At 70.7% G+C, this 57,382-nt stretch carries 49 protein-coding genes; 25 read left to right on the top strand and 24 right to left on the bottom strand.

Features of this window, described 5'->3' with window-relative positions; all coding sequences use genetic code 11:
* Positions 1-66 precede the first annotated feature (66 nt).
* Positions 67-3,543, top strand: coding sequence for a bifunctional proline dehydrogenase/L-glutamate gamma-semialdehyde dehydrogenase (locus tag AC1DG4_RS06985; RefSeq protein WP_477421147.1), 3,477 nt, complete (start codon positions 67-69; stop codon positions 3,541-3,543).
* A 205-nt stretch (positions 3,544-3,748) separates the two neighbouring features.
* Here the strand turns inward: AC1DG4_RS06985 and AC1DG4_RS06980 are convergent, their stop codons facing one another.
* Together AC1DG4_RS06980 and AC1DG4_RS06975 are read right to left on the bottom strand one after the other, a co-directional pair.
* Positions 3,749-5,224, bottom strand: a complete 1,476-nt coding sequence (locus AC1DG4_RS06980; protein WP_477375904.1) for a carboxylesterase/lipase family protein — start codon at positions 5,222-5,224, stop codon at positions 3,749-3,751.
* Positions 5,225-5,371: 147 nt separating this feature from the next.
* Positions 5,372-5,938: a TetR/AcrR family transcriptional regulator gene (locus AC1DG4_RS06975; protein ID WP_477375906.1), complete on the bottom strand. Its 567-nt coding sequence runs from the start codon at positions 5,936-5,938 to the stop codon at positions 5,372-5,374.
* A gap of 194 nt (positions 5,939-6,132) precedes the next feature.
* On the opposite strand from AC1DG4_RS06975, the gene AC1DG4_RS06970 reads away from it, so the two are divergent.
* Together AC1DG4_RS06970 and AC1DG4_RS06965 are read left to right on the top strand one after the other, a co-directional pair.
* On the top strand, positions 6,133-7,440 hold the full coding sequence (locus AC1DG4_RS06970) for an MFS transporter (RefSeq protein WP_477375908.1): 1,308 nt from the start codon (positions 6,133-6,135) through the stop codon (positions 7,438-7,440).
* Positions 7,441-7,489: 49 nt separating this feature from the next.
* Positions 7,490-9,028 carry a carboxylesterase/lipase family protein gene (locus tag AC1DG4_RS06965; RefSeq protein WP_477375910.1) on the top strand — a complete coding sequence of 513 codons (1,539 nt, stop codon included), beginning with the start codon at positions 7,490-7,492 and terminating at the stop codon, positions 9,026-9,028.
* 257 nt (positions 9,029-9,285) lie between these two features.
* On the opposite strand, the gene AC1DG4_RS06960 is transcribed toward AC1DG4_RS06965, so the two are convergent.
* Complete coding sequence (locus tag AC1DG4_RS06960) at positions 9,286-9,882, bottom strand: TetR/AcrR family transcriptional regulator (protein ID WP_477375912.1); 597 nt, start codon at positions 9,880-9,882, stop codon at positions 9,286-9,288.
* Positions 9,883-10,006: 124 nt separating this feature from the next.
* Here AC1DG4_RS06960 and AC1DG4_RS06955 point away from each other — a divergent pair, with 124 nt between their 5' ends.
* Complete coding sequence (locus tag AC1DG4_RS06955; RefSeq protein WP_477375914.1) at positions 10,007-12,274, top strand: glycoside hydrolase family 3 C-terminal domain-containing protein; 2,268 nt, start codon at positions 10,007-10,009, stop codon at positions 12,272-12,274.
* A 411-nt stretch (positions 12,275-12,685) separates the two neighbouring features.
* Here the strand turns inward: AC1DG4_RS06955 and AC1DG4_RS06950 are convergent, their stop codons facing one another.
* From AC1DG4_RS06950 to galT, 4 genes are all read right to left on the bottom strand, one after another.
* Entirely contained in the window at positions 12,686-13,219 is a 534-nt protein-coding gene (locus tag AC1DG4_RS06950) for an N-acetyltransferase family protein (protein ID WP_477375916.1), read from the bottom strand.
* 245 nt (positions 13,220-13,464) lie between these two features.
* Positions 13,465-14,442, bottom strand: a complete 978-nt coding sequence (gene galE / locus AC1DG4_RS06945) for a UDP-glucose 4-epimerase GalE (RefSeq protein WP_477375918.1) — start codon at positions 14,440-14,442, stop codon at positions 13,465-13,467.
* A gap of 228 nt (positions 14,443-14,670) precedes the next feature.
* Positions 14,671-15,948 (bottom strand): galactokinase, encoded by a 1,278-nt coding sequence (galK, locus tag AC1DG4_RS06940; RefSeq protein WP_477421146.1) that lies wholly within the window; start codon positions 15,946-15,948, stop codon positions 14,671-14,673.
* 126 nt (positions 15,949-16,074) lie between these two features.
* Positions 16,075-17,268: a galactose-1-phosphate uridylyltransferase gene (gene galT / locus AC1DG4_RS06935; protein WP_477421145.1), complete on the bottom strand. Its 1,194-nt coding sequence runs from the start codon at positions 17,266-17,268 to the stop codon at positions 16,075-16,077.
* A gap of 187 nt (positions 17,269-17,455) precedes the next feature.
* Here galT and AC1DG4_RS06930 point away from each other — a divergent pair, with 187 nt between their 5' ends.
* The 6 genes from AC1DG4_RS06930 to AC1DG4_RS06905 all read left to right on the top strand — a co-directional run bounded on the left by AC1DG4_RS06930 (position 17,456) and on the right by AC1DG4_RS06905 (position 24,250).
* Positions 17,456-18,412, top strand: coding sequence for a LacI family DNA-binding transcriptional regulator (locus AC1DG4_RS06930; RefSeq protein ID WP_477377326.1), 957 nt, complete (start codon positions 17,456-17,458; stop codon positions 18,410-18,412).
* Between the two features lie 610 nt (positions 18,413-19,022).
* Positions 19,023-20,150 (top strand): Gfo/Idh/MocA family protein, encoded by a 1,128-nt coding sequence (locus AC1DG4_RS06925; protein ID WP_477377328.1) that lies wholly within the window; start codon positions 19,023-19,025, stop codon positions 20,148-20,150.
* An 8-nt stretch (positions 20,151-20,158) separates the two neighbouring features.
* Entirely contained in the window at positions 20,159-21,382 is a 1,224-nt protein-coding gene (locus AC1DG4_RS06920; protein ID WP_477375924.1) for a dihydrodipicolinate synthase family protein, read from the top strand.
* A complete protein-coding gene (locus tag AC1DG4_RS06915; protein WP_477375926.1) occupies positions 21,379-22,281 on the top strand; it encodes a sugar phosphate isomerase/epimerase family protein in 903 nt (300 codons plus the stop codon). The genes AC1DG4_RS06920 and AC1DG4_RS06915 overlap by 4 nt, the downstream gene beginning before the upstream one ends.
* Before the next feature lie 128 nt (positions 22,282-22,409).
* Positions 22,410-23,192 (top strand): sugar phosphate isomerase/epimerase family protein, encoded by a 783-nt coding sequence (locus tag AC1DG4_RS06910; RefSeq protein ID WP_477375928.1) that lies wholly within the window; start codon positions 22,410-22,412, stop codon positions 23,190-23,192.
* Positions 23,189-24,250, top strand: a complete 1,062-nt coding sequence (locus AC1DG4_RS06905) for a LacI family DNA-binding transcriptional regulator (RefSeq protein WP_477375930.1) — start codon at positions 23,189-23,191, stop codon at positions 24,248-24,250. Before AC1DG4_RS06910 ends, AC1DG4_RS06905 begins: the two co-directional genes overlap by 4 nt.
* A 155-nt stretch (positions 24,251-24,405) precedes the next feature.
* Here AC1DG4_RS06905 and pgm read toward each other — a convergent pair whose 3' ends face one another.
* Positions 24,406-26,049, bottom strand: coding sequence for a phosphoglucomutase (alpha-D-glucose-1,6-bisphosphate-dependent) (gene pgm, locus AC1DG4_RS06900; protein WP_477375932.1), 1,644 nt, complete (start codon positions 26,047-26,049; stop codon positions 24,406-24,408).
* Positions 26,050-26,269: 220 nt separating this feature from the next.
* Here pgm and pheA point away from each other — a divergent pair, with 220 nt between their 5' ends.
* A complete protein-coding gene (pheA, locus tag AC1DG4_RS06895) occupies positions 26,270-27,232 on the top strand; it encodes a prephenate dehydratase (protein ID WP_477377330.1) in 963 nt (320 codons plus the stop codon).
* Positions 27,233-27,293: 61 nt separating this feature from the next.
* Here pheA and AC1DG4_RS06890 read toward each other — a convergent pair whose 3' ends face one another.
* The 5 genes from AC1DG4_RS06890 to AC1DG4_RS06870 form a co-directional block, all read right to left on the bottom strand.
* Positions 27,294-28,241 carry a carbohydrate kinase family protein gene (locus AC1DG4_RS06890; RefSeq protein ID WP_477375934.1) on the bottom strand — a complete coding sequence of 316 codons (948 nt, stop codon included), beginning with the start codon at positions 28,239-28,241 and terminating at the stop codon, positions 27,294-27,296.
* On the bottom strand, positions 28,238-28,576 hold the full coding sequence (locus AC1DG4_RS06885) for a putative quinol monooxygenase (RefSeq protein WP_477375936.1): 339 nt from the start codon (positions 28,574-28,576) through the stop codon (positions 28,238-28,240). Before AC1DG4_RS06885 ends, AC1DG4_RS06890 begins: the two co-directional genes overlap by 4 nt.
* On the bottom strand, positions 28,573-29,352 hold the full coding sequence (locus tag AC1DG4_RS06880; protein ID WP_477375938.1) for an ATP-binding cassette domain-containing protein: 780 nt from the start codon (positions 29,350-29,352) through the stop codon (positions 28,573-28,575). The genes AC1DG4_RS06885 and AC1DG4_RS06880 overlap by 4 nt, the downstream gene beginning before the upstream one ends.
* Positions 29,349-30,401: an ABC transporter permease gene (locus AC1DG4_RS06875; protein WP_477375940.1), complete on the bottom strand. Its 1,053-nt coding sequence runs from the start codon at positions 30,399-30,401 to the stop codon at positions 29,349-29,351. Before AC1DG4_RS06875 ends, AC1DG4_RS06880 begins: the two co-directional genes overlap by 4 nt.
* 65 nt (positions 30,402-30,466) lie before the next feature.
* Positions 30,467-31,570 (bottom strand): substrate-binding domain-containing protein, encoded by a 1,104-nt coding sequence (locus tag AC1DG4_RS06870; RefSeq protein WP_477421144.1) that lies wholly within the window; start codon positions 31,568-31,570, stop codon positions 30,467-30,469.
* Between the two features lie 131 nt (positions 31,571-31,701).
* Here AC1DG4_RS06870 and AC1DG4_RS06865 point away from each other — a divergent pair, with 131 nt between their 5' ends.
* Positions 31,702-32,754, top strand: coding sequence for a LacI family DNA-binding transcriptional regulator (locus tag AC1DG4_RS06865; protein ID WP_477421143.1), 1,053 nt, complete (start codon positions 31,702-31,704; stop codon positions 32,752-32,754).
* Between the two features lie 45 nt (positions 32,755-32,799).
* Here the strand turns inward: AC1DG4_RS06865 and AC1DG4_RS06860 are convergent, their stop codons facing one another.
* Both AC1DG4_RS06860 and AC1DG4_RS06855 read right to left on the bottom strand, forming a co-directional pair.
* Entirely contained in the window at positions 32,800-33,438 is a 639-nt protein-coding gene (locus tag AC1DG4_RS06860) for a nucleoside/nucleotide kinase family protein (RefSeq protein WP_477375946.1), read from the bottom strand.
* Positions 33,439-33,540: 102 nt separating this feature from the next.
* Entirely contained in the window at positions 33,541-34,584 is a 1,044-nt protein-coding gene (locus AC1DG4_RS06855) for an LLM class flavin-dependent oxidoreductase (RefSeq protein ID WP_477375948.1), read from the bottom strand.
* A gap of 259 nt (positions 34,585-34,843) precedes the next feature.
* On the opposite strand from AC1DG4_RS06855, the gene AC1DG4_RS06850 reads away from it, so the two are divergent.
* The 4 genes from AC1DG4_RS06850 (at position 34,844) to AC1DG4_RS06835 (ending at position 38,195) form a co-directional block, all read left to right on the top strand.
* Positions 34,844-35,491 (top strand): phosphoribosyltransferase, encoded by a 648-nt coding sequence (locus AC1DG4_RS06850; protein ID WP_477375949.1) that lies wholly within the window; start codon positions 34,844-34,846, stop codon positions 35,489-35,491.
* A 274-nt stretch (positions 35,492-35,765) separates the two neighbouring features.
* Positions 35,766-37,520: a cation:proton antiporter gene (locus AC1DG4_RS06845; RefSeq protein WP_477421142.1), complete on the top strand. Its 1,755-nt coding sequence runs from the start codon at positions 35,766-35,768 to the stop codon at positions 37,518-37,520.
* A gap of 124 nt (positions 37,521-37,644) precedes the next feature.
* Positions 37,645-37,878: a ribbon-helix-helix domain-containing protein gene (locus AC1DG4_RS06840; RefSeq protein ID WP_477375953.1), complete on the top strand. Its 234-nt coding sequence runs from the start codon at positions 37,645-37,647 to the stop codon at positions 37,876-37,878.
* On the top strand, positions 37,878-38,195 hold the full coding sequence (locus AC1DG4_RS06835; protein WP_477375955.1) for a type II toxin-antitoxin system PemK/MazF family toxin: 318 nt from the start codon (positions 37,878-37,880) through the stop codon (positions 38,193-38,195). The genes AC1DG4_RS06840 and AC1DG4_RS06835 overlap by 1 nt, the downstream gene beginning before the upstream one ends.
* A 70-nt stretch (positions 38,196-38,265) precedes the next feature.
* On the opposite strand, the gene AC1DG4_RS06830 is transcribed toward AC1DG4_RS06835, so the two are convergent.
* Complete coding sequence (locus tag AC1DG4_RS06830; protein ID WP_477375957.1) at positions 38,266-38,484, bottom strand: DUF2795 domain-containing protein; 219 nt, start codon at positions 38,482-38,484, stop codon at positions 38,266-38,268.
* 25 nt (positions 38,485-38,509) lie between these two features.
* Positions 38,510-38,932, bottom strand: coding sequence for an Hsp20/alpha crystallin family protein (locus tag AC1DG4_RS06825; RefSeq protein ID WP_477375959.1), 423 nt, complete (start codon positions 38,930-38,932; stop codon positions 38,510-38,512).
* Between the two features lie 125 nt (positions 38,933-39,057).
* On the opposite strand from AC1DG4_RS06825, the gene AC1DG4_RS06820 reads away from it, so the two are divergent.
* On the top strand, positions 39,058-39,384 hold the full coding sequence (locus AC1DG4_RS06820) for a MerR family transcriptional regulator (protein ID WP_477375961.1): 327 nt from the start codon (positions 39,058-39,060) through the stop codon (positions 39,382-39,384).
* Between the two features lie 114 nt (positions 39,385-39,498).
* Here AC1DG4_RS06820 and AC1DG4_RS06815 read toward each other — a convergent pair whose 3' ends face one another.
* Positions 39,499-40,971 (bottom strand): dicarboxylate/amino acid:cation symporter, encoded by a 1,473-nt coding sequence (locus AC1DG4_RS06815; RefSeq protein ID WP_477375963.1) that lies wholly within the window; start codon positions 40,969-40,971, stop codon positions 39,499-39,501.
* A 282-nt stretch (positions 40,972-41,253) separates the two neighbouring features.
* The gene (locus tag AC1DG4_RS06810) at positions 41,254-41,874 is read right to left on the bottom strand and encodes a VOC family protein (RefSeq protein WP_477375965.1); all 621 of its coding nucleotides are present in this window, start codon (positions 41,872-41,874) and stop codon (positions 41,254-41,256) included.
* Between the two features lie 272 nt (positions 41,875-42,146).
* Here AC1DG4_RS06810 and AC1DG4_RS06805 point away from each other — a divergent pair, with 272 nt between their 5' ends.
* The gene (locus AC1DG4_RS06805) at positions 42,147-42,737 is read left to right on the top strand and encodes a hypothetical protein (RefSeq protein WP_477375967.1); all 591 of its coding nucleotides are present in this window, start codon (positions 42,147-42,149) and stop codon (positions 42,735-42,737) included.
* 9 nt (positions 42,738-42,746) lie between these two features.
* Here AC1DG4_RS06805 and AC1DG4_RS06800 read toward each other — a convergent pair whose 3' ends face one another.
* The gene (locus tag AC1DG4_RS06800; protein WP_477375969.1) at positions 42,747-43,994 is read right to left on the bottom strand and encodes an LCP family protein; all 1,248 of its coding nucleotides are present in this window, start codon (positions 43,992-43,994) and stop codon (positions 42,747-42,749) included.
* 276 nt (positions 43,995-44,270) lie between these two features.
* Here AC1DG4_RS06800 and AC1DG4_RS06795 point away from each other — a divergent pair, with 276 nt between their 5' ends.
* Both AC1DG4_RS06795 and AC1DG4_RS06790 read left to right on the top strand, forming a co-directional pair.
* A complete protein-coding gene (locus tag AC1DG4_RS06795) occupies positions 44,271-45,788 on the top strand; it encodes a DUF222 domain-containing protein (protein ID WP_477421141.1) in 1,518 nt (505 codons plus the stop codon).
* Between the two features lie 90 nt (positions 45,789-45,878).
* Entirely contained in the window at positions 45,879-46,253 is a 375-nt protein-coding gene (locus tag AC1DG4_RS06790; protein WP_477375973.1) for a YbjQ family protein, read from the top strand.
* A gap of 106 nt (positions 46,254-46,359) precedes the next feature.
* On the opposite strand, the gene AC1DG4_RS06785 is transcribed toward AC1DG4_RS06790, so the two are convergent.
* Genes AC1DG4_RS06785 through AC1DG4_RS06775 form a run of 3 tightly spaced genes read right to left on the bottom strand, consistent with a single transcriptional unit; the run spans position 46,360 to position 47,869 of the window.
* Complete coding sequence (locus AC1DG4_RS06785; protein WP_477375975.1) at positions 46,360-46,599, bottom strand: helix-turn-helix domain-containing protein; 240 nt, start codon at positions 46,597-46,599, stop codon at positions 46,360-46,362.
* Positions 46,596-47,237 carry a hypothetical protein gene (locus AC1DG4_RS06780; protein ID WP_477375976.1) on the bottom strand — a complete coding sequence of 214 codons (642 nt, stop codon included), beginning with the start codon at positions 47,235-47,237 and terminating at the stop codon, positions 46,596-46,598. Before AC1DG4_RS06780 ends, AC1DG4_RS06785 begins: the two co-directional genes overlap by 4 nt.
* The gene (locus AC1DG4_RS06775) at positions 47,234-47,869 is read right to left on the bottom strand and encodes a hypothetical protein (protein ID WP_477375978.1); all 636 of its coding nucleotides are present in this window, start codon (positions 47,867-47,869) and stop codon (positions 47,234-47,236) included. Before AC1DG4_RS06775 ends, AC1DG4_RS06780 begins: the two co-directional genes overlap by 4 nt.
* A 344-nt stretch (positions 47,870-48,213) precedes the next feature.
* Here AC1DG4_RS06775 and AC1DG4_RS06770 point away from each other — a divergent pair, with 344 nt between their 5' ends.
* Complete coding sequence (locus AC1DG4_RS06770) at positions 48,214-50,742, top strand: ATP-dependent Clp protease ATP-binding subunit (protein ID WP_477375980.1); 2,529 nt, start codon at positions 48,214-48,216, stop codon at positions 50,740-50,742.
* A 109-nt stretch (positions 50,743-50,851) separates the two neighbouring features.
* Here the strand turns inward: AC1DG4_RS06770 and AC1DG4_RS06765 are convergent, their stop codons facing one another.
* Entirely contained in the window at positions 50,852-51,130 is a 279-nt protein-coding gene (locus AC1DG4_RS06765; protein ID WP_477375982.1) for a hypothetical protein, read from the bottom strand.
* A 330-nt stretch (positions 51,131-51,460) separates the two neighbouring features.
* On the opposite strand from AC1DG4_RS06765, the gene AC1DG4_RS06760 reads away from it, so the two are divergent.
* The 4 genes from AC1DG4_RS06760 (at position 51,461) to AC1DG4_RS06745 (ending at position 57,219) form a co-directional block, all read left to right on the top strand.
* Positions 51,461-52,909 carry an aldehyde dehydrogenase family protein gene (locus AC1DG4_RS06760; RefSeq protein WP_477421140.1) on the top strand — a complete coding sequence of 483 codons (1,449 nt, stop codon included), beginning with the start codon at positions 51,461-51,463 and terminating at the stop codon, positions 52,907-52,909.
* 190 nt (positions 52,910-53,099) lie between these two features.
* A complete protein-coding gene (locus AC1DG4_RS06755; RefSeq protein ID WP_477375986.1) occupies positions 53,100-54,980 on the top strand; it encodes an FAD-dependent monooxygenase in 1,881 nt (626 codons plus the stop codon).
* Between the two features lie 181 nt (positions 54,981-55,161).
* Entirely contained in the window at positions 55,162-56,163 is a 1,002-nt protein-coding gene (locus tag AC1DG4_RS06750; protein ID WP_477375988.1) for an amidohydrolase family protein, read from the top strand.
* A gap of 33 nt (positions 56,164-56,196) precedes the next feature.
* A complete protein-coding gene (locus AC1DG4_RS06745) occupies positions 56,197-57,219 on the top strand; it encodes a DODA-type extradiol aromatic ring-opening family dioxygenase (protein ID WP_477375989.1) in 1,023 nt (340 codons plus the stop codon).
* Positions 57,220-57,382 lie beyond the last annotated feature (163 nt).

The raw sequence follows: 57,382 nt of genomic DNA, 5'->3' as shown, positions 1-57,382 counted from the left end.
CATGCTGGGAGCATCCCGCGCGCGTGCGCGATCCCCCGAACCCCGGCACCGAACCCACGAGGAACCATGACCGCCAACGAAAGCCCTGTCGGCACTGCAGCCGGCATCGACGACCTTTCCGCTCTCGCCGACGACGCCGTCGCCCTCGTCAAGACCTGGCTCGCGGAGAGCCGCGAGGTCCCCGTCGACGCCGCAGGCCAGCGTCTCGCCGGCGTGCTGCGCGACCCCCACGGCCTCGACTTCACGGTCGGCTTCGTGGACGGCGTCGTGCGCCCGGAGGACCTCAAGGTCGCCGCCGCCAAGCTGAAGGAGCTCGTGCCGCTCACCCCGGGCTTCCTCCCGGCTCCGATGCGCGCCGCGATCGGCCTCGGCGGCGCGACCGCCGGCATGGTCCCAGGCATCGTCGTTCCCGCGGCCCGCACGGTGCTGCGTCAGATGGTGCGCCACCTCATCGTGGACGCCCGCGACGAGAAGCTCGGCAAGTCGATCGCGCACATCCGCGAGACGCAGGGCGTGAAGCTCAACATCAACCTGCTCGGCGAGGCCATCCTCGGCCGTGAGGAGGCCGCGCGTCGCCTGGAGGGCACCCGCCGACTGCTCGAGCGCGACGACGTCGACTACGTCTCGATCAAGGTCTCCTCGACCGTCGCCCCGCACAGCCCGTGGGCGTTCGACGCCGCTGTCGAGGACGCCGCGGAAGCGCTGCTGCCGCTGTACCGGATCGCGCTCAAGGGCATGCCGGACGGATCCGCCAAGTTCATCAACCTCGACATGGAGGAGTACAAGGACCTCGACCTGACGATCGCTGTCTTCACGTCGATCCTCGACCGTCCCGAGTTCAAGACCCTCGAGGCCGGCATCGTGCTGCAGGCGTACCTGCCCGACGCCCTCGGCGCCATGATCCGCCTGCAGGAGTGGGCGGCGAAGCGCGTGGCCGACGGCGGTGCGCCGATCAAGGTGCGCGTCGTGAAGGGCGCCAACCTGCCCATGGAGACGGTCGACGCCGAGTCGCACGGCTGGCCGCTCGCGACCTGGTCGACCAAGCAGGAGTCCGACGCGTCGTACAAGGCCGTGCTCGAGTACGCGCTGCGCCCCGAGCACATCGGCAATCTGCGGATCGGCGTCGCCGGCCACAACCTCTTCGACATCGCCATGGCGTGGCTGCTCGCCTCCCAGCGCGGCGTGACAGAGGGCATCGAGTTCGAGATGCTGCTCGGCATGGCGTCCGCCCAGGCGCAGGTCGTCAAGCGCACGGTCGGATCCCTGCTGCTCTACACGCCGGTCGTTCACCCGGACGAGTTCGACGTCGCGATCGCGTACCTCATCCGCCGCCTCGAGGAGGGCGCGTCGCAGGAGAACTTCATGTCGGCGGTCTTCGACCTGGACGCGGATCCCGCGCTCTTCGAGCGCGAGAAGGAGCGCTTCCTCGCCTCCGTGCGCTCGATGCCCACCGAGGTGCCCGGCACCAACCGCGTGCAGGACCGCACCGCTCCCGCCGCGCCTGGCCTCACGGACKGCTTCCTGAACGCTCCAGACACCGACCCGTCGCTCGCGGCGAACCGCACCTGGGGCGACGCGATCCGCGCCCGCATGAAGGACTCGGAGCTCGGCAACGCGACCGTCGAGGCGAACACCCTCTCCACGCCGGAGCAGGTCGACGCCGCGATCTCGACCGCCGTCGCCGCGGGCGAGGCCTGGCGCGCGCTCGGCGCCGAGGGCCGTGCCGCGATCCTGCACCGCGCCGGCGATGTGCTCGAGGCGCGTCGCGCCGAGCTGCTCGAGGTCATGGGATCCGAGGCCGGCAAGGTCATCGAACAGGGCGACCCCGAGGTCTCCGAGGCAATCGACTTCGCGCACTACTACGCCGAGAGCGCCAAGAAGCTCGCCGACGTGGACGGCGCGACCATGCAGCCGGTCGGGCTGACGGTCGTCACCCCGCCGTGGAACTTCCCGGTCGCGATCCCGGCCGGATCCACCCTCTCGGCGCTCGCCACCGGATCCCCGGTCATCATCAAGCCCGCCCGTCAGGCCCGCCGCTCGGGCGCGGTCATGGTCGAGGCGCTGTGGGAGGCCGGCGTGCCGCGCGAGGTTCTGCAGTACGTGCAGCTCGACGGCCGCGACCTGGGCACGAAGCTCGTGAGCGACCCGGCCGTGGGCCGCGTGGTCCTCACCGGCGGCTACGAGACGGCTGAGCTGTTCCGCGGCTTCCGTCAGGACCTGCCGTTGCTGGCGGAGACGAGCGGCAAGAACGCGATCATCGTCACGCCCTCGGCCGACCTCGACCTCGCCGCGAAGGACGTCGCGTACGCCGCGTTCGGTCACGCGGGTCAGAAGTGCTCCGCGGCCTCGCTCGTCGTGCTCGTCGGATCCGCCGCGAAGTCCGAGCGGTTCCGTCGGCAGCTCGTCGACGCCGTCCGCGCCTACGATGTGGGCTCTCCGGAGGACGGATCCAACCGCATCGGCCCGCTCATCGGCCCGGCCGAGGGCAAGCTTCTCGGCGCTCTGACCACGCTGCACGCGGGCGAGAGCTGGCTGCTGCAGCCGGAGAAGCTCGACGACGCGGGGCAGCTGTGGCGTCCCGGCATCCGCGACGGGGTCAAGCGCGGATCCGAGTTCCACCGCGTGGAGTATTTCGGTCCGGTGCTCGGCATCATGACCGCGGACTCCCTCACCGAGGCGATCGACGTCGTCAACGACATCGACTACGGACTCACCTCGGGTCTGCACTCCCTCGACGAGGACGAGATCCAGCAGTGGCTCGCCTCGATCCAGGCCGGCAACGTGTACGTCAACCGCGGCACCACCGGCGCGATCGTGCAGCGCCAGCCGTTCGGCGGCTGGAAGAAGGCGGCCGTCGGCGCAGGCTCCAAGGCGGGCGGCCCGAACTACCTGGTCGGCCTCTCGGAGTGGAGTGACGCTCCGGTCTCCTCGACGCGAGAGCTCGACGCGCTCGCGACCGGCGCGGTCGGTGCGCTGGCCGCAGCGGGCGACGCGGACGGCGACATCGCCTGGCTGCGCGCGGCGCTCGCCACCGACATCGACGCGTGGGCCGACGAGTTCGGGGTCGTGCGCGATGCGACCGGCCTCACCACCGAGCAGAACGCGCTGCGCTACCAGGCCGTGCCCGTCACGGTGCGCTTCGAGGGCTCCCGCGTCGCCGAGCTCGTGCGCGTGGTCGCCGCCGGACGCCGCGCCCGCGCGCGGGTCACGGTCAGCACGGCGACCGCGCTGCCGGCCGCCGTCGCGACCTGGCTCGGAACGCAGGACGTCACGGTCGCGACCGAGGATGCCGCCGCGTGGGCCGCACACGCGCAGCGCCTCGCGGCGCGCGACGGACGGGTGCGCCTCATCGGCGCCGCCGCGGCTTCGACGGCGGAGGCCGTGAACGGGTCGCCCAGCCTCGCGCTGTACGCGAACCCGGTGGTCGCCGCGGGCCGCGTGGAGATCCTGACCTTCCTGCGCGAGCAGGCGGTCTCGGTCACCGCGCACCGCTTCGGCACGCCGCACCGCTACGAGATCCCGTTGCTCGATCCGATCGCCTGATCGGATCCGGATCCCGCACCGACCGACGAACCCGCCGTCCTGCTCCCAGGATCGGCGGGTTTTCGGTCCCTGAGCGAGGAGCGCAGCGACGAGACGAAGGGCGTCCTTCGTCTCGCTGCGCTCGCTCAGGAACCGGGCCTCGCGATGGCTCCGTTTTCGGTCCCTGAGCGAGGAGCGCAGCGACGAGACGAAGGGCGCTGACCGATCAGACGAGCGCCAGGGCTCCGTCGTAGGCGGTTGCCGACAGCGCGGGTTCGGCGGGGCCGCCGCCGAAGACGCGGGAGAGCCCCGGATCCGTGCGCCACTGCGGCCAGCCGGGATCGCCGTCCTCGACGAATCGGACGGCTGCGGTGTGCATCTGGGTCGCGAGGTGTTGCGGCGGGGTGGGGCCGGCCAAGCCCTCCACGAATGGATCCTCGAGCACGTCGAACCAGAACGGCACGTCGAGGCAGTGGCACGACCACCCCTTCACCGGGGAGACCCATGCGAAGCGGTACGCCCAGGTGGGGGCGTCGCCCCGCGCCTGCGCCGCCCGCACGACGAGCGCACGGAACACCCGGTCCGTCACGAATCGCCCGAGCAGTGCCGGGGTGCCGCGGCGGCGCTGCGGCCCGTTCGCGGCGAGGTAGGCGCGACGCACGGCGCGGTCGCGGCAGAGCAGGGTCAGCGCCAGCGCGGCAGGGATGAGCCGCAGCACGCCGGGAGCCTGGTCCATCGTCATGGTGAACTCGTCGTCGGTCGCGCCGAGCAGGAGCGGCTTGTCGGAGCCGATGCCCGCCCGGAGGGCCTCGACGGCCGGGCGCGGCACGACCTCGCCGTCGATCACGGGACCCCAGGGCAGTCCGTCGGCGAGCGGGGCGAGCAGCGCCTTCAGTCGCGTCGCACCGAGCAGAGCGGCCTTCGGCTGTGCGCGCTGCAGGGTGCGCTCCGGGACCGTGCGGAAGCCGGCGGCATCGGGAGCGCAGCCGAGCAGGACGCCGAGCGCCCGCGTGCGCCGCGATGCCAGGTCAGGGTCGATGTCGGCGAGTGCGGGGGAGAAGGCCATCGCCGCGTGGAACAGGTGCTGGGCGCGCTCCAGGCCGAGCAGCGTCAGCACCGCGCCGGCGCCGGCGGACTGCCCCGCGATCGTGACGCGCGACGGATCCCCGCCGAATGCGGCGATGTTGCGCTGCACCCACTCGAGCCCCGCGATCCAGTCCAGCACTCCGCGGTTCGCGGGAGCACCGGGCATCAGGCCGAAGCCGTCGAAGCCGAGTCGGTACGACACCGTCACGGTCACCACGTCGTCGCGGTTGAACGCGGCGCCGTCGTACCAGGGGCTCGCGGGCGAGCCGTCGACGTAGCCGCCGCCGTGGATCCACACCATGACGGGTCGGGATCCCTCGAGCGACGGGGTGAACACGTTCACGTTCAACGTCGCGGCGCCGGGGATGCTGGGCTCCGGGATGAGGGTCTCGCCCTTGTCGCCGCGCTGCGCGGTCGGCCCGAACGCGGTCGCATCGCGCGCCTCCGTCCAGGGCTCAGGCGGCTGCGGGGCGGCGAAGCGCCGCTCGCCCACGGGTGCCGCGGCGAACGGGATCCCGAGGAACGCGGCGGAGGCGCCCGGCGTGCCGGGCTCGCCCCGCCAGAATCCCCGGACGGGACCGGATCCGGTCTGGGCGAGGGGGGCTTCGGCGGTCACCCGATCAGCGTATCCGGCCGGTCCCTGTGTCGAACTCAGTCGAAACAGGTGCGTTCGGCGGGACTTCTCCCCGTGCGCGACCGAATCGACTGAGTTCGGAACGGGCCGCGCGGCTGACCCGACCCGACCACACCCGACCAGCCGGGCTCAGGGCTTCAGCAGCGCGAAGAACTGCTCGACGTCGGCGGCCATGTCGATGCTCGGATCCAGCATCCACGCGTTCTGCAGCCCGTCGGCGAGGGCGTGCCCTGCGCGGATGATCCACTCCGGATCCAGGTCGTCGCGGATGAGTCCTTTCCGCTGCGCCTCCACGAACTCCTCCCGGGCCGCCTCGTGCACGGCCGCGGTGCGGTCGAGGAAGAAGGCCCGTGCCGGGTGCTCGACATCTGCGACAGCCGCCTGCAACTGCGTGTAGAGCTGCACGAGGCCCGGGACCTCGGCGTTGTGGCGGATGACGGCGAGGAACGACTCGAAGAAGTCCGCATCGGCCGGTCCGGCGAAATCGTGCGCGTCCCTCGCCCGCAGGATCTCGACGAAGAGCTGTTCCTTGGTGCCGAAATAGTGCAGCAGGCCCGCGGGGCTGAGGCCCACCGCATCGGCGATCTCGCGCACCGAGGCGTTGCGGTAGCCGCGACGCCCGACGATTTCGAGCGCGGCCTCGAGGATCTCCTCACGCTTGACGACGCCCTTCGCGTACGCACCTCGTTTGGCCATGGAGTCAGGATATCCGTCCGTCACGAAACTCGAACGATGGTCGGGTTATGGCACGAAAGCCTTGCACTGTTTATATTTCGGTGTCACAATCGACGCGAGTCCAATACCAAACAGAGTTCGGGATTGAGTCCGCAACCGAACCGCACCCGAACCGCACCCGATCCCGCCGGATCCGCTCAACGAGGAGCCCCGCCATGACCATCACCCCGCCCGATCCCACCGCGGAGATCGCCCCGACCGGTGTCATCCGCACCGAACCGCCCGTGGCCGGTGAGCCCGCCGCCAGCCCGCCTGCGAACAAGCGGCTGCTGCCCAGCATGCTCATCGCCTCGCTGACCCTGTTCGCGACCTACGGCGGCCTGATCGCGATCCTGCTGCCGACTCAGATCGCCCTCCTGGATCCGGCGAACAAGGTGCAGAACCTCGCCATCGTCACCACGACGTCCTTCATCTTCACCCTCTTCGCGCAGCCGCTGGCCGGCGTCTTCAGCGACCGCACGCGCTCGCGGTTCGGCCGCCGCGCTCCGTGGATGGTGATCGGCGCCCTCGTCGGCGGCATCTTCTGCCTCGGCATCGGATCCCTCACCGACATCGTGTGGATCACCGTGTTCTGGGTGATCATCCAGGTCGCGCTGAACTTCCTGCAGGCGCCGCTGACGACCATCACCGCCGACCGGTTCCCCCGCGCCAAGCGGGGCGGCGCGAGCGCGATGCTGGGCGTCGGCACGCAGATCGGCGGCACCCTCGGCGTCATGCTCGCGGCCGCCGTGGCAGGGCAGGTCGGCATCGGCTACTCCGTGTTCGGCATCGCGGTGATCGTCGTCGCCGTGCTCTTCGCGTTGATCAACCACGACTGGTCGTCCAAGGATGCGGCGGTGGAGCCGTTCCGCTGGGGCTCGTTCTTCAAGGGCTTCTGGATCAACCCGCGCAAGAACCCCGACTTCGCCTGGGCCTTCGCTGCGCGCTTCCTGCTGATCCTCGGCTACTTCGTGGTGTCGGCCTACCAGCTCTACATCCTCACCGACTACATCAAGCTCTCGCTCGCGGCCGCGCAGGGCGCGGTCGTCACGCTGTCGCTGGTCGCCTTCGTGCCGACGCTGGTCGCCATCGCGCTCTCGGGCTGGTGGAGCGACAGGATCGGCCGCCGCAAGGTGTTCATCTACGCCGCGACCGTGGTGATGGTCGCGGGGCTGCTGATCCCGCTGTTCCAGCCGAACATGGGCGGCATGATCTGGATGGCCATCGTGAACGGGGTCGGCTTCGGCATCTACATGTCGGTGGACGCGGCCTTGATGACCGAGGTGCTGCCCGGCGGCGGGGCCTCGGCGGGCAAGGACCTCGGCATCCTCAACGTCGCCACGAACATCCCGCAGGCCCTCAGCGCGCCGATCGCGGCGGTGATCATCTCGTCGTTCGGCGGATACCCGATGCTGTTCGTCTTCGCGAGCGTCTTCGCGGTCCTCGCCGCCGTGGCGACGGCGCCGATCCGAGGCGTGAAGTAACACCCCGTCCCCGGGACAGGGAACAACCTCCTCCACGAAAGGAACCCCGATGGAGAACACCGAAACCGTCGCGGCGGCGAACGTCGCTTCCGCTTCCGCGCACCCCGAGGTGCAGACGTCCGCCGGCCGTGTGCGCGGTCGTTGGCGCGACACCACCGCGTCCGGATCGGGCGCACGCGGCAATCCGCGCTCTGCGGCCTTCCTCGGCATCCCGTTCGCCGAGGCTCCGGTGGGCGAGCTCCGTTTCGCCGCGCCGGTGCCCAAGGCCCCGTGGCAGGGCGTGTTCGACGCGGCCTCCTTCGGGCCCACCGCGCAGCGCGGCGACCCGGGCGTGACGCTGATCCCGGAACCCAGCATCGAGGGCGACAGCACGCTGAACGTGAACGTCTACACGCCGGCGATCCCGGCCGACGAGACTGCAGGTGCGGCCGGCATGCCGGTGCTCGTCTACATCCACGGCGGCGGCTACTTCGCCGGATCCCCGGCCAGCCCCTGGTACGACGGCCGTAACTTCAACCGCGACGGCGTCGTGACGGTGACGATCTCGTACCGGCTCGGTTTCGACGGCTTCGGCTGGATCGAGGACGCGCCGTCCAACCGGGGTGTGCGCGACTGGCTGCTGGCTCTGGAATGGGTGCAGCAGAACATCGCGGCCTTCGGCGGGGATCCGGCCCGGGTCACGATCTCCGGACAGTCGGCCGGCGGCGGAGCGGTGATGACCCTGCTCGGCATGGAGCGGGCGCAGCACCTGTTCCACGGCGTGTACGCGATCTCCGGCGCGCTCGCCGACGTGTCGGCCGCACGGGCCGAGGCGTTCGGCCGCGAGCTCGCCGCGACCGCGGGCGTCGCTCCGACCCGCGCCGGATGGTCCACGCTGGATCAGGACACAGTGCTCGAACTGCAGAAGAAGGCGACGGCCTTCGAGGGCGGTGACATGTCGTCGATCATCGAGGACGGGCTGCCGCTCGGCCCCACCGTCGACGGGGAGCTGCTGCGGCGTCCGACGCCGGAGTCGTTCCGCGCGGGTGTCGGATCGGACAAGCCGCTCGTGCTCGGCGCGACGGACGACGAGTTCACCATGGCGATGGGCGATGCCGCCAAGATGCTGCGCTGGGTGCCGACCGGCATGCTGCTGGGCAGGTTGGGGGTGCCGAAGCCCGCGCGCCGCGCCTACCTCGCGGCGAACGCCGACGTGGTGGCGAAGGGCAAGGCACGCCTGGCCGGAAGGGTGCTGACGGACAAGATGTTCCGTCGTGCGATCCTGCGCGTCGTCGCCGACCGCGGCACCGCGCCGACGTGGGTCTACCGATTCTCGTGGCCGTCCGGCACCTTCGGGTTCGCCGAGCACTGCCTCGACGTGCCGTTCTTCTTCGACTGCCTGGACGGCCCCGCGATGGAGCCGCTCGCGGGCCCGAACCCGCCGCAGTCGCTCGCGGATGAGGTGCACGGGACCGCGGTCGCGTTCATCGCGGGCGGCGACCCGGGCTGGGCACGTTATGACCGCGACGGAATCGCCCGTGTGTTCGACACGCCTTCGCGCGACGTGCGCGACGCCTACGCATCGGTGCGGCCGCTGCTGGACGCATGACAGGATCCCGGTCGGCGACGGGGCGGTCCGGTGACGGACCTGGCGGTGGGATCATCGGAGGGATGCCGCGTCTCCGGCCGGGTACGCCACCGGGGCGTCCTTCGTCTCGTCGCTGCGCTCCTCGCTCAGGAACCAGTCGGGGTGGTTCGGTTCCTGAGCGAGCGGAGCGAGACGAAGGGCGGTGCGGTCATTCAGGATCCGGTCGGCGTGGTCCGGTTCCTGAGCGAGCGGAGCGAGACGAAGGGCGGTGCGGTCGTTCAGGATCCGGGCTTCTGGATGAGCGCGAACAGCGTCTCGAGGAGGACCGCCATGTCGAGCTCCGGCTCGACGAGCAGTTGCATCTGGGCGCCGTCGGACACGGCCTGCAGCAGCCTGGCGGCGAGCATCGGATCGATGTCGTCGCGGATCAGGCCCTCGGCCTGCGCATCGGCGACGGTCCCTGCCCAGCGCTCTCGGAGGCCGGCGCTGCGCTCCGCGAAGAACGCGCGGGACGGATGCTCGGGGTTCGCGGCGTCGGCCGCGAGGCGGGTGAACAGCTCGACGAGCCCCGGCACGCGTGCGTTGTGCCGCACGATGTCGAGATAGCCGTCGCGCATCTCGTCGAGGGTCGCGGCATCCACGGCGCCGGCGTGGCCGGCCATGTCGACCTCGTCGCGCGTGCGCAGGATCTCGACGAACAGCTCGTCCTTGCTGTCGAAGTAGTGCAGCAGGCCCGCCTGGCTGAGGCCGACCTCATCGGCGAGCTCCTTCACGGAAGCGCCGTGATAGCCCTCGCGGGCGACCACCGCCAGCGCCGCGCGCAGGATCTCCTCGCGCTTCGCGATCCCCTTCGCGTACGAACCTCGTTGTGCCATGACCCGAGACTATCCCCGTGTTGAGCCGCCGCACCCAAAAACCGAGTAACACTTGCTTTCTGATCCAGAACCTGATCGACTGGCCCTGCCCGCCACCCGAGAGTCGTCCACGAAGGAGTCGACAATGACATCGCCCCGCGATCACCTGCCAGAACTCAGCACCGAGGAGAAGGCCTCGCTCACGAGCGGCGCCGACTTCTGGACCCTGAAGTCCATCGACCGGATCGGCGTGCCGTCGATCATGGTCACCGACGGCCCGCACGGTCTGCGCAAGCAGGCCGCGGACAGCGATCACCTCGGCCTCAGCGAGAGCGTTCCGGCCACCTGCTTCCCGCCGGCGTCCGGACTCGGATCCGCCTTCGACCCGGAGCTCGCCGAGCGAGTCGGCGTCGCGCTCGGCGTGGAGTCCGCGATCGAGGACGTCGCGGTCATCCTCGGCCCCGGCATCAACATCAAGCGCTCGCCGCTGTGCGGGCGCAACTTCGAGTACGTGTCGGAGGATCCGATCGTCTCCGGCGTGATCGGCGCGGGTCTCGTGAAGGGCATCCAGTCGCAGGGCGTCGGCTCTTCGCTCAAGCACTTCGCGGCCAACAATCAGGAGTTCGAGCGGATGACGGCGTCGAGCGACGTCGACCCGCGGCCGCTGCGCGAGATCTACCTGCGCGGCTTCGAGCGCGTCGTCAAGGACGCGCAGCCGTGGACCGTGATGTGCTCGTACAACAAGATCAACGGCGTCTACGCCTCCCAGGATCCGTGGCTGCTCACGCAGGTGCTGCGCGACGAGTGGGGCTTCGAAGGCCTCGTCGTCTCCGACTGGGGCGCGGTGAACGACCGCGTCGCGGCGCTCGTCGCGGGGCTCGACCTGGAGATGCCAGGAAGCGACGGCGCGCCGGACCGCGCCGTGGCCACGGCCGCAGGATCCGACCCGGCCGTCGCGGCGGCGCTGGATGACTCCGCCGGCCGCGTGCTGGATCTCGTCGGCCGTGCGCAGGCTCGTCCTGCGGTGGCCGGCCCGCTCGACGTCGACGCGCACCACGCGCTGGCCCGCGAGGCCGCCGGGCGCTCGATCGTGCTGCTCAAGAACGATGCGGTGGACGGCGCTGCGCTGCTGCCGCTCGCCGAGGACGCGTCGATCGCGCTGATCGGCGAGTTCGCCCGCACGCCGCGCTTCCAGGGCGGCGGCTCGTCGCACATCAACCCGACCCGCGTGGACTCCGCGCTCGACGCGATGACTGAGGCCGCCGGAGACCGGGTCGCCTTCGCGCAGGGCTTCGCGTTCGACGCCGCGGTCGATGGTCAGGACGCGCTCCGCGACGAGGCCGTGGCGCTCGCCGCCTCCCGCGACATCGCCGTTGTCTTCCTCGGCCTCACCGATGCCGAGGAGTCCGAGGGCTTCGACCGCGAGCACATCGACCTCGCCGCRCACCAGCTCGCCCTGCTCGACGCAGTCGTGGCGGCGAACCCGCGCACGGTCGTCGTGCTGTCGAACGGATCCGTCGTGGCGCTGCCCTTCGTCGACCGCGTGCCTGCGATCGTCGAGGCGTGGCTGCTCGGCCAGGCCGGCGGATCCGCGACCGTCGACGTGCTGCTCGGCACGGTCAACCCGTCGGGCCGCCTCGCCGAGACGATCCCGCAGCGCATCGAGGACACCCCGGCGTTCGGCAACTTCCCCGGCTCGAACGGGCACGTGCGCTACGGCGAGGGCATCTTCGTGGGCTACCGCTGGTACGACGCCCGCGACATGGCGGTGACCTATCCGTTCGGTCACGGCCTGTCCTACACGTCGTTCGCGTACGGTGAGGTCTCCGCCGAGGTCACGCCGTCGGGCGACATCGCGGTGACCGTCCCCGTGACGAACACCGGATCCCGCGACGGCCGCGAGGTCGTGCAGGTCTACGTCGCCCCCGTCGCCTCCGCCGTGGAGCGCGCGCCCCGCGAGCTCAAGGCGTTCGCGTCGGTCGAGATCGCCGCGGGCGCCACGGCGGACGTCGTGCTGACTGTGCGCCGTGAGGACCTCGCGTACTGGGACATCCGAGTCGAGCGCTTCGTCGTCGAGGGCGGCGTCTACCGGGTCGAGGCCGCGTCGTCGAGCCGCGACCTGCGCGGATCCGCCACGGTCGACGTCGCCGGCGACTCCGTTCTGGTGCCGCTCACCCCCGAGTCCACGCTCGCCGCGGTGTTCGCGCACCCGGTCGCCGGTCCGATGGTCGCGGGCGCGTTCGCCGCCCTCCAGGAGCAGTTCGGCGGAGAGGGCGACGGCATCATGTCGGGCGAGGCCATGGCGAAGATGATGGGCTCGTTCCCGATCGGGCGCCTCCCCGCGTTCGGCTGGGGCCTCGACCGCGAGGGGGTGGACCAGCTCCTCACCGCCGCGAATGCCCCGCAGGCCTAGTCCGGCCCTGCGCAAGAACGGGACGCGGCCTCCTTTGGGGGCCGCGTTCCGTGTTGTGGGGGCGGGGCGGGCGCTGGGGCGGGCGGGCGGTGGTCGGGCCGGTGCGCGTCGCCGGGTGCACGGGATCCTGGCGCGTGCGTCCGTCGGGTGCACGGGATCCTGCCGGGTTCACGGGTTCTTGGCGTGAAGGAGTCGTGCACTCGGCAACGAGCCGTGCACTCGGCTTGGGGCGACGGTGGCGGCGCGCGAATGCACGGGATGTCGCCGAGTGCACGGGATCCAGGTGCGTGCGATCTCGGGTGCACGGGATCCTGCCGGGTGCACGGGATCTAGGCGTCAAGGAGTCGTGCACTCGATAATGAGCCGTGCTGTCGGCGATGGCGGCGGCGACGGTCGCGAGGGGCGCCCTGATCAGCTGAGCAGCTTCGCCCTGCGCCGCTCGTGCAAGCGCAGTCCGGGGCGCTCTTCGACCTTGACCTCGCCGTCTTCGATCCAGCCGTGGCTTTCGTAGAACATCGCCGCGCGGTCATTCCCCTCGAGCACCCAGAGGTAGGCGGATCCTGCTCCGTCTGCGCGCAGCGCGTCCTCGACCGCGGCGAGCAGCGCGTGCCCGACACCACGGGACCAGAGTTCGGGATGCGCGTACAACCCCCAGAGCTCGCCCCCGTACGCACCGTCCTCGCGGGGTTCGCCGTAGGTCGCCCAGCCGAGGATCCTTCCGCTGTCGGGCTCCGCCGCGACGAGCGCGTGCGAACGGGCGCCTTCCGCCTCGTCGCCGCGCTCCCTCGCGGCGAGGATCTGCCGCCAGCCCTCGGCGCGCTCGGTGATCGACAGATCGTCGAGCACGGGCTGCGGCATGAGCCCGCGATACGCTTCCTGCCAACCGCGCACATGCACGACGGCGATCCCGTGCGCATCGGCCGGGGTCGCGGAGCGGATCAGCATGCGCCGAGCCTAGCCGGGCGGCGGTCCATGGTCGCCGAGCGCACGGGATCCTGCCGAGCGCACGGGATCTTGCGGGTGCGTCCGTCGAGTGCACGGGATCCTGCCGGGTGCACGGGGTCTAGGCGTCAACGAGTCGTGCACTCGGCAGCAAGCCGTGCACTCGGAGCGGGCGTGCATTCGGCAAGCCGTGCGCTCGGCGCGGGGGTGCGCTCGACAAGCGTGCGCTCGGCGGCGAGTATCCGGGCTCAGCCGGCGTTGCGGCGGGCCTCCCAGCCCGAGCGCACCATCTCGTCGACGGTGTGACGCATCCGCCAGTCCAGATCGCGCGCAGCGAGCACTCCGGTCGCGACGATGCGGTCGGGGTCACCGGGACGGCGCGGACCGATCTCGGGCGTGAAGGCGATTCCGGTCACCTGCGCCATCGCGTCCATGATCTGGCGCACCGAGAGCCCGTCGCCGGATCCCAGGTTGTAGGCGGCCTCGACCGGCTGGCCCGCGATCATGCGCTGGGCCGCGGCGACATGGGCCAGCGCGATGTCGCGAACGTGCACGTAGTCGCGCACGTTCGTGCCGTCCTCGGTGGCGTAGTCGTCGCCGTTGATCCGCGGGGTCTCGCCGGCGAGCAGTTTCTCGAACACGATCGGAAAGAGGTTGTGCGGACTAATGTCGTAGACGGACGGATCCGCGGATCCGACCACGTTGAAGTAGCGCAGCGAGGTGTGCGCGAGCGGGTTCTCGGACGAGGCGGTGGCGACGGCCTCGTCGCGCAGCAGCCACTCGCCGATGAGCTTGGACTCGCCGTAGGGGCTGGCGGGGCGCTTCTCGGTGTCCTCCACGACGAGCGGCACGTCGGGCGTGCCGAACACCGCGGCGCTCGAGGAGAACACGATGTTCGTGACGCCGACCGCCGCCATCGCCTCGAGGATCACGCGGGTGCCCTCGACGTTCTGGGCGTAGGTGTGCAGCGGCCGCTGCACCGAGACCCCGGCGTATTTGTAGCCGGCGACGTGGATCACGCCCTGCACCTCGTGCTCGCGGAGCGTGCGCTCGACCAGCTCGCGGTCGAGGATGCTGCCCCGCACGAAGGCCGTGCCCTCGGGCACGAAGGAGGCGATCCCGCTGGACAAGTCATCCAGCACGACCGGCGTGAGGCCGGCCTCCGAGAGCGCGCGCACGACGTGCGCTCCGATGTAGCCGGCGCCGCCGGTGACAAGCCAGGACATGGGTCTCCTTCCGTCGCGCAGGTGCGCGGTTCTCATTCTGCCGGGCCTCCGCTGGGTGACCGCCGGGGCGTCTTCGCCTGACCGCGARAACGAACCTGTGTCCCGAGACCGCGTGTCTCATCGTCCGTTTCGGGACGCAGGATCGGTCTCGCCGCACCGCCGGGCCRCCGGGCCGCCGGATGGCCGGGCCGCCGGGCCGCCGGACCGCGCCCGGGAGGGTGGATCCGGTCAGGCGTCGCGGCGCGGGCCGGCCGACGGCGTGACGGTGAAGAGGTGCGGCGGGGCGAAGCCCGCTGYGGCGAACGCCGCGCGCACGGCCTCCGCCACCGCGGACACCCGGTCGTGGTCGACGAGCGCGATCGCGGCTCCGCCGAACCCGCCGCCCGTCATGCGCGCGCCGATCGCGCCGTGCGCGAGGGCGACGTCGACGGCAGTGTCGAGCTCGGGGATCGAGATCTCGAAGTCGTCCCGCATGGATGCGTGCGACGCGATGAGCAGGTCCCCGATCGCGCGCGGACCGTGCGCGGCGAGCGCGGCGACCGTGTCGAGTACACGCTGGTCCTCGGTCACGACGTGCCGCACCCGGCGGAAGTCGACGTCGTCGAGCAGCTCCGCGGCGCGCGGCAGATCCGCCGCCGTCACGTCGCGCAGCGCCGCCACCCCGAGCGCGGCGGCCCCGCGTTCGCAGGATTCGCGGCGCTCGCGGTAGCCGCCCGTGGAGTGCGCGTGCTTCACGCCCGTGTCGATCACGAGCACCTCGAGCCCCGCCTCGGCGAACCCGAGCGGGATCGAGCGGGTCTCGAGCGAGCGGCAGTCCAGGAACACCGCGGCGTCTGCCCGCCCGAGCATCGACGCCATCTGATCCATGATCCCGGTGGGGGCGCCGACGGCCTCGTTCTCGGCGCGGCGACCGGCCTGCGCGAGCGCCACCGGATCCAGCCCCAGGCCCCAGAGCTCGTTCAGCGCGGCACTCGTCGCGCCCTCGATCGCCGCGGACGACGACAGCCCGGCCCCGACCGGCACATCGGACGCGATAGCGATGTCGACGCCCGCGAAGGTGCCGGCGGCCCACGCGGGCACCAGCGCGCGCAGCGCCCAGGCGACGCCGAGGGGATAGGCCGCCCACTCCGGCACGGCGGATCCCTGTTCCTCGACAGGATCGGGGGTCGCGCGGCGGGTGTCGCCCGAGGGGAACAGCGTCTCGAGGACATCGAGCGCGACCTCGACCGGTTCTTCGGCGAAGGTGGAGGCGACGCGGATCCGCCCGTCGATGCGCAGGCGCGCGGCGGCCGCCGTGCGGTGCTGGATCGCGAAGGGCAGCACGAACCCGTCGTTGTAGTCCGTGTGCTCGCCGATGAGGTTCGCACGCCCCGGCGCCGACCAGACGCCCGCGGGCGCGGATCCGGTCAGGCTGCGGAACAGTGCCTCTGCGGCGCCGACGGCGTCGCAAGACGCGTCGGAGGTGCGGGCGGCGTCGGACGCGTCGGAGGTGCGGGCAAGGGTCATCGGGTCTCCTCGGGAGGGGGATCCTGCCGACCGTGTCCCACTTCTGGTGGGGTCATGTCCCACTTCCGGCGGCGAAAGTGCCGATTCGAGAGCGAAAAGTGGGACACGGTCGGAAAGGGGGACGGGTCAGGCGGACAGGGCGGGCACCGACGCGATCGCGTCGCGCAGGTGCGCGGCGGCGTCTTCGGGGAGGATCTCGGCGGTCCACGCGGACATCGCGGACTCGGATCCGGCCAGGAACTTCAGCTTGTCGGCGGCGCGGCGCGGGCTGGTGAGTTCGAGACGCATCCGGATCTCGTCGCGTCCGACGTGCACGGGCGCCTGGTGCCACGCCGCGATGTACGCGGTGGGAGTCTCGTAGAGAGCGTCCACGCCCCGCAGCAGGCGCAGGTAGAGCGGGGCGAGCTCGTCGCGCTCGGCATCATCCAGCGCCGCGAAGTCGGGCACGTGGCGGTGCGGCAGCAGCTGCACCTCGAGCGGCCAGCGCGCGGCGAAAGGCACGAAAGCGGTCCAGTGCTCACCCTGCAGCACGACGCGTTCGGAGCGCTGCTCCGCGTCCAGGATCCGGTCGAAGAGGTCGGCGCCGGTGCGGGCGATGCTCTCGCGCAGCCGCTGCGTGCGCGGCGTGACGTAGGGGTAGGCGTAGATCTGCCCGTGCGGGTGGGGGAGGGTGACGCCGATCGCCTCGCCGCGGTTCTCGAAGGGGAAGACCTGCTCGATGCCGGGCAGGGCGGRGAGCGCCGCGGTGCGGTCGGCCCAGGCCTCGATCACGGTGCGCGCGCGGAGGACCGACTGGGTGCCGAAGGATCCGGCGTGCTCGGGGCTGAAGCACACGACCTCGCAACGGCCCACGCTAGTGCGGGTGCGCCCGAGTCCGACGGATTCGAGGTCGTCCAGGCCCCTCGCCGGATCCGCGGCAGCCGGTGCGGCCCCCACGGCCTCGGCGAGGGCGGGGCCGAACGACGGGGAGCGGTTCTCGAACACCGCGACGTCGTAGCGCGACGGAACCTCGGAGGGGTTGGTCGGGGACTGCGGGGCGAGCGGATCCGCGTCCGCGCTCGGCATCATGACCCGCGTCTGGCGCTTCGTGGCGAAGGTGATCCAGTCGCCGGTGAGCACGTCCTGCCGCATCGTTGCGGTATCGGGGCGCGGGTCCAGCGCGCGGGCGTCGATCGAGCGCTCGGCGGGGAGGGCGGATCCGGCGTCGTCGTAGTAGATGAGGTCGCGGCCGTCGGCGAGGCGCGTGGCGCGCTTGACCACGCCGGCGGAGAGTTCGGTGATCTCGGCCGTGTCGAACTCAGGAGCTTTTTCCGTGTTCACGTAAACACGATAGGGTACGCGGCGTGATAGCGTCAACAATCCTGAGGTCGGTACACGCGGGACCGGCGGGGTGAGAGGCGGGCCGATGCCGAAGCGCGACGACGAGCTCGAGGAGCTGCTGCGGATCGAGAGCGGGGCCCCGTCGGTCCGTGCGCGTCGCGGACCGAAGCCGACCGGGCGCGTGTCCATGGCGATGGTCGCGGCGCGCGCCGGGGTATCAGGGCAGACCGTCTCGCGGGTCGTGAACGACAGTCCGCGGGTGGATCCGGCCACGCGCGAGCGGGTCGAGGAGGCCATGGCCGAACTCGGGTACCGCCCGCACCGCGCCGCGCGGGCGCTGCGCACCGGGCGCTCCGAGACCCTCGGCGTGGTCGCTCAGACTCTCGCCACGGTCGGCAACTCCGCTCTGCTCCAGGCTGTCTCCGAGGCCGCGGAGGCGCGCGGATACGCCCTCGCCGTGGTGACGCTCGGCTCCGAGGGGCGGATCGGCGAGGCCTTCGACCGGCTGCATGATCAGGGCGTTGACGGGGCGATCGTGCTGAACGAGGCCTCGGCTCTGGCTCGTGACGCGGATCCGGCCGGGCTCGCGCTCGTCGTCGTGGACGCGCCTGCCGACCCGCGTTTCGCCGTCATCGGCACGGACCACGCGGCGGGCGCCCGTGCGGCGACCGCGCACCTGCTGGACCGGGGTGCGCCGACCGTGCATCACCTCGCCGGGCCTGAGGGCTCGTTCGCCGCCGCGGAGCGCGAGCGCGGCTGGCGGGAGGAGCTCGCGACGCGCGGACTCCGGATCCCGGATCCGCTGCGCGGAGACTGGAGTGCGGGCTCGGGCCACGACCGTGGCGGAGTGCTCGCTGCCGATCCGACGGTCACCGCCGTCTTCGCCGCCAACGACCAGATGGCGCTCGGCCTGCTGCGCGCTCTCGCCGACGCCGGCCGCAGGGTTCCCGAGGACGTCGCCGTCCTGGGCTTCGACGACATCGCCGATGCCGCAGAGTTCCGCCCGCCGCTCAGCACGATCCGGCAGGACTTCGCCGCGCTCGGCGAACTGGCCGTGCGCCTCGTCGTCGACCGCGTCGAGGGCCGCGACGCCCAGGACCCCCCGCTGCTCACGCCCGCCCTGATCCTCCGCGCCAGCGCCTAACCCCCTCCCCGCTCCCGAGCCGCCTACCCGCTTCGGGGCCGCTCTCCCGCTTCCGGGCCGGTCTCCCACTTCCGGGTCGTCCCCATGAGCGGACTCTATGGCGTGCGCTGACGGGGACGACTCGGAAGGGTGGGGTCACTGCAGCGGGGCGGGGCGGGGCCGGGACTGTGGGGAGGAGGTGCCGCAGGTGCCGTTGTGCCTGGGCCTCCCGCTTCTGGGTCGTCCCCATGGGCGGACCCTATGGCGTGCGCTGACGGGGACGACTCGGAAGTGGAGGAGGCGCCTCCCGCCGCTTGCCTTGCGGAGCGGGGATCCCTCGTGGCATCATGAGTGGGAAAGCGCTTACCGTTATCGCGCGCAGCACGAACACACGCAGGAGCGCAAACGCTGAACGCGTGCAGCACGAACACATGCAGAACCGCAAACGCTGAACGCGCCCAGTACCGAACAGCCGCAGTACCGAACAACCGCAGTACCGAACAACCGCAGCGCCAAACACGCGCAGCACCGCAGACAGCGTACGCAAGGCAACCGGCGAAGCCATGAGGGCCGCCGGGGCAGGAGAGGGGACACCGTGTCCGAGACGACCACCCGCGAGATCGGCATCATCATGAACGGCGTCTCCGGGCGCATGGGCTACCGCCAGCACCTGGTGCGCTCGATCCTCGCGATCCGTGAGCAGGGCGGCATCGAGCTGCCCGACGGCAGCCGCGTCACCGTGAAGCCGATCCTCGTCGGCCGCAGCGAGCAGAAGCTCGCGGAGATCGCCGCCGAGCACGGCATCGCCGACTGGACCACCGACCTCGACGCCGCGCTCGCGGATCCGCAGTGGGAGATCTACGCCGACTTCCTCGTCACCAAGGCGCGCGCGGCCGCCATTCGCAAGGCCATCGCCGCGGGCAAGGCGATCTACACCGAGAAGCCGACGGCGGAGTCCGTCGAGGAGGCGCTCGAGCTGGCCCGCCTCGCCCGGACCGCGGGCGTCAAGACCGGGGTCGTGCACGACAAGCTCTACCTGCCCGGTCTGCAGAAGCTCAAGCGCCTCATCGACTCGGGCTTCTTCGGACGGATCCTCTCCGTCCGCGGAGAGTTCGGCTACTGGGTGTTCGAGGGCGACTGGCAGCCCGCGCAGCGGCCGAGCTGGAACTACCGCACCGAGGACGGCGGCGGCATCATCAGCGACATGTTCCCGCACTGGAACTACGTGATGGAGAACCTGTTCGGCGAGGTCAAGAGCGTCTACGCGCAGGCCGCGGTGCACATCGCCGACCGCTGGGACGAGAACGGCGAGCACTACACCGCCACTGCCGAGGATGCGGCCTATGGCATCTTCGAGCTCGACGGCGGYATCGTCGCCGAGATCAACTCCAGCTGGACCGTGCGTGTGAACCGTGATGAGCTGGTCGAGTTCCAGGTCGACGGCACGCACGGATCCGCGGTCGTGGGCCTGTTCGGCGCCAGGATCCAGCACCGCAACGCCACACCCAAGCCGGTGTGGAACCCCGACCTCGCCGACGCGCACGACTATGACGCGGACTGGGCCGAGGTGCCCGTGAACGACGTGTTCCTCAACGGCTTCCGCCAGCAGTGGGAGGAGTTCCTCGAGTCTTATGTGCTCGGAACGGAATACGACTTCGATCTGCTCGCCGGCGCCCGGGGCGTGCAGCTCGCCGAGGCGGGTCTGCGGTCCTCCGCCGAGGGCCGCAAGGTCGCGCTGCCCGCGCTGAGCCTGGACTGAGGCCGATCATGACGACGATCCGCCTGCTCGCGGCCTCGGGGGAGACCTCCGACGTCGCGCTGAACGAGGCCGGCGCGTACGCCCGCCCGCAGGCCCCGCTGCGGAGCCGCGTCGCGTACGCCGCGGCGCATGTGGTGCCGAAGACGCACGCCGACAACACCCCCGGACAGCCCGCCGACATCGACTGGGACGCCACGCTGGCGTTCCGCCGCAACGTGTACTCGTGGGGCCTCGGCGTCGCCGATGCCATGGACACCGCGCAGCGCAACATGGGGCTCGACGCGGCGGCCACCCGCGAGCTCATCGCGCGCAGTGCAGAGGTCGCGCGGGAAGAGGGCGGATCCGTCGTCGTCGGCGTCAACACCGACCACGTCGACGAGGAGCACATCTCCCTGCAGCGGGTGATCGACGCCTACGTCGAGCAGCTGCACTTCACCGAAGAGCAGGGCGCGGGTCCCGTACTCATGGCCTCGCGCCACCTCGCCCGCGTGGCAGAGTCGCGCACCGACTACCTGCGCGTGTACGCAGCCGTGCTGCAGCAGGCGACGACCCCGGTCGTGCTGCACTGGCTCGGCACGGCGTTCGACCCGCAGCTGGAGGGGTACTTCGGATCCGCCGACTGGCGCGACGGGTCCGGCACGCTGCTGCGGATCATCGCCGAGAACCCGGGCAAGGTCGCGGGCGTCAAGATGAGCCTGCTGAATGCCGAGTCCGAGATCGCGGTGCGCGCGCAGCTTCCGGAGGGCGTGCGGATGTTCACCGGCGACGACTTCAACTACGTCTCCCTGATCGGCGGGGACACCCTGAACCCGGTTCCTGAGCGCCTTTCGTCTCGCTTCGCGGTTCCTGAGCGAGCGCAGCGAGACCAAGGACACTCCGACGCGCTGCTCGGCGCGTTCGCGGCGATCACCCCGGTCGCCTCGGCGGCGATCCAGGCGCTCGATGAGGGGGATCCGGCCCGCTACCTGGAGATCCTCGGGCCGACCGAGGCGCTCAGCCGGCAGGTCTTCGCCGCGCCCACGTTCTACTACAAGACGGGCGTCGCGTTCCTGGCCTGGCTGAACGGGCACCAGCCCGCGTTCCAGATGGTGAGCGGCTTGCACTCCGCGCGCAGCCTGCCGCATCTCAGCCGGATCGTCGAACTGGCGAACGCGTCGCTGGCGCTGGAGGATCCGGAGCTCGCGCGGGAACGGTGGCACGGAATGCTGCGATTGAACGGAGTGGACGCATGACCCTTCGACAGACTCAGGGACCGGATCGACGGGCTCAGGGACCGGATGATCGCCTGTCGATCAACCAGGCCACGATCAAGTACGCCGACCTGGCCACCGCGCTCCGCGTGACCGCCGAGGCCGGTGTCTCGGGCATCGGGCTGTGGCGCGAACCCGTGAACGAGGTCGGCCTCGACATCGCCGCGCGGATGCTCGCCGACTCGGGACTGCGCTTCACCACGCACTGCCGCGGCGGCTTCTTCACACTGCCGGACGGGCCCCCGCGGCAGGCGGCGCTCGATGACAACCGGCGCGCGATCGAGGAGACCGCGACGCTCGCCGCCGCCGGGGCCGCGGGATCGACCGCCGTGCTGGTGCTCGTCGCCGGCGGGCTGCCCGAAGGATCCCGCGACCTGATCGGGGCACGGGAGCGGGTGCGCGATGCGATCGGCGAGCTGTCGGTGGATGCGGCCGCGGCGGGTGTGACCCTCGCGATCGAGTCGCTGCACCCGATGTTCGGATCCGACCGCTGCGTCGTCTCCACCCTCGGGCAGGCGCTGGACATCGCGGCCGACTTCGACCCCGCCGTGGTCGGCGCGGCGGTCGACACCTTCCACATCTGGTGGGATCCGCAGGTGCTCGATCAGATCGCCCGCGCCGGGCGCGAGGGGCGCATCGCGACCTACCAGGTGTGCGACTGGAAGACGCCGCTGCCCGCAGATGTGCTGCTCAGCCGGCACTATCCGGGTGACGGCGTCATCGACTTCGCCTCGCTCACACGGGCGGTGGTGGCGACCGGATACGACCGCGACGTCGAGGTGGAGATCTTCAACGCCGACATCTGGGCGCAGGATCCCGCCGAGGTCGTGCGCCGCACGGCGGAGTCGTTCGGATCCGCGGTCTCGCCGTATCTGGGCTGAGGCGAGTGTGCCGAACTCAGTCGATCCTGGCCTGTTTTCGGCCTATCGGGGCGGATCCGCCGCTCTGAGACTGAGTTCGGAACGTGCCCGCCCCGCGACTGCACCGACTCGCATGAAAGGCTGACCGCATGACCATCCGACCGGGGCTCTGCTCCGTGACCTTCCGGCAGCTGGATCCCGCCGTGATCGCCGGGCTCGCCGCCGCCGCGGGGCTGCAGGCGATCGAGTGGGGCGGCGACGTGCACGTGCCCTCTGGTGATCCCGCGCGCGCCGCCGAGGTGGCCCGGATCACGGCCGATGCGGGGCTCGCGGTCTGCTCGTACGGGTCGTATTTCCGTGCGCAGGCGGGGGAGGACATCGCCCCGGTGCTGGACTCGGCGGAGGCGCTCGGCGCGGACCGGATCCGCGTGTGGGCGGGCACGATCGGATCCGCGGGCGCCACCGCCGCGGAACGCGCCCAGGTCATCGACGCACTGGCGGACGCGGCGGAGCATGCGGGACGCCGCGGCATCTCGCTCGCCCTGGAGTTCCACGGGCGCACGCTCGCCGACGACGCCGAGCAGACGCTGCGCGTGCTGACCGAGGTCGCCAGCCCGCACCTGTCCACCTATTGGCAGCCGACCGTCTCGGCGCCCGATGCGGTGGCCGTGGCCGAGTACGAGCGCCTCGCCGACCGGGTCTCCGCCGTGCACGTGTTCTCATGGTGGCCCGTGGCGGAGCGGCTCCCGCTCACGGCGCGGGGTGGGCTGTGGCGGGCGTTCGCGGCCGCGGCGGCCGCTTCGGCCACGCCGCCGCGCGACGCCCTGCTCGAGTTCGTGCCCGACGATGATCCCGCCGCACTCGCCGCGGAGGCGGACGCTCTGCGCGGGTACCTCGCGGCGGGAGCGGCGCGCACTAGGCTCGGGGCATGAACCCGGGAAGCCCTTCCCCGCGCGCCGCCTCCGCGGTCGCACACGCGGCGACGCTGCAGGATGTCGCACGGGAGGCCGGGGTCTCGCTGGCCACGGCGTCGCGCGTGCTCAACGGCTCCGAGCGCAAGGTCGCCGGAGCCTTCCGCGAGCGCGTGGAGCGCGCCGCGGAGACGCTCGGCTACACCCCGAACGTGTCGGCGCAGGCGACCGCCCGCGGCCATTCCCCGGTCATCGCGCTGCTCGTCGCCGACATCGCGGACCCCTACTTCGGCCAGATCGCCGCGGGTGTCGCCCGTGGCGCCGACGAGCACGGCCTCGTCGTGACGATCTCGATCACCGAGCGCGACCCGGAGCGGGAGAACCGGATCCTGCGTGCCCTGCGCGGCCAGCGTCCGCAGGGACTGATCCTCGCGGCATCGCGGGCGGACAACCCGGAGGGCGGATCCGCATCCCCCGAGCTGGAGGCGTTCGAGCGCTACGGCGGGCGCGTCGTCGCGTTCGGCGACCTTCCCGGTGACGGCGGCGTGGGCGGGCGCACGATCATGATCGACAACGCCGGCGGGGCCGAGGATCTCGGACACCGCATGGCGGCGCTGGGCTACCGCTCCGCGATCGGCATCGGCGCCGCCGAGGGCGTGCGCACCTCGGACGACCGTCTGAACGGCTTCGCCCGGGGCTTCGCTTCGGGCGGCGGTGCGATGGATCGGATCCACCGTGGCGACTTCCGGCGCGAGTCGGGATCCGAAGCCATGATCGCGGCGCTACGCGAGGGCGTCGAGCCCGGCACCCTGGTCTTCGGGATGAGCGACGTCGTGGCTCTGGGGGCGATGTCGGCGATCCGCGCGGCGGGGCGCACGGTGGGTGCGGACATCGCCGTGTGCGGCTTCGACGACGTCTCCGCGAGCGGAGACGTGACGCCCGCGCTCACGACGGTGCGCGTGCCCCTGAACGAGGCGGGGTACCAGGCGTTCCGCGCGATCGTCGACGACGGCTGGACTCAGGCCGCGCTGCCCGTCGAGGTCGTCGTGCGGGAGAGCACGCCGGGTCTCCCGCAGTAGGAGAGCCGGCTCGCCTGACGACGTACGGGCTCCGGCGCGCTCACGACCATGTCCCACTTTCGGCTCCGGAATCGGGTGATTCCGCGCCGAAACCGGGACATAGTGGAGCCAGAAGTGGGACACGGTACGGTGCGCGGCGCACGACCCGGCCCGGCTCAGCCCTCGAGGGCGGCGCTCACGACCGCCCTGGCCTCCTCCTGCACGCGGGCGAGGTGCTCGGGGCCGAGCAGCGACTCGGCGTAGAGCTTGTACACGTCCTCCGTGCCGGACGGGCGCGCGGCGAACCAGGCGTGCTCGGTCTGCACCTTGAGCCCGCCGATCGCCGCACCGTTGCCCGGTGCGTGCGAGAGCTTGGCCGTGATCGGCTCGCCCGCGAGCTCGGTCGCGGCGACCGACTCCGGCGACAGCCTGCCGAGGGTGGCCTTCTGCTCGGGAGTCGCGGGAGCGTCCACGCGCTGGTACGCGGAGGCGCCGAACGACTCCTCGAGCTCGCGATAGCGCTCCGACGGGGTCTTGCCGGTCACGGCGATGATCTCCGCGGCGAGCAGGCAGAGCAGGATCCCGTCCTTGTCGGTCGACCACACGGATCCGTCCTTGCGCAGGAAGGACGCACCGGCCGACTCCTCACCGCCGAACGCGACGGATCCGTCCAGCAGCCCCGGCACGAACCACTTGAACCCGACGGGGACCTCGAGCAGGCGCCGCCCGAGCGACTCCGCGACGCGGTCGATGATCATCGACGACACCAGCGTCTTGCCGATCGCGGCGTCCCGGCCCCAGCCCTCGCGGTGCGAGAACAGATAGTCGATCGCGACCGCGAGGTAGTGGTTCGGGTTCATCAGACCGGCATCCGGAGTCACGATGCCGTGCCGGTCGGCGTCGGCGTCGTTGCCCGTGAGCACGTCGTAGTCGCCCTTCTTCGCGACCAGCGACGCCATCGCGGAGGGAGAGGACGGATCCATCCGGATCTTCTCGTCCCAGTCCAGGGTCATGAAGCGCCACGTCGGGTCGACCTCGGGATTGACCACCGTGAGGTCGAGGCCGTGCATCTCGCCGATCAGGGCCCAGTACTCGACCGAGGCGCCGCCGAGCGGATCCGCCCCGATCCGCACGCCGGCGTGCGTGATCGCCTCGATGTCGATGATCGAGGGCAGATCGCGGACGTAGCCGTCGCGGAAGTCATAGGTGCCGAGGCCGTCGGCGTCGATGTCGGCGAAGCGGGTGCGCTTCACGCCCTCGAGGCCGGACTCGATGAGCTCGTTCGCGCGGTTCGCGATCCAGCCGGTCGCATCGGTGTCGGCGGGGCCGCCGTGCGGAGGGTTGTACTTGAAGCCGCCGTCGCGCGGCGGGTTGTGCGACGGGGTGACCACGATGCCGTCGGCGCGGCCGGGCTCGTCGTCGGAGCGGTCGCGGTTGTAGGTGAGGATCGCGTGGCTGAGCGCCGGCGTCGGCACCCAGGCGTCCCGGGAGTCGACGAGCACGTCGACCCCGTTCGCGACGAGCACCTCGATCGCGCTGCGCTCCGCAGGGCGGCTGAGCGCGTGCGTGTCGCGGCCGAGGAACAGCGGGCCCATGATGCCCTGGGCGGCGCGGTAGTCGACGATCGCCTGGGTCGTGGCGAGGATGTGCTGCTCGTTGAAGCTCCCGCTCAAAGAGGACCCGCGATGACCGCTCGTGCCGAACACCACTCTCTCCGTGGAGATCGTCGGATCCGGGATCCGGTCGTAGTAGGCGGCGATCAGCTCGTCGACGTCGATCAGATCGCTTTCCTCCGCGGGGAGGCCGGCTCGGCTCGTCATGCAGCTAGTCTGCCCCGGCGGGCGCCGGATCGCATCATCGTTTCGTCGCGGAACGGCCGGTCGCCGAGTACTGGCGTCATGGTTCACCGGATCCAGCGCGACGCCTGCACGATCCGGGCACGGACGCACGACCGGATCCGGCCATCCATCGTGCATCCGTGGCAGGATCGTGCAGCTGTCCGCGTCATCGACCAGAGCCGAGGCCGCGGCGCGGACTAGGCTGAACGCCGTGACCGAAGCCGCCCCCGCCCGCCGCACCTACAGCTATCTCGGCCCCGCGGGGACGTTCACGGAGGCGGCGCTGGAGCAGGTGCCGGAGGCGCGCGGACACGAGTGGCGTCCGGTGCACAACGTGGGCGAGGCGCTCGCGGACGTGCTCGAGGGGCGCAGCGACGCCGCGATGATCGCGATCGAGAACTCGGTCGAGGGCGGAGTCACCACGACCCTTGACGCCCTGGCGACGCTGCCCGGCCTGCGGATCGTCGGCGAGTACCTGGTGAAGGTCGACTTCGTGCTGGTCGCGGCGCCCGGCACGAGGCTCGAGAACGTCACGGTCGTCGCCGCGCATCCCGTGGCCTACGCCCAGTGCTACGGCTGGCTCGGCGAGCACATCCCGCGCCACCAGCACGTGCCCGCGGCCAGCAACGTCGCCTCGGCGCTCGGGATCCTGGACGGATCGCTGCCCGCGGATGCCGCGATCGCAGCGCCCGGCATCGTGCAGCACCACGACCTCGAGCTGCTGGCCGACGGCATCGGAGACAACGAGAACGCCGTCACCCGGTTCGTGCTGGTCGCGCGCACCGTGGCGCCGGCCCCGCCCACCGGCGCCGACAAGACCTCGCTCATCGTGGAGCTTCCGGAGGACCACGCCGGCGCCCTGCTGGAGCTGCTGGAGCAGTTCTCCACGCGCGGCATCAACCTGTCCCTGCTGCAGTCGCGGCCGATCGGAGACGAGCTGGGCCGCTACCGGTTCGTGCTCGACGCGGACGGCCACGTCCAGGACGAGCGGATGGCGGACGCTCTGCTCGGGATCCGCCGGTTCAGCCCTCGCGTCGTCTTCCTCGGCTCGTACCCCCGCGCCGATCGGCGCATCGTGCAGTACCCCGAGCGCTACGCGGACGACGTGTTCGTCGAGGCCCGCGACTGGCTGCGCGCCCTGGTGAGCGGCGAGCCGGAGCTATAACCCGACGCATTCTTCCGGTTCGGGTCGCACTTTCGGATCCAAAGTCCGGATCTTGGAGCAGTCATTGCGACCTGGACGGCGCGACGTGTGCTCCGGTGAGCTCCGCTTCGAGCTCGGCGGCCGTCGGGGGCATGGCTCCGGCGCGGGCGACGGTGAGGGCGGAGGACACCGCGGCGGTCCGGCCGATATCGGCCAGCTGCTCCTCGGTGAACCGTCCCGCGAGCGTATCGACGACTCCGACCCTCTGCACGATCGCAGCGATCAGGCCGGACATGTACGCATCGCCGGCGCCGATCGTGTCCACCGCGACGGTCGGGCGGGCCGGTACGTCGAGTCGGGCGGACGCCGTGTGCAGCACGCTCCCGGACGCGCCTCGGGTGACGGCGACGAGTTTCGCGCCGGCCGCGAGCAGCCGCTCGGCCGCGGAATCGGCCGCGCCGGGGTAGAGCCACTCGGCGTCCTCATCGCTGAGCTTCACCACGGCGGCGCGGGCGGCATAGCGCTCCACGACCGCGCGGGTCTCGGCGGGCGGCGGCATGAGCGCCGGACGCACATTCGGATCGAACGTCACCAGCATGTCCCCTGGCAGCGATTCCACGAGCGCGAGGACCCCGTCGGAACCGGGAGGACGCAGCGCGCCGATCGATCCGACGTGCACGGCGGAGATCCCGGTCGCCGCGGGAGGGACGGAGAAGGTCCACTCCAGGTCGAAGTCGTAGGTCGCGGATCCGTCGTCGCCGATCCGCGCCAGAGCGGTCGACGTGGGTCGGTCCGCCCCCGCGGTCCGTGCGATCGTCACGCCCGCGGCGGCGAGGTGCGCCGCGATCGCCGCCCCATCCGCATCGTCGCCGAACTCGCTCGCGAACGTCGTCGCGATGCCGAGCCTCGCCAGGCCGAACGCCACGTTCAGCGGGCTTCCGCCCACGTGCCGCACGGGCCCGTCTCCGCGGTCGACGATGTCGATCAGGGCTTCGCCGATCACGAGGATCCGGCCGGGGAACGCGTTCACGCCGCAGTCCCGCGGCGGGCGGTGGCGCCGGCTCCGGCATCACCGAGCTCGTCCAGCCAGGTCAGGGTGGACGCGCCGCCGACGATGAGCGGGGCGAGTGCCGCGTTGAACGCGGCATTGGCCGGCGCGTCGAGGTGCGCGGCGAAGGCCTCGTCGTCGACGTACTCCTCGTACACGAAGAAGCGGTCGGGATCCTCCTGCAGCCGGTGGGCGTCGAAGCGCACGGTGCCCGGCTCGGCCGCCACGTCCCGGCGGTACCCGGCGACGAGCGACGCGACCGCGTCGCCCGCCCCCGGCACCGCCCGGAACTCGGCGTACAGGTGCTTCGCTCTCACAGCGTCTGCGCACCCGTCATGATCGCGACGGCCTCGCTCATGGAGTGCGAGGACGGCGTGATGGTGCCGGCGCGCTTGCCGAGGCGCTGGATGTGGATCCGATCGGCGACCTCGAACACGTGCGGCATGTTGTGACTGATCAGGATCACCGGGACGCCGGTGTCGCGCAGCCGCTTGATGAGTTCGAGCACCTGCTTGCCCTCGCGGACTCCCAGCGCGGCGGTCGGCTCGTCGAGGACGACGACCTTCGATCCGAACGCCGCGGCGCGGGCCACGGCGACGGCCTGGCGCTGACCGCCGGACAGGTTCTCGATCGGGACCGTGACGTCCTGCAGCGTCGAGATGCCGAGCCGGGTGAGCTCGTCGCGGGCGTTCTTGCGCATGCTCTTCGTGTCGAGCATGCGCAGCACGGATCCGAGGAACCCGGGGCGGCGCATTTCGCGACCGAGGTACATGTTCGCCGCCACGTCGAGTGCGGGGGAGACGGCGAGCGACTGGTAGACCGTCTCGATGCCGGCGTCGCGCGCGTCCTGCGGACGGCGGAAGTGCACGGGCTTGCCGTCCAGGCTCAGCTCGCCCTCGTCGGGGATCTCGGCACCCGTGAGGCACTTGATGAGCGTGGTCTTGCCGGCGCCGTTGTCCCCGATGATCGCGAGGACCTCGCCGGCGTAGAGATCGAGGCTGACGCCGTCGAGCCCGACGACGTGACCGTAGGTCTTGACGAGCCGCTTCGCCGACAGGATGGGCGTGCGGGTGTCGGTTGCCGTGGCGTTCACTTGCGCACCTTCCGAATCCACTGATCGATGGAGACCGCGACGATCACGAGGATGCCGACGGCGAGGGTCTGGTAGAGCACGTCGAGCCCGGCCAGGGCCAGGCCGTTGCGGAACACACCGACGATGAGGGCCCCGAGCAGGGTGCCCCACACGTTGCCGCGTCCGCCGAAGAGGCTGGTGCCGCCGATGACGACGGCGGTGATGGCGTTCAGGTTCGCGTCGACGGCGGCGTTGGGGCTGGAGCCGAAGTCGCGGCCGATCTGGATCCAGGCGGCCAGCGCCACGACGGCGCCTGCGACCACGTAGACGCTCAGCAGCACCCGGTTCACGCGGATGCCGCTCAGGCGGGCGGCCTCCTTGTCGTCGCCGACCGCGTACACGTGCCGGCCCCAGGAGGTGCGTCCGAGCGCGAACGCCATGACGACGTAGAGCAGGATCATCATCAGCACGCCGAAGGTCACATCGACGCCGAGGTGGAAGGTGCTGCCGGTCCAGGTGATGAGGTCGGGCAGCTTGAGGCCCTGCACGGTCGCGCCGTTGGAGATGAGCAGCGTGAGCGCGGTGAAGATGCTGAGCGTGCCCAGGGTGACGATGAACGGCGGCAGGTTCAATCGGGTGACGAGGAGGCCGTTGATGACTCCGGTGGCGACGCCGGCGATCAGGCCGACGAGCAGGGCGAGGATCCCGGGGAGCCCCATTCCGGCGGCCGCGTTGCCGATCACGATCGAGCTCAGCACCATCGCGGCGCCGACGGAGAGGTCGATGCCGGCGGTGAGGATCACGAGCGTCTGGGCCACGCCGAGGGTGCCGATCACCGCGACCTGCTGGGTGATGAGAGACAGGTTGGTCGGGGCCAGGAACCGGGGGTTGATGACGCCGAAGATGATGACCGCGACGATGAGTACGAGCGCGGGGCTGATGGCGGGGTAGCGGTAGAGGATGGCGCGGATCCGCTGCACCGGCGTCTGCCGGGCGAGGAACTCGTCGGCGAGATGCAGCGCCGACGTCGGCGGACCTGCCTGCTCGGCGGTGGACGTGGGGTCTGACATGGTGTTCTCCCGGAATCGGAGGGAAGGGGTGCGGGGCGCCGGCGGCCGTGCCGGCGCCCCAGGAATCACTTGCCCCAGCAGGTGCTGGAGGCGGCGGAGGAGGTGACGCTGTCGACGCCGGTCATCGCCYGATCCGTGACGAGCGTCTGGCCGGTGCTGAAGAAGTCCAGCCMGTCGCTGGGCTTGGGCGCCTGGCCGCCGCGCGCGATCTTGGCGATAGCCTCCATGCCGAGCGACGCCATCTTGGACGGGAACTGCTGCGAGGTCGCGCCGATGATGCCGTCCTTGACGTAGCCGACGCCGGCGCAGCCGCCGTCGATCGAGACGATCAGCACGTCCTTCTCCTTGCCGGCCGCCTTGAGCGCCTGGTACGCGCCGTAGGCCGCGGGCTCGTTGATCGTGTAGACGACGTTGATGTCGGGGTTCTTCGAGAGCAGCGTCTCCATGGCCGAGCGGCCGCCGTCCTCGGCGCCCTGAGTCGGCTGGTGTCCGACGACGGTGTAGTCGCCGCCCTTGCCGCCGGTGTAGCTGCCGCTCGCGGCCTCGGATCCGTTCTTGCTCTTGTCCGGCACGGCGATGCCCAGGCCCTTGAGGAAGCCCTGGTCGCGGTTCGTGTCGACCGAGACGATCTGGTCGCTGAACAGATCGAGCATCGCGATCGTGGCCTTCTTGCCGTCGAGCTTGGCGGCCGTCCACTTCCCGATCAGCTCGCCCGCGGCGAAGTTGTCGGTCGCGAAGGTGATGTCGACGGTGCTGGCCGGATCCGGCACGGTGTCCAGCGCGATCACGTAGAGGCCGGCCTTGCGGGCCTTTGCGATCTCGTTGTTGACGGCAGTGCCGTTCGGGGTGATCAGGATCCCCTTGTCGCCGCGGGAGATCGCGTTCTCGATCGCCTGGATCTGGCTGTCGGTGTCGCCGTCCTTCTTGCCGGCGGCCAGAGTGAGGGTGACGTTCGCCTTGGCGGCGTCGGCCTTGGCCGCGTCCTCCATGGAGACGAAGTACGGGTTGGTCGTGGTCTTCACGATCAGGGTCACGCCGACCTTGTCGTTCGCGCCGGCCGTGGATCCTGCCGTTGCGCCGGAGGAACACGCGGAGAGGGAGAGGGCGGCGACGGCGGCCAGGGCGGCGGCGGCGACCATGCTGCCGCGGCGGGTCAGGGAAAGGGGCATCTTTGCTGTCCTTACGGGATCGAAGGTTCACATCGTGGTGGATCACCGTCGATTGACAACGGTGTCAGATGTATGTTTATCCCATTGGGTCCGATCGCGCAAGAGGCGAGAGAATGCAGGATGATCACCGAATGACACCGTTATCAGCATCGAAGCCGGCCCGGGTCACGATCCGCGAGGTCGCGCAGCACGCGGGTGTCGGCATCAAGACGGTGTCGCGCRTCGTCAACAACGAGCCGAACGTCGCCCTGGCGACCGCCGCGCGTGTGCGCGCCTCGATCGACGAGCTGCGCTGGGAACCCGACGCGCATGCCGCGAACCTGCGGCGCACGACCACGCGGACGCGCTCCGTCGGCCTGCTCCTGGGCAGCGTGGCCAACCCGTTCTCGGCGACGATCCACCGGGCGATCGAGGACGTCGCGATCCATCGCGACGTCGCCGTGTTCGCATCGAGCCTCGACGACGATCCAGAGCGCGAGGTCGCTGCGGTGGAGGCGTTCGTGCGCCGCAAGGTCGACGGGCTGATCCTCACCTGCGTGGCCGAGAGCCAGGCCTATCTCGCCGAGCTCGTGCCGCCAGAGGTGCCGGTGGTCTTCATCGACCGCGAGCCGACCGGCTACGCCGCCGACACCGTGCACTCCGACAACGTCGGGGGCGCAAGGCTCGCCGCGCGGCATCTGCTCGGCTTCGGCCATCGCCGGCTGGCGCTGCTCATCGACCGTCGCGGCATCTGGACCGCCCGCGAGCGCGAGCGCGGCTTCCTCGCGGCGCTCGACGAGTTCGGCGTGCCGGCGGAGGACGCCACGATCGTGGCCGACCTGTCCGACCAGGACGCCGCCGAGCGCGCGGTGATGACCCTGCTCGGCGCCCCGGACGCGCCCACCGCGATCGTCAGCGGGCAGAACCTCATCACGGTCGGCGCCGTGCACGCGCTCCGCAAACTCGGCCATCACCGTGACGTCGCCCTCATCGGCTTCGACGACGTCGAGCTCGCCGACCTCATGGATCCGGGTGTCAGCGTCGTCGCGCAGCGTCCCGCGGAGCTCGGCCGGCTCGCGGCGGACCGTCTGTTCGCGCTGCTCGACGCGGGGGAGCGCCCCGACCCCGCGCCCGTCGTGGTGCCCGTGGATCTGATCCCGCGCGGATCMGGCGAGATCCGTCCTGCGCCCTCCGTCGCTCTCTGAGGCTCGCGAGGGATTCTCGGGGGAACAGCTCCGCCGGTTTCTGCGTCAGCCGACGGGGACGATCAGGTCTGCGAGACCTCTGCGCGTGCGGATCCGTTCCGCGTTCGGCTCGTCGACGGCGGCGACCCAGGCCTCTGCCGCGGCGGGCGTCTTGCCGAACGCGATGTGCCGGGCGACGAGGCGCGCGCGGCGCAGATCCTGCGGAACGTCGGCGTACCAGATCTCGGCGACGGCCTCGCGAACGAGCGTCCACGGCGCGGTCTCGTCGAGCAGGTAGTTGCCCTCGGTGAGCACGAGGGCAGGTCCCGGCGGGATCCGGCGGTCAGCGGCGATGGGCTGCTCGATGGTGCGCTCGAACCCGGGCACGTAGACGGGGTGGTCGACCTCGGTCAGCACCCGGCGCAGTGCGGCGAGGTAGCCCCAGCCGTCGAACGTCTCGACGGCTCCCTTGCGGTCGCGCAGTCCGAGCGTGTCGAGGCTGGTGTCACCGAGGTGGAAGCCGTCCATCGGCAGCCAGGCCACGGCGATGCCGCGCGTCTCGAGGGCGGCGAGGAGCGCGGTCGTCAGGGTGGTCTTGCCGGATCCGGGTTCGCCGACGATGCCCAGCACGACGCGGTCGCCGCGCCGGGCGAGCGCTGCGGCGCGGTCGACGAGGGCGGGTTCGACGAGGGCGGGTTCGAGCATCCTCGCACTCTAGCTTCGTGGGCGGGATGCCGGAGCGCCGGGGACGATGCCAGGCTCTCGCCACGCTTTCGCCACGCTTTCGCTCTGAGGGCGGCGGGAGGTTCAGCCCGCGAGCAGCTCCAGCGTCTGGGTGCGGCCGGGCGTGCGGTCGGGATCCTCGGCGGCGAAGGATCCGGCGACGGGGGAGACCATGATCTCCTCGACGCCGTGCTTCTCCGCGAAGGCCTCGAGGTCCCCGCGGACGGTCGCGCCATCGCCGACGAACCAGTTCGCGAGCGCCGCGGCGTGGATCTGCTCCTCCTGCGCATCAGGGCTCGCGGCGAGGGCGGCCCTGGCCTGCTCCACGGTCTCGAGCGCGGTGAGCGGGCGGTTCAACCGCAGCCGCGCCATCATGCGCAGCTGCGGGATCGCGCGCTCCGACGCCTCCTCCGCGGTCGGCGCGGCGACGACGTTCGCGGTGAGGAAGGTGCGCGGCTCGGGGTGCGTCTCGGAGGGGCGGAAGCCCTCGCGATAGAGCGCGAGGGCGCGGTCGAGCCCCTGGCCGGAGAAGTGGTTCGCGAACACGTAGGGCAGGCCGAGCGAGGCCGCGAGCTGTGCCGAGTAGTCGCTGGATCCGAGCAGCCACACCTCGGGGGAGCCCGTCGCCGCGGGCGTGGATCGCACCGCGTACTCGCCGCCCGAGGTGAACTGCACGGTCGCTCCGTCGGGCTGCAGCATGAGCGCGATGTCCTGCACGTGCTCGGGGAAGCGCTCGACGTCTCCGGCGGTGCCGGAGGCGCGCAGCAGCTGCGTGATGACGGGGTCGCTCCCAGGGGCGCGGCCGATACCGAGATCGATCCGGCCCGGCGCGATCGCCTCGAGCGCGGCGAACTGCTCCGCGACGATGAGCGGCGCGTGGTTCGGCAGCATGACCCCGCCGGATCCGACCCGGATGCGCTGCGTGCGCGCGGCGGCCGCGGCGATCAGCACGGGCGGGGCCGTCGAGGCGACGGCCGGCATGTTGTGGTGCTCGGCGAACCAGTACCGCCGATAGCCGAGTTCGTCCGCGCGCGCGGCGAGGGCGAGCGAGGACGACACCGCCTGGGCGCTGGTCTGCCCGGTACGCACTGGGACGAGGTCGAGGACGGAGAGCGCGAGAGAAGACATCCCTGAGGGCAACGCGCGCGGATCCCGGAGCATTCCGTATCCGTCTGCTGCGGATCTCGGGCCCGGTATCCGCTGGACGATTGCCCGTTCTCAGGATGGATTTCCTGGATCCGCGGAGAGCGAGCCCGTTCTGCAGGGAATCGCACGTTTCATCCTGAGAACGGTCCGGCGGACGCGGGTGTCCTCGAGTCGGCCGGCTCGCTCGAGGACGCCGCTCTTCCGGCTTGACGGCGCCCCCGCACCGGCGTAGGCCGGAGGCATGCACGGGTTCGCGGATCGCGCCGACGCCGGGCGGCGGCTCGCGGCGCTGCTGGCGGCGGTTCCGCCTCTGGATGCCGTGGTGCTCGGTCTGCCCCGCGGCGGTGTTCCGGTCGCCGCGGAGGTGGCTCGTGCGCTCGGCGCGCCGCTCGACGTGCTCGTCGTACGCAAGGTCGGGGTGCCCTGGCAGCCCGAGCTCGCGATGGGCGCGGTCGGCGAGGAGGGCGCGGCCGTGCGCAATCCCGACGTGGTGCGCGCCGCCGGGGTCGATGAGCAGACCCTGCGGGCGTCCGAGCGCCGTGAGCGCACCGAGGTCGAGCGGCGGGCGAGGCTGTTCCGCGGCGGGCGTGCGGCAGAGCCGCTCGCCGGGCGCACCGCGCTCATCGTCGATGACGGCATCGCCACGGGCGCGACCGTGCGCGCGGCCTGCGCGATCGCGCGTGCCAGAGGTGCCGCGCGGGTCGTCGTCGCGGTGCCCGTGGCTCCGCCGGAGGTGCTCGAGGCGTTGCGGACCGGACCGGATCCGGCCGCCGACGAGGTCGTCTGCCTGGAGGCCCCCGACGGATTCATGGCGGTGGGCATGCACTACGTCGACTTCCGGCAGACCCCCGACGACGAGGTCATCCGTATCCTGGCAGCCGCGCGCTGAGCGGATCCGGATCCGGACCCTGATCCTGATCCTGATCCTGATCCTGATTCCTGATCCTGATCCTGATCCTGATCCTGATCCTGATCCTGGAACCGTGTCCCACTTCTGGTCGACTTTCGGGCCGAAATCTGCCAGAAACGGGACACGGTCCAGCCAGAAGTGGGACACGGTCCAGCCAAAAGCGGGACACGGTCGTGCGCGACGGCTCGACCTCCCGCCCCCCCGACAGCCTCGCGACAGAGGCGTGACAGCGGTGCCCCGCTAGCCTGGCGACATGGATCCCGAGATCTTCTACGTGCTGGTCGGATCAGTGATCGTCGCGGCTTTCGCGCGGTGGAGGGGCTGGCCCGCGCCTCTGCTCGTGACGGTCGTCGCGCTCGCCGTGTCCTTCATCCCCGCCGTGCCGAACCTGCGGATCGACGGGCACGTGCTGCTGAACCTCGTCCTGCCGCCGCTTTTGTACTCCGCATCGCTGGATGTCTCGTTCGTGAGCTTCCGCCGCAGCCTGCCGCAGATCCGCCGGCTCGGGGTCGGCCTGGTCGTCGTGACCACGGCGGTCGTGGGGCTGATCGCGTGGCTCATCATGCCGTCGCTGACCCTGCCGGGGGCGTTGCTGCTCGGCGCGATCGTCGCCCCGCCGGACGCGGTCTCGGCTGCGGCGATCGGTCGCAGGCTCGGCCTGCCGCGCCGCGTGATGACGGTGCTGTCGGGGGAGAGCCTGATCAACGATGCGACCTCGCTGACGCTGTACCGCGTGTTCGCAGCGATCCTGGCCGGTGCGACGATCAGCGTCGGCGGGGGCGTGTGGCAGTTCGTCGTGGCGGTCGTGGTCGGCGTCGCGATCGGCGTGGTCGCCGGGCTCGGCATGCACCAGCTGCGCATGCGCATCTCGGATCCGGTCGTCATCGGCACCTTCGGGCTGCTCTCGCCGTTCGGCGTGTACGCGATCACGGAGCACCTGGGCGGATCCGGCGTTCTCGGCGTCGTCGCGATGGGCCTCGTGGTGGGCTACAACGCACCGCGCACGAGCTACGCCACGCGCATGCAGGAGGCGCCGATCTGGCTTTCGGCCGACTTCCTGTTGGAGGCGTTCGTGTTCGCGTACATCGGACTTCAGCTGCCGCCGGTGATCGCGGAGTTGGGCGCGACCCAGGTCGCCGGCGTGCTGTGGCTGTCGGCCGCGGTGCTCGTGGCCGTGCTCGTCGTGCGGCCGCTGTTCGTGTATCCGGCGTCGGCGTGGGGCGCGTTCTGGTCCAAGCAGCGGCTGCGACAGTTCGAACGGACGCTGGAATCCGGTCAGCTCGAGCGGCGTATGCAGGCGGTCGAGGAGAAGCGCGCGCGGAGGGGCTGGTCGAGCCGGCGGCCGACCGAGGAGCAGCTGCGCGAGCGCTTCCGTGAGTCGCAACTGAGCTGGCGCGACAACGCCGTGATCTCCTGGGCGGGAATGCGCGGTGTGGTCACTCTGGCCACCGCGCTCGCCGCGGCGGATCTCGCGGGTCTCGATTCCGACGCCGCGCACGCGATCGTCGTCGTCGCGTTCGTGGTGACCGTCGGCACCCTGCTGCTGCAGGGGCTCACGCTGCCGCTGCTGATCAACGGCCTCGGGGTCGCCGACGTGAGCGACGAGGAGGACGAGGACCGGCGTCAGCTCGYCCAGGTCCGCGCTCGCACGCGCGAGGCGGGCAAGGTGTTCCTCGACGCCAAGCGCAAGGCTTGGGAGAAGGAGCACGGGCCGGAGGCGCTCGCCGGATTCGACCGCTTCACGCAGCGGTTCACTCGGGTCGAGCGCGACACCGAGAAGGGGCAGCGCGAGGAGCCCTTCGACAAACTCGGTGACCGGGCGCGTCCGAGTCGCGACGAACTCGTCGGATTGTCCAAGGGGTGGCTGCAGGTGCGCCGCGACGTCCTCATCGCCGAGCGCGACGCGGGTGAGCTGAACGAGGAGGTCATGCGCGAGCTCATCACCGCGATGGACGCCGAGGAGCTCGCCCTCGACACCCGCCTCGCGAGCCCGACCGCGGAGCGCTGACGAGCGATTCCCGACCGCCCCTCGTCTCGCCTTCGGCTCGCTCAGGAACCGCGCGAGGCCCGACGGCAGAACCCTCGGCAGACAATGCATCCCAATTCGGGATTCACCAGCGTATCCTGAGGGTATGACCACTCAGATCGCTGTGCGCCTGCCGGATCCTGTCGTCGCGTTCCTCGATCGCGAGGTCTCCGCCGGGCGGGCGAGCAGCCGCGCCGCGGTCGTGGCGTCCGCGCTCGAACGCGAGATGCGTCGCCTCCTCGCCGAACGCGATGTCCAGATCCTGCAGAGCGAGGGCGCGGCGGACGACCTCGATGATCTCGTCGACTGGACGGCAGGACGCGCGGAGCTCGAAGACTGATGCGCGAGATCTGCCTCGCCCGGCTCGACAAGACCCGTCCCGTGCTGGTGCTGACGCGTGAGGTGGCGCGAGCCGCGATGACCAAGGTCACGGTCGCACCCATCACCTCGACCGTGAAGGGTCTCAGCAGCGAGGTGCCCCTCGGGTCGCAGAACGGACTCGACTACGCCTGCGCGGCATCGATCGACAACATCATGACGATTCCGGCCGCGAGTCTCGGGCGCACGATCGGCTTCCTCTCGGAAGAGCAGGAACGCCGGCTGGCTCATGCGATCGTGCTCGCCTTCGACCTCGAGCTGCCACTGATCGAGTCGTGACCGTGCCGCGCTCCGCGCGAGGGAGGCCCCGGGGTCCGGCTGGTCCCGGGGCCTCCCTCGCTGTTCGCGGTCAGGCCAGCGCGGCGACCCGCTCGAACGGGGTGCCGGTGCGCGACAGCGTCAGGCGCACGTGCCAGCGCGAGCTGTAGCTGCGGTCCGGCAGTTGGGCCAGCAGGTCGCGGTCCGCAACGCCGAGTCCGTCGTGCGCGGCCTCGCGCCGCAGGTCGTCTTTCGACGCCGGGTACTCCATATCGGCGAGGAACCGCTCGAGCGTGGATGGCAGCATCATCGTCTCCTCCTTTCGGATCCTCGCGTCAGGCGTCGATCGGCTCCCGGCGCTCCGGCGAATCCACGGCGATCCTGCGCGGCTTGGCGCGCTCGCTCACCGGGATGATGACCGAGAGCACCCCGCTGTCGTAGGACGCGCTGATGCCGTCGAGGTCGACGCCGTCGCCGAGGGCGAACTGTCGCAGGAACGAACCGGACTCGCGTTCGCGCGCGAACCAGCGGACGCCGTCCTGCGTGCCCATGGTCCGCTGGGCGCGGATCGAGAGCTGGCCGCCGTCCACGTCGACGTCGATCGAGCCGGGGTCGACGCCCGGCATGTCGGCGTGCAGCACGTAGCGGTCGCCGTCGCGATAGAGGTCCACGGGCATGCGCCGTGGCGCGCGCGGGGAGTCGAACACGCTTGCGGCGAAGCGATCGAGCTGGCTGAGGGGATCGAAACTGAGGGTCATGTCTTACTCCTTTCCTGTGGCCCCTTCGGCGGGGCGTGACGTCGATGCAGGATCTGCATCTGTCGGTGTAGATTTGTTATAGATCAGAGTTCGGAAAGTTTCAAGTCTTCAAAGGAGATCTGTGCATGGCCGATCGCGATTCCGGAACTCCGGTGTACGGCATCGCCGTGGCCGCGCAGCTGGCGGACATGAACGCCGCGAGTCTGAGGCTGTTCGAGCAGAAGGGTCTGCTGACCCCGGCGCGCAGCGACGGCGGCACCCGGCGGTACAGCGACGATGACGTCGCGCGGTTGCAACGGGTCGCTCGGCTGCGTGACGAGGGGATGAACATCGCGGGGATCGGCCGCGTGCTCGCACTGGAGGATGAGAACGAGGGGCTCAGGGACGAGCTCGAGGCGGAGCGCGCGGAGACTGCTCAACTCCGCCGGCGCAGGTCGGCCGCACGGGGCTGATCCCACCGGCCCCGCAGGTCACACCGGTCGGCGAGGCCCCGCGAGGCGCGCGGTGACGACGAAGAGGCCCCCGGATCCGGGAGGGAGCCGAGGGCCTCTTCGTGCAGGCGGCGGTCAGCGCACCGAGGTGGCCTCCTGCGCGTCGGCGGATCCGGCAGCGGCCGCGGCGTCGTCCGCCGAGGCGGCGTCGGTCGACGTCGCGTCCTCGTCGTCGATGTCCTCGGCGAACGGCAGGCCGTTCCGCGGGGAGTTGTAGAGGTCGAGGTCGAGGATGCCCTCGCGCTTGGCGACGATCGTCGGGACCAGCGCCTGACCGGCGACGTTGACCGCGGTGCGGCCCATGTCGAGGATCGGGTCGATCGCGAGCAGCAGGCCGACGCCCTCGAGCGGCAGGCCCAGGGTCGACAGCGTGAGCGTCAGCATCACGATCGCGCCGGTGGTGCCGGCGGTCGCAGCGGATCCGACCACCGAGACGATCACGATCAGGACGTACTGCATGATGCTCAGGTCGATGTGGAAGAACTGGGCGACGAAGATCGCGGCGAGAGCCGGGTAGATCGCGGCGCAGCCGTCCATCTTCGTGGTGGCGCCGAGCGGCACGGCGAAGGACGCGTAACCGCGGGGCACGCCGAGGTTGCGCTCGGTCACGCGCTCGGTGAGCGGGAGTGTTCCGATCGAGCTGCGGCTCACGAAGCCCAGCTGCACGGCGGGCCACACACCCGTGAAGTACTGCTTGATCGAAAGGCCGTGGGACTTCACCAGGATCGGGTAGACCACGAAGAGCACCAGCGCGAGGCCCAGGTAGATGGCGCCGGTGAACCAGGCGAGCGAGGTGAGCTTGTCCCAGCCGTACTGGATCACGGCGGATCCGATCAGGCCGAAGGTGCCGATCGGGGCGATGCGGATGATCCACCACAGCACGCGCTGGATGACCTTGAGCAGCGACTCGGTGAAGGCGAGGAACGGCTCGGCCTTGCGGCCAGCCTTGAGCGCGGCGATGCCGACGACGGCGGCGACGACGATGACCTGCAGGATGTTGAAGTTCACGGTGGAGGTGATCGCCCCGCCCGCGCTCGGGTCGGCGGCGCTGCTCACACCGATCCCGAGGAAGTTCTGCGGGATCAGGCCCAGTAGGAAGTTCCACCAGGTGCCCTGCGTCGGGACCGTGCCCTTGACCAGGTCCGTGCCCGCGTGGGCGCCGGGCTGGATGGTGATGCCGAGCACGATGCCGATGGAGACGGCGATGAACGCGGTGATCGCGAACCAGAGGATCGTCTGGCCGGCCAGCCGGGCGGCGTTATGCACGCGGCGCAGGTTGGAGATGCTCGCGACGATCGCGGTGAAGATCAGGGGCACGACCGCGGCGCGCAGCAGCGTCACGTAGGAGTTGCCGATCGTCTTCAGCGTGTCGGACAGCACCGTCGGGTTGTCGTGCGTGGCGCCGAGCTGGCGGCCGATCAGGCCCGCGGCGATGCCGAGCACGAGCGCGGCGATGATCTGGAAGCCGAACGAGGTCAGCAGCTTGCGGACGGGACCGCGCGTGTCCGGCGCCTTCGGGCGTCGTGCGGTCGGGGTAGAGGTGCTCATGGAGACTCCAAGTCGAAGCGCGAGGATGCGCGGGAGACGGGGCGGCGCGTGGACGGCGCCGGATGTCTGCAACGCTATGCGTCCGCTGATATTCCGGTCTCGGTGTGACGAACGATGACACCCCGTCGCCCGGTCCCGAGCGAGCGCAGCGTCCCCCGGTCCCTGAGCGAGCGCAGCGAGACGAAGGGCGCCCGGTCCCAGAGCGAGCGCGTCCCCCGGTCCCTGAGCGAGCGCAGCGAGACGAAGGGCGCCCCCGGATCCCGGCGCATCCCTTCCCGGTGGTCACCCCGCGCTGACGGTGCTCTCGGCGGCGAGCCAGGCGTAGCCGTCGGGATCGGTGAAAGTCTCGTCCGCGACGACAGCGAGCCGGTGCGCCCCGGTACCGCTCGGGTCGATGCCGACCTGCTTCGCGAGCGAAGTGCGCTTGTAGAGGGCGAGCCGGACGTCGCCGGAATCGAACTCGACGTATGAGGGGAAGCTCTTCGCGACGGTCAGGCCCTGTTCCTGGTAGAAGCGCTTGCTGGCCTTGACGCTGTCGACGCCGAGCAGCAGGACGAGCCGCTCGACGTCGCCGGTGGCGGGTGCGGAAGCGGTCTTGTTCGCGCTCGCGATCTGCCATGCCGTGCCGTCGGGGGCCAGGAACGAGCCGCCGTAGCCCCAGAGGCTCTTCGCGACCGGCTTGATGACCTCCGCACCGGCGGCCAGCGCCCGCTCGACGGCGGCGTCGACATCGCCTGGCTGGACGAAGATCAGCGAGGGCGCGAAACCGCGGAAGCCCGTGCTCGGCTCCGAAGCGGCGCGCACGCCGACGCGGTCTGCGAGGCGCAGGGCATCGCGGTAGAAGCTCTCGGCCGTCTGCACGGCGTCGGAGGCCGTCTCGATGATGATGCGTTGAATGTTCATGCTTCGAGTCTCGGATCCGGGCGGGCGCGGCGCTTCTCGATTCCTGCTCGATGCGGGACGCGGTGTCGGTTCGTGACCGACGCCGCGTTTCGTCTCGCTCCGCTCGCTCAACGACCGCGGAGAGACCCCTACAGGAACATCTGCTTCAGCACCGGCCAGTCGCCCGCGTCGAGCCGCCTTCGTGGTGGTGCGATCGCGTGCGCCCACACCATAAGATGCTGCGTGCGCCGCAACCCGACGGCTGCACCCCGCCGTCGAAGTGAAGGACTCCGATGACCGACGCCCCCGCACCCTCTTCCCGCAGCGCGCTCTCCCGCCGTACGGTGCTCCGTGCCGCGGCATGGAGCACCCCCGTCGTCGTCGTGGCGGCCGCGGTCCCCTTCGCCGCGGCGAGCGTTGCCGCAATCGACGCCACCGGTGTCGCGCTCACGTTCACGGGGCCGTTGTGGAGCTCGGAGTTCCGGTTGAGCGGCGTGCTCCAGCTGCCGCAGACGGCGCCGACGGCGACGACCGTGTCGGCCACAGTCACGTGGCAGGGCACGGGATCCAATGCCGCCGCGCAGGGCCTCTACCTCTACAAGGGCAACATCCCGGGAGGAGACGCCGGCATCGTCGGCTGGACGACGGTGACGGGCGCGCCCGACGACCAGCTCCACCAGACCTTCGTGTTCGAGACGGTCATCCCCGCCGGCGCGTCACAGGCGCCGGTCGTCTCCAGCTACGACGGATCCACCGCGAACGGTTTCATGTACGGCGCGGAGACTCCGAACAACGGCACCGCGTTCTGGGACGGCGTGATCACGATCCGCTTCTCGGCTCCGGGATTCGCAGATGCCGTGCTGACCGTGCCCTACGTGCAGTAGGTCCCGCGCTCAGTTCACGCAGGGCACGTTGCCGGACTGCAGCGGGGAGGAGGAGTCGGTGTAGACCGGGTGCGGTGCCGGAGTCGATCCGGATCCCGAGGAACCAGAGGATCCGGATCCGGAGGAGGACGCGGGAGGCGAAGACGGCGCGGCGGTCGGCGTCGGCGGGTTCAGCAGGTCGTGCACCTGCGCGCGGATCGCGTCGACGTCGACGATGTTCACGCTCTGCCCGTCGACCGTGTCGAAGTGATCGATCGGCAGCGTGACGAACGAGATGTTGCCGCCGGCCAGGCTCTGCGCCTGCTGGGCGAACGACAGCAGATCCAGCTTGTCGTCCATCGCCACGTCCTTCTTCGCCACGTCGATGAGTTTCTGCAGCTTGCCGAAGTCGGTGAACGTCGACGCCTGCTTGAGTTTCACGGCCAGCGACACCATGAACGCCTGCTGGCGCCGGGTGCGGTCGAGATCCGTCATGTCGAAGTCGCTCGAGGTGGTGTCGCGGCGCTGGCGCACGAACGCCATCGACTGCGCGGCGTTGAGCTCCTGCACCCCGGCGGGGAAGTCGGCGCCCGAGAAGGTGTCCGCGGTGGCCTGGTTCAGGCACACCGTGATCGGCTGCACGGCCTGCGCCACCTCATAGAACGCGGCCATCGTCACCTCGACGAAGTGGTCGATCCGCACGTCGCCGAGGAACGCCGACACCGTCTTGATCGTGCTCTGCCGCGCGGCCGTCCTGGACTGCTGATAAGCGTCAGCCTCGGCGACGCCCTTGTCCGTGAGCTTCTTCATCGAGGCGTCCATGGCATCGCCGTAGGCCTCCTTGATCTTTCCCTTGTCCACGCCGTCGGGGGAGTCGGGGAAGTCGACGTAGTCGTCGCGCGGGATCGAGATGCCCACGGCCTTGCCGCCGTTCGCGGGGATGTGGATCAGCATCAGCACGTTGGTGTTGTACCCGCCGACCGAGGCGTCCTCCGCGTGGATCTGATCGTAGATCGCCTGCGGGAACGGCTTGCCGTTCTCGTCCACACGGCTGTCCAGCCCCATGATCAGGATGTTCGACTCGCCCGTGTTCTGCTCCGGGCCCGTCAGCCCCGCGATCGAGGAGCGGTGGATCCCGTTGTTCGCGTCCGCATACGTGATCGCGACGAAGGCAGCGGCCGCGATCAGGGCGAGCACGACCACTGCGATGATGCCCGCGGTCCACCGGCGTCGACGGTACATACGGCGCCGAGCGGCGTGCTGGAGGCTCATCGTCATCGTGCGGATCCGTTCCTGGGGGATTGGCTGTGGACGGGTTCGGTGCTGGTCGGGGCAGCGGCTTACTGTGCGGACATGTCCTCGTCGAGGGCCTTGTCGATCCTCCGTCGGGCACCTGTGCGGACTCCGGGAATGACCTGGGGAGGGGCGTGGACCAGCGCGTTCGGGGCTTGTCGATCGTCCTCCACAATCTGGTCTTCTGGCGAGTTGTCCCCTGTTTGGTTATGGGGGTTGATCTGGGGTTCGAATGTCGGTGGTGGCGGGGAGGATGGGGGTATGAAGACGTGGGATGCGATCGCTGCACTGATCCCGGCCCTGGCCGGGCGGGTCAGTGCGGGTGCGGGCGCGTCGGACGTGCAAGCGGTCGTGGAGAGCCTGGACGATGCCGGGGCGGTGGCGGTGCTTCGCGAGGCGGGTGAGGTCGGCCGGCTGGTGGAGCAGGTGCAGGTGATCTGCGCGGGAGTGATCGCCCGCCGCTCCACCCGGGACGCCGGGCATGCCGGGTTGGCGCAGTCGCGCGGGCACCGGACCGCGGCGTCGCTGATCCAGGAGCTCGGCGGGATGACGAAGGGCGAAGCCGCCCGGCAGGTGCGGGTCGGGGAAGCACTCCTCGACGATGCCGTGGTGGGTGATGCGGGTGCTGGTGTCGGGTCGGATGGTGCTGGTGTCGGCTCGGATGGTGCTGGTGTCGGCTCGGATGGTGCTGGTGTCGGCTCGTCCGATGATCCTGCGCCGGGAGTCGCGCCCGTGTCCGATTGGCGGCAAGTGTTGCGGGAGGGGTTGCGATCCGGGACGATCACGTCGGCACAGTTCGACGCGATTCGCCGCGGGCTCGGCAATCCGTCCGAAGGCGCCGGGGATGCGTGGGCGCACGCAGCCGTGCAGCTTGTCGGCGAAGCGTCACGGCGGACCGTGGAAGAACTCGCGGCTGCGGCCCGCACGGTGCGGGACCTGCTCGACCCTGACGGGGCTGAGGCCCGGTTCTTGGCCCGGTACGAGAAGCGTGCGTTCCGGACCTGGTTCGACCCCGACGGGATCCGCCGGGCATCGATCGCGTTCGACGACGAAGGCGGCGCCTACCTCGACACGATCTTCAACGCCGCACTCCGCCCCCGCCGCGGCGGACCCCGATTCGTCGACCCCTCCGAGSAGACATCCGCGGCCGACCTGTCCGCGGATCCSCGSACSAACGACCAGCTCTCYTACGACCTGCTCCTCGACCTCATCCGCTCTGGCACCCTCGCGGAYCCGACCRCSGTGTTCGGCACCCGRCAAGCCGGMMTCCGCCTCATCCAGACCATTGCCGCAGACGGCACACCAGCCCCGGTCGCCATCACCGAAGACGGCCTCATCACCCTCCCCGCGACGGTCGCGGAGCGACGGATCTGCGACACCGGGGTGGTGCCGGTCACCGTCGACACGTGCGGGAACCCGCTCGACGTCGGCCGCGAATCACGGCTCTTCACCCCGAAACAACGCATCGCCCTCGCCATCCGCGACGGCGGCTGCCGATGGACCGGCTGCGACCGCCCCGCCTCGTACTGCGAAGCCCACCACATCGACGAATGGGCCAGAGACCAGGGCCACACCGACATCGACCGCGGCATCCTGTTCTGCCGCTTCCACCACATGCAACTCCACCACAGACAATGGACCATCACCCGCGAAAGGAAGAGCGACTTCATCCTCCACAGTGCGGACGGGCACCAGACCGTCCTGGCTGGGCGGTTACCCCTCCGCTACATGTGGGGCGACGTGGATCCACCACCCCCACGCTTCCGCCCCGCCGCCTGAACCGGGGTGGGCGGAGTGGCGACGCGCCCGGTCTCGGATCAAGTCGCAGAGACAGGTGCGCCGACTCGTTCGTCGTGCGACGATGAGCGCATGTTCATGGTGACGACGAACGACGTTCCCGGCTATCGCGTGACCCAGGTGCTCGGTGAGGTCATGGGCCTCACGGTGCGCTCCACGAACTTCGGGCAAGGCTTCACCGCCGGCTTCCGTGCCCTCGGCGGAGGCGAGATCCCCGAGTTCACGCAGCTCATGTACGAAAGCCGGTACGAGGTCATGAACCGGATGTGGGCCGAGGCGGTGCAGCGCGGAGCCAACGCCGTGATCGCGATGCGCTTCGACTCCGGCTCCCTCGGCAGCTTCAGCGAGATGTGCGCCTACGGCACCGCCGTCGTGATCCAGCCGGTGGACGGCGCCACGGCCGCCCCGGCACAGCCCGCCGCGCCACCCGCACCGCCTATGGCCTGACGCGCGCACGTTCGGAGGACGTTTGCCACTCTGAAGGACGGATCCGACACGAATCGCCTGCAGAGGTGCGATCGTCCTGTCGTCGCCCGGCGGATCCGAGCTCCGCTCAACCCCGAGGCGCGAGGACGAGCAGCTCTCCGACGTCGCACTGCAGCGCCTCGCAGATCGCCCGCAGAGTCGAGTAGCGGATCGCGCGCGCCCGGTCGTTCTTGAGCACCGAGAGATTCACGATGCTCACGCCCACCCGCTCGCTCAGCTGTGTCAACGTCATCCCGCGGGCGGCGAGCAGCTCATCGAGACGGCAGTGGATCCCGGTGTCCTCCTCGTCCTGCGCCGCCGGAGTCACACCAGCCCCTCCGCGTCCTTCTGCAGGCCGGTGCCGAGCTGGAACGCGGTCGCGACGAGGGCGAGCGCGAAGCCCCATCCGACCGGGGCGAGGTCGAACTGCGCGAGGAAGACCCAGAGCACATCGTGCACGCGCGGATCCGCCTCCGCGAGGTGACCGACCGCGATCGCCCGCCCGAAGGCGCCTGCCAGCTGGCCGAGCACGCCTCCTGCCAGGACGAGGCAGGCTGCGACGCCGATCGCGACCGACATCGAGCGCCGGAACGGGCGCGCCCGGATCAGCGAGACTCCGAGCCACCAGGCGACGGCGCAGACGCCCACCGTCGCGAGCGCCGGCAGCGCGCCCTCGAGCAGGAGCAGCCAGCGCGCCCCTGTGGGCAGGCCGCCGATCGTCACGAGGGCGTCCGAGTAGCTGGACGACAGCACAGCGGGGGCGCCCTTCAACGCGCCGACCGAGCCCCCGTCGTGGAGAGGGAAGGGCACGGCGACCGCATCGCCGAAGAGGTCGATGCCGCGCAGCACGATAGCGACGATGGCGGCGATCGCGACGCTCACGGCGCCGGTCGCGATGAGTCCGAGGACGAACCCCTCGCCGAGGCGGGCTCCCGCCTGTCCGTGACTCTTTCTCGACGCGCTCATACGAGGCCCTCCGTCTCCTTCTGCAGGCGCATGCCGCGGCGGAAGGCCGTGGTGATGAGGCCGAGCGCTACGCCGACGGCGAAGACCGGCAGCCACGACCACGTGTCGGACGTGTCGTAGACGGGACCGCGATCCGGATCCAGCGCCGCCACGACACTGTTGCGTCCGAACGAATCGAGAAGATGCACGACGCCGGCGCCGATCGCGAGCGACCAGCTGATCACCGCCAGGGCGCGCACGGTTCCCGGTTCGAAGAATCGCCCGCGCAGGAACGACCAGGCGATGAAGAGGCAGGAGCCGATCACGAGCAGTGCGGCCGCTGCCCACACGACGTGCGAGAGCACGATCGCCCCGATGCCTACCGGGCTCAGGCCCTGGACGACGACCAGTGCCTGCGTCGCGTAGCCGTGCACGGCGGAGCTGCCCGACCCGACCGTCGCGTCGATCGGCTGCAGGTCGATCGGCAGGAGCCAGGCGATCCCCTCGGGGCGGAAGGTGTGCGCAACTCGCAGCACCGTGAAGGTGACGGCCGCGGCGAGAACAAGCGTGCCGAGGATCAGCACTGCGGTCGCGTCCGCACGTTCGGAACGGGTCGTCGGTCCTTGTCTTCCGGGTCGTGTCACCGCGGTCATGGTTCCCCCTCTTTCGATCCTGGTGTTATCGATGGTCGTTAAGATAACGAAAATCGATAAGTGAGGTCAAGGGCGGGATCCGCATCCTGCGGAGAAGACGGGCAACGTCACAGGACGACGGCAATTTAGAAGGACGGATCCGGGCGGAATCCCCTGTGGAATTGCAGACGTCCTCGGTTCTTGGGCGCCTCCCGTGCCCGACAGAGTGCAGCGCCACCGCGTCAGGCTTCGTCGCACGGGTCAGCCGACGGCGAACAACGGCTTGCACCCCTCGCCCGGTCGTTACTCTCGATGTATCCGGCACGAACTGTGCCACCGCCCCCACCGGGCAACGAAGGAGTGACATGTTCGAGAGATTCACCGACCGAGCCCGTCGTGTCGTCGTCCTCGCCCAAGAAGAGGCGAAGATGCTCAACCACAACTACATCGGCACCGAGCACATCCTCCTCGGCCTCATCCATGAGGGCGAGGGGGCAGCGGCGAAGGCGCTGGAGTCGCTCGGCATCTCCCTCGAGTCCGTGCGCGAACAGGTGCAGGACATCATCGGCCAGGGTCAGCAGCAGCCGACCGGCCACATCCCCTTCACGCCGCGCGCGAAGAAGGTGCTCGAGCTGAGCCTGCGCGAAGCGCTGCAGCTCGGCCACAACTACATCGGCACCGAGCACATCCTCCTCGGCCTCATCCGCGAGGGCGAGGGCGTCGCCGCCCAGGTGCTCGTCAAGCTCGGCGCCGACCTGAACAAGGTGCGCCAGCAGGTCATCCAGATGCTCTCCGGATCCCCGGGGCGCGAGCCCGCCGCCGTCTCCGGCGCCGCGCACGACAGCAGCCAGCAGCAGGCCCAGGGCGGATCGCAGGTGCTCGACCAGTTCGGGCGCAACCTCACGCAGGCCGCGCGCGACGGCAAGCTCGACCCGGTCATCGGGCGCGAGAAGGAGATCGAGCGGGTCATGCAGATCCTCTCCCGTCGCTCCAAGAACAACCCCGTGCTGATCGGCGAGCCCGGCGTCGGCAAGACCGCCGTCGTCGAGGGCCTGGCCCAGGCGATCGTGAAGGGCGACGTCCCGGAGACGCTCAAGGACAAGCAGCTCTACTCGCTCGACCTCGGATCCCTCATCGCCGGATCCCGCTACCGCGGCGACTTCGAGGAGCGCCTGAAGAAGGTCACCAAGGAGATCCGCACCCGCGGCGACATCATCGTCTTCATCGACGAGATCCACACCCTCGTGGGTGCGGGCGCCGCCGAGGGCGCGATCGACGCGGCGAGCATCCTGAAGCCGCTGCTCGCCCGCGGCGAGCTGCAGACGATCGGCGCCACGACGCTCGACGAGTACCGCAAGCACTTCGAGAAGGACGCCGCGCTCGAGCGCCGGTTCCAGCCGATCCAGGTCAACGAGCCGAACCTGCCGCACACGATCAACATCCTGAAGGGTCTGCGCGACCGCTACGAGGCGCACCACAAGGTGCAGATCACCGACGGCGCGCTCGTCGCGGCGGCGAACCTCGCCGACCGTTACGTGGCCGACCGGTTCCTGCCCGACAAGGCGATCGACCTGATCGATGAGGCCGGCGCGCGCCTGCGCCTGTCGATCCTGTCCTCCCCGCCCGAGCTGCGCGAGTTCGACGACAAGATCGCCAAGGTCCGCGAGGAGAAGGAGCTGGCCTCCGAGGAGCAGGACTTCGAGAAGGCCGCCTCCCTGCGCGACCAGGAGAAGGAGCTGCTCGCCGAGCGGCTGCGCCTGGAGAAGCAGTGGCGCTCGGGCGACGTCGCGACCAATGCGGTCGTCGATGAGGGCCTGATCGCCGAGGTGCTGGCCCAGGCCACGGGCATCCCGGTGTTCAAGCTCACCGAGGAGGAGTCCAGCCGCCTCGTCTTCATGGAGAAGGCGCTGCACCAGCGCGTCATCGGCCAGGAGGAGGCGATCGCCGCCCTGTCCAAGACGATCCGCCGTCAGCGTGCGGGTCTGAAGGACCCGAAGCGCCCCTCGGGCTCGTTCATCTTCGCCGGCCCCACGGGCGTCGGAAAGACCGAGCTCGCCAAGGCGCTCGCCGAGTTCCTGTTCGACGACGAGGGCGCCCTGATCTCGCTCGACATGAGCGAATTCGGCGAGAAGCACACCGTCTCGCGGCTGTTCGGAGCCCCTCCCGGGTTCGTCGGCTTCGAAGAGGGTGGCCAGCTCACCGAGAAGGTGCGCCGCAAGCCGTTCTCCGTGGTGCTGTTCGACGAGATCGAGAAGGCTCACCCCGACATCTTCAACTCGCTGCTGCAGATCCTCGAGGAGGGTCGTCTCACCGACGGCCAGGGGCGCGTCATCGACTTCAAGAACACCGTGATCATCATGACCACGAACCTCGGTTCGTCGGCGATCGCCGGTGGTCCGGTCGGCTTCCAGATCGAGGGCAACGACCAGAGTTCGTACGAGCGGATGAAGGGCAAGGTCGACGAGGAGCTCAAGCGCAACTTCAAGCCCGAGTTCCTGAACCGCCTCGACGACGTCATCGTGTTCCCGCAGCTCAACAAGGACGAGCTGCGTCAGATCGTCGGCCTGTTCGTGAAGCGCCTGAGCGATCGCCTGCTCGACCGCGACATGACCGTGGAGCTGACGGACGCCGCCAAGGATCGCCTGATCGACATCGGCTTCGACCCGACACTGGGCGCCCGTCCGCTGCGTCGTGCGATGCAGCGCGAGGTCGAGGACCAGCTGTCCGAGAAGATCCTGCACGGCGAGCTGACCCCCGGCGACCACGTGCACGTGGACGCTCAGGACGGGAAGTTCGTCTTCACGACGGGTCCGCGCGGCGAGAAGGTCTCGGTCGGCGTGAACACCGTCGGCACGATCCCGACCACGCCGGACATCGCGGCGGGCGCGGCCTGACCTGATCCGGATCCCAAAGACGAAGAGGGACGAGCGCTTCGGCGCTCGTCCCTCTTCGTCTTTGTCGGCGGCTCGTGGGGGTCGCTCACGAGCCGTCAGTCGTCAGTGGTCAGCGGCCCCGAGCGGGGGAGGTGCGCCGCCGGTTCCGGGCGGGACGACGCGGGCGATGCGGTGCGGCGGTTCCGGGCGCGGCGGACGCGGGCGCGGACGCGCCGAAGGACTCCAGCGCGCGGCGCGCGGCGGAGAGGGACGGGTAGCTGCCGAGGCGGCGGCTGTGTCGATCGTGCAGGACGTGGGACGCGCCGTCGACGGCCACGAAACCGGCGTACTCGCCGTCTCGGGTCGCCACGTACACGTCGTGGTCGGCCTGTTTCCAGGTGATGTTCATGATGATGCTCAGATGTTCGAGGGCGGTGTCGACCGCCGGAAGGATCTCGCCGGGCGCGCGGACGCGCATCGATGCGGTTCGCGGGCATGTGCTCCGGCCGAGGGGGTTCGCGCGGTGCCGAAGAGACGTCGGCAGTCCAGGCGCGGAATCTCCAAGCTTAGCAGATCCTGTGTGCTCGTGCTCACTGCAGAGCTCGCGCTCCGACGCCGCGCACCACGACACGGTGTCTGAGGACAGCGCCCGGCCTTGCGCCGCCGCGACGGGGAGGCCGGATGCGGACGTCGAATAGCATCGCCCTGGCAGCACTCGACGAGGAGGACGGAGACGGCGATGACGCGGTGGGACATCGAGGACATCGACGGGCTGATCTTCTCGGACGGATGGCGCGAGGGGGCCGGCGGCGTCCAGCCGATCGTGTCGCCCGGCGACGGCGGCGTCGTGGCTCAGGCAGGACTCGCGGACGAGTCCGATGTCGAGCGCGCGGGCGCGAGCGCCGTCGCGGCGCAGAGCGCATGGGGTCGCACGTCGTACCGGRCCAGATCCGACGTGCTCATGGGCGCGGCCGCCGCGCTGCGCGAGATCCGCGCGGACGTCGAGCACGTCCTGATCCGGGAGAGCGGATCCCTGCCGGGCAAGGCCCGCCATGAGGTCGACAAGGCCATCGACGAACTCGTGGCCGCGGCGGGCCTCGTGACGATGTCCCAGGGCGACCTGCTGCCCGTGGAGGACCCGGGGACGATCGGGATGGCGCGGCGGATCCCCGTCGGCGTCGTCGGCGTGATCTCTCCCTGGAACGCCCCGCTCATGCTCGCGATCCGCTCGGTCGCGCCGGCGATCGCGCTCGGGAACGCGGTGCTGCTCAAGCCCGACGTCAAGACGGCGTTCTCCGGAGGCGCGGCGATCGCCGAGGTGTTCCGCCGTGCGGGGCTCCCGGACGGCGTGCTGCACGTGCTCCCCGGCGGCCCCGCGACCGGCGAGGCCGTAGTGCGCTCGCCGCACACGAACGTCATCTCCTTCACCGGTTCGTCGGCCGCGGGGCGCAAGGTGGGCGAGATCGCAGGCGGCCTGCTCAAGCGCGTGGTGCTCGAGCTCGGCGGCAACAACGCCCTCATCGTGATGGCCGATGCGGATCTGGATCAGGCGGTCGCCGCGGGTGTCGCCGGATCCTTCCGGCATCAGGGACAGATCTGCATGGCCACCGGGCGCCATCTCGTGCACGAGAGCATCGCCGACCAGTACGTCGAGCGCCTGCGCGTCGCCGCCGCGGCGCTGGTGCCAGGGGATCCGCTCGCCCCCGGCACGACACTCGGCCCCCTCATCACCGCGGCGCAGACCGAGCGCGTGCACGGCATCGTCCAGGCCGCGGTCGCGGACGGCGCACGCGTCGTGCACGGCGGCGCGCACGACGGACTGTTCTACGCGCCGACCGTGCTGGACGGCGTCGACGAGGGCAACCCCGCGTTCCGCTCGGAGATCTTCGGCCCCGTCGCGCCCGTCACCCGGTTCCGCACCGAAGAGGAGGCGCTCGCGCTGGCCAACGCGAGCGACTACGGCCTCACGGCGGCGATCCACACACACGACGTGGCCCGCGCGCTCGGCTTCGCCGCACGGCTCCGTGCCGGCATGGTGGCCGTCAACGGGCAGACGATCTACGACGCCGCACACATCCCGATGGGCGGCATCGGCGCCTCCGGCAACGGCGGCCGCCACGGCGGCCACTGGAACCTGGACGAGTTCACCTACTGGCAGTGGGTGACCGTTCCCACGATCTCGGGCTGAGATCCGGCCCGCGGGCGGAAGAGGGCGTGCTGCTCCGAGGGGGACGGTACGTCCTCCTTCGTCGTCCCAGGGGGCCCGTGGCGGTTGCGACATCGTGTCGGAATCGGCGGCCGACTTTCGCGCTCTCGGCACGTATCCTCCCGTTCCGGCGCCTCCCTAGCCTGGGATTCCCGCATTCGAGGAGGAATCCGTGACCGCATCCGTGAAGAGCCCCCGCGCCGCCCTGCCGCCCCTCGGCGAGGACGAGTGGCCAGAGGCCGTCGAGGTCGTCATCATGGGCGGCGGTCCGGTCGGCATGAGCTGCGCGATCCTGCTCGCCCAGCGCGGGATCGACGTGCTGCTCCTCGAGCGCCGCGACTTCGTGTTCCGGTTCCCCCGCGCGCACCTGCTCAACCCGCGCACCATGGAGGCGTTCCACGACATGGGCGTCGCGGAGGACATCTACGCGGCGACCCCGACCCACGATCGCTGGCGCAAGGCGGTCTGGTACACGACCGCGACGGGGCCGGGCCGCTTCGACGGGCTCAAGATCGGCGAGGTCCCGGCGTGGGGCGGCGGACCCGACGCGGAGCGGTACCGTGCCTCGAGCCCGCGGGCGTTCGCGAACATGCCGCAGCTGCGGCTGGACCCGCTCATCCACCGGCATGCGGTCGCCGCCGCGCCGGGCCGGATCCGTGCGAAGCAGGAGGTCGTGGACATCCGGCAGGACGCGGAGTCCGCAACCGTGGTGATCCGCGACGTCGTCACGGACGAGATCCGCGAGGTGCGTGCGCGCTACGTGATCGCCGCTGACGGCGGACGCGACAGCGCGGCCCTGCTCGGCGTCGACCTGGAGGGGCCTCGGGACATGCGCGAGGTCGTGAACTACCACGTCAGCCTCGACCTGTCGGCCTGGTCGGAGCCGGATGCACTGCTCGGCCACTTCCTGCATCCCGCGGGCGGGGCGCGGCGACGCGGCACGATCCAGGCCCTCGGCCCCACGCACTACGACCGCGACTCCGAGGAGTGGCTGGTCTCGGTCGCCGGCTGGATGGTGGAGGGTGATCCGGACGACGAGGCCGCGCTGTTCGACTCGATCCGGCGCATGCTGGGCCTCGGCGAGGACCACGCGATCACCATGCACTCGATGACCCGCTGGACGTACAACGGGCTGGTCGCGAAGCGCTTCCGCACCGGCCACGTCTTCCTCGCCGGCGACGCCGCGCACAAGCATCCGCCGACCGGCGGACTGGGTCTGAACAGCGGCATCCAGGACGCGCAGAACCTCTGCTGGAAGCTGGCCGCGGTGCTCGACGGCCAGGCGCCGGATGCGCTCCTGGACAGCTATCAGGCCGAGCGCAGGCCGATCGTGGCCTGGTACACGGCGCACTCCCTGGAGAACGCGAACCGGCACCCCCCGATCGCGGCGGCCCTCGGCTTCGGCGAGGACGAGGCGGAGGGATTCCGCAACCTCGAGGTGTTCGTGAGCGACACCCCGGAGGGGGAGACGATGCGCGCCCGCGTCGCGGCGGAGGTCGCGCACAACGCGCACGACTACAGCCAGCTGGGCGTCGAGGCCGGGTTCCACTACGCGGCGGGGGCGCTGGTCCCCGACGGCACGCCGGTGCCGGGGGACCCGTCGGATCCCACGGACTTCCAGGCCACCACGCGTCCGGGGCACCACCTGCCGCACGTCTGGCTGGGAAGCCGCGCCGCCGAGGACGGCTCTGCACTGTCCTCGCACGAACTCGTCGCGCGGGTGGGATTGACCCTGCTCACCTCGGCATCCGCCGCTGCGCGCTGGCAGGAGGCGATCGACCTCATCGGCGGCGCCCTGCCGGTCACGGTCGTCGGAGTCGACGACGCCGATGAGGCATGGCGCGCCGCGCGCGAGATCGGCGACGACGGCGCGCTGCTCGTGCGTCCCGACCGCAAGGTCGCCTGGCGTGCGGCCGAGATGCCCGGCGACCCCTCGATGGTGCTCGACGACGCGCTCGCGGTCATCCTCCGCGGCGGCGACGTCCCGGCCGCGGATCCGGCCGAGCCGTTCCTGAAGCGCATCCGCGCGGCCGCGAGCGTGCTCGTGCAGTGACCCCGGGGCCCCGCAGCCCGAACCGCGGCGCCTCGGGAGGATCCGATTCGGACACCGTGTCGGATCCACCCGCGGGAGTTTCCCGCAGGCCGCCGATCCGCCCTGATGCGGCCTCTCATAGCGTCGAGACAGCGACGAAGCCCCGGCCCTCCGGACCGCAGAAGACTCAGAAGGAGCCCCCGTGATCATCGATGTCCACGGCCACATGTCCGCCCCGGACGCGTACTACGCGTGGAAGGCCTCGCTGCTCGCCGCGCGGGGCTCGCACGGCGGCAAGCCCCCGGTCATCAGCGACGAGGCGCTCGCGGCCTCCTACAACGCGCCGCACCCGAGCTTCGGGAACATCTCGCACCTCGACCACCTCGACGGCGCCGGGATCGACCTGCAGCTGCTCTCGCCGCGCCCGTTCCACGCGATGCACTCGGAGCGCCCGACGAAGATCGTCGAGTGGTTCACGGCCGAGACCAACAACCTCATCCACCGCGCGACCGAGCTCTTCCCCGGCCGGTTCAAGGGCGTCGCGGGGATCCCGCAGAGCCCGTACCTGAGCGTCGAGCAGTGGCTGCCCGAACTGCGCCGCGCCGTCACCGAGCTCGGCTTCGTCGGGGCGATGGTCAACTCAGACCCCTTCGAGGGCACCGAGGTGCCGCCGGCGATGGGCGAGCGCTACTGGTACCCCCTGTACGAGGCGCTCTGCGAACTGGACGTTCCGATGCTGCTGCACTCCGCGGGGTGCAAGTTCCCGTCCCGCGAGCCGTACAGCCTGCACTTCATCCAGGAGGAGACGGTCTCGGTCTGGAGCATGATCCAGGCGAACGTGTTCGCCGACTTCCCCGACCTCAAGGTCGTCGTCGCGCACGGCGGCGGAGCGATCCCGTACCAGATGGGCCGGTTCCTTCCCTCCGTCGTGCGCACCGGGGTCTCGTACCTCGACAAGCTGCGCAACTTCCACTTCGACTCCTGCCTCTACACGCAGGAGAGCCTCGAACTGCTGCTCAAAGCCGTGGGCACCGACCGGGTGCTCTTCGGATCCGAGAAGCCGGGCACCGGATCGCAGATCGACCCCGCGACCGGACGCTGGTTCGACGACATCCACCTGCTCATCGACGACATCGAGTGGCTCGACGACAGCCGTCGCGCCGACGTGCTCGAGAACAACGCGCGCGCCCTCTTCCGTCTCTGACGGCCGCGCCCGCACTCCGAGAAAGGATCCACCATGACCGAGATCGTCGCCGGATTCGGCACCTCGCACGGCCCGCAGCTCAAGGCCGCGCCGCCCGAGGCCTGGGAGACCCGCGGGGTCGCCGATCGCCGCAGCAAGGGCCTGAAGTTCCGCGGCGGCACGTACTCGTTCGAGGAGCTCAAGGGCCTCCGCGAGGACTTCTCCGCCGAGATCACGCACGACGTCATGCAGCGCCGCTGGGACAGCTGCCAGGCGTCGATGGACTCGCTCTCCCGCTTCATCGAGGAGCAGCACGTGGACGTGCTCGTCATCATCTCGAGCGACCACAAGGAGACCTACGGCGACGAGTGGCTCGCGCCGTTCTCGGTGTTCTGGGGCGACGAGGTCGCGCATGTGCCGTTCACCCAGGCGCAGCTGGACGAGATGGCGCCCGGCCTCGCCGAGGCCGCGATGGGCGACGTGCCGGACCGCACGGTCATGCGGCCCACCCACCGCGCGCTCGGCAAGCACATCATCCAGTCCACCCAGGCGGACGACTTCGACACCGGCGCGACCGAGGTCATCCCGGCCGGCCGCTACGAGAACCACACGATCCCGCACGGCTTCGGATTTATCTACCAGCGCTTCCTCGGCCAGGACTCGATGATCCCGATGGTGCCGATCTTCATCAACACGTTCTGGGAGCCGAACCCGCCGAGCGCCAAGCGCTGCTACGACTTCGGCCGTGCGGTGGGACGGGCGATCCAGTCCTTCCCCGGCGACCTGCGCGTCGGCGTCGTCGCCTCCGGCGGCCTCAGCCACTTCGTGATCGACGAGAAGCTCGACTCCGCCTTCATCCAGGCGATGAAGGACCACGACGCCGAGTACCTCTCGTCGGTCCCCGCGGGCGAGATGATGTCGGGCGCGTCCGAGCTGCGCAACTGGATCGCGGTCGCCGGGATCGCCGACGAGGTCGGCCTCGGCGTCACGAACGTCGACTACGAGCCGTGCTACCGCACCGAGGCCGGCACGGGCAATGCGATGGGCTTCCTCACCTGGGAGCGGAACGCCCGATGACGGATCCGATCGTCGCGGCGCTGCGCGAGCTCGACAGCTGTGCCGTATCGGACGCGCTGGACACGCTCGGGCTGCCGGGCGCGGTGACCGCGCTGGCGCCGCGCTGGCCGTCGGCCGGCGTGACCGCGGGCCGGGTGCGCACGGTCACGGCGGCGCCCAAGGC

It is taken from the genome of Microbacterium sp. 05N427, assembly GCF_056397105.1.
This window is presented reverse-complemented; position numbering and strand designations above follow the sequence as displayed.

Coding starts and splice junctions, on each gene's coding strand:
- AC1DG4_RS06975 (WP_477375906.1), bottom strand. CDS start 5,938: ATGGCCAAACGAGGTGCGTACGCGAAGGGCGTCGTCAAGCGTGAGGAG.
- AC1DG4_RS06970 (WP_477375908.1), top strand. CDS start 6,133: ATGACCATCACCCCGCCCGATCCCACCGCGGAGATCGCCCCGACCGGT.
- AC1DG4_RS06965 (WP_477375910.1), top strand. CDS start 7,490: ATGGAGAACACCGAAACCGTCGCGGCGGCGAACGTCGCTTCCGCTTCC.
- AC1DG4_RS06960 (WP_477375912.1), bottom strand. CDS start 9,882: ATGGCACAACGAGGTTCGTACGCGAAGGGGATCGCGAAGCGCGAGGAG.
- AC1DG4_RS06950 (WP_477375916.1), bottom strand. CDS start 13,219: ATGCTGATCCGCTCCGCGACCCCGGCCGATGCGCACGGGATCGCCGTC.
- galE (WP_477375918.1), bottom strand. CDS start 14,442: ATGTCCTGGCTTGTCACCGGCGGCGCCGGCTACATCGGAGCGCACGTC.
- AC1DG4_RS06930 (WP_477377326.1), top strand. CDS start 17,456: ATGGCGATGGTCGCGGCGCGCGCCGGGGTATCAGGGCAGACCGTCTCG.
- AC1DG4_RS06920 (WP_477375924.1), top strand. CDS start 20,159: ATGACGACGATCCGCCTGCTCGCGGCCTCGGGGGAGACCTCCGACGTC.
- AC1DG4_RS06915 (WP_477375926.1), top strand. CDS start 21,379: ATGACCCTTCGACAGACTCAGGGACCGGATCGACGGGCTCAGGGACCG.
- AC1DG4_RS06910 (WP_477375928.1), top strand. CDS start 22,410: ATGACCATCCGACCGGGGCTCTGCTCCGTGACCTTCCGGCAGCTGGAT.
- AC1DG4_RS06905 (WP_477375930.1), top strand. CDS start 23,189: ATGAACCCGGGAAGCCCTTCCCCGCGCGCCGCCTCCGCGGTCGCACAC.
- pgm (WP_477375932.1), bottom strand. CDS start 26,049: ATGACGAGCCGAGCCGGCCTCCCCGCGGAGGAAAGCGATCTGATCGAC.
- AC1DG4_RS06875 (WP_477375940.1), bottom strand. CDS start 30,401: ATGTCAGACCCCACGTCCACCGCCGAGCAGGCAGGTCCGCCGACGTCG.
- AC1DG4_RS06860 (WP_477375946.1), bottom strand. CDS start 33,438: ATGCTCGAACCCGCCCTCGTCGAACCCGCCCTCGTCGACCGCGCCGCA.
- AC1DG4_RS06855 (WP_477375948.1), bottom strand. CDS start 34,584: ATGTCTTCTCTCGCGCTCTCCGTCCTCGACCTCGTCCCAGTGCGTACC.
- AC1DG4_RS06850 (WP_477375949.1), top strand. CDS start 34,844: ATGCACGGGTTCGCGGATCGCGCCGACGCCGGGCGGCGGCTCGCGGCG.
- AC1DG4_RS06840 (WP_477375953.1), top strand. CDS start 37,645: ATGACCACTCAGATCGCTGTGCGCCTGCCGGATCCTGTCGTCGCGTTC.
- AC1DG4_RS06835 (WP_477375955.1), top strand. CDS start 37,878: ATGCGCGAGATCTGCCTCGCCCGGCTCGACAAGACCCGTCCCGTGCTG.
- AC1DG4_RS06830 (WP_477375957.1), bottom strand. CDS start 38,484: ATGATGCTGCCATCCACGCTCGAGCGGTTCCTCGCCGATATGGAGTAC.
- AC1DG4_RS06825 (WP_477375959.1), bottom strand. CDS start 38,932: ATGACCCTCAGTTTCGATCCCCTCAGCCAGCTCGATCGCTTCGCCGCA.
- AC1DG4_RS06820 (WP_477375961.1), top strand. CDS start 39,058: ATGGCCGATCGCGATTCCGGAACTCCGGTGTACGGCATCGCCGTGGCC.
- AC1DG4_RS06815 (WP_477375963.1), bottom strand. CDS start 40,971: ATGAGCACCTCTACCCCGACCGCACGACGCCCGAAGGCGCCGGACACG.
- AC1DG4_RS06810 (WP_477375965.1), bottom strand. CDS start 41,874: ATGAACATTCAACGCATCATCATCGAGACGGCCTCCGACGCCGTGCAG.
- AC1DG4_RS06805 (WP_477375967.1), top strand. CDS start 42,147: ATGACCGACGCCCCCGCACCCTCTTCCCGCAGCGCGCTCTCCCGCCGT.
- AC1DG4_RS06800 (WP_477375969.1), bottom strand. CDS start 43,994: ATGACGATGAGCCTCCAGCACGCCGCTCGGCGCCGTATGTACCGTCGA.
- AC1DG4_RS06790 (WP_477375973.1), top strand. CDS start 45,879: ATGTTCATGGTGACGACGAACGACGTTCCCGGCTATCGCGTGACCCAG.
- AC1DG4_RS06780 (WP_477375976.1), bottom strand. CDS start 47,237: ATGAGCGCGTCGAGAAAGAGTCACGGACAGGCGGGAGCCCGCCTCGGC.
- AC1DG4_RS06775 (WP_477375978.1), bottom strand. CDS start 47,869: ATGACCGCGGTGACACGACCCGGAAGACAAGGACCGACGACCCGTTCC.
- AC1DG4_RS06770 (WP_477375980.1), top strand. CDS start 48,214: ATGTTCGAGAGATTCACCGACCGAGCCCGTCGTGTCGTCGTCCTCGCC.
- AC1DG4_RS06765 (WP_477375982.1), bottom strand. CDS start 51,130: ATGAACATCACCTGGAAACAGGCCGACCACGACGTGTACGTGGCGACC.
- AC1DG4_RS06745 (WP_477375989.1), top strand. CDS start 56,197: ATGACCGAGATCGTCGCCGGATTCGGCACCTCGCACGGCCCGCAGCTC.